At 30.0% G+C, this 42,444-nt stretch carries 35 protein-coding genes; 26 read left to right on the forward strand and 9 right to left on the reverse strand.

Features of this window, described 5'->3' with window-relative positions:
• Positions 1-42: 42 nt before the first annotated feature.
• Positions 43-1,392, forward strand: a complete 1,350-nt coding sequence (locus tag CLOBL_RS17495; protein WP_077860215.1) for a HAMP domain-containing sensor histidine kinase — start codon at positions 43-45, stop codon at positions 1,390-1,392.
• 271 nt (positions 1,393-1,663) lie between these two features.
• On the opposite strand, the gene CLOBL_RS17500 is transcribed toward CLOBL_RS17495, so the two are convergent.
• Positions 1,664-2,428 (reverse strand): SDR family oxidoreductase, encoded by a 765-nt coding sequence (locus CLOBL_RS17500; RefSeq protein ID WP_077860216.1) that lies wholly within the window; start codon positions 2,426-2,428, stop codon positions 1,664-1,666.
• A gap of 188 nt (positions 2,429-2,616) precedes the next feature.
• On the opposite strand from CLOBL_RS17500, the gene CLOBL_RS17505 reads away from it, so the two are divergent.
• Positions 2,617-3,285 (forward strand): TetR/AcrR family transcriptional regulator, encoded by a 669-nt coding sequence (locus CLOBL_RS17505; RefSeq protein ID WP_077860217.1) that lies wholly within the window; start codon positions 2,617-2,619, stop codon positions 3,283-3,285.
• Positions 3,286-3,445: 160 nt separating this feature from the next.
• Here the strand turns inward: CLOBL_RS17505 and CLOBL_RS17510 are convergent, their stop codons facing one another.
• Complete coding sequence (locus tag CLOBL_RS17510; RefSeq protein WP_077860246.1) at positions 3,446-3,841, reverse strand: pyridoxamine 5'-phosphate oxidase family protein; 396 nt, start codon at positions 3,839-3,841, stop codon at positions 3,446-3,448.
• 132 nt (positions 3,842-3,973) lie between these two features.
• Between CLOBL_RS17510 and CLOBL_RS17515 the strand changes: the two genes are divergently transcribed.
• Together CLOBL_RS17515 and CLOBL_RS17520 are read left to right on the forward strand one after the other, a co-directional pair.
• Positions 3,974-4,306 carry a helix-turn-helix domain-containing protein gene (locus CLOBL_RS17515; protein ID WP_035302562.1) on the forward strand — a complete coding sequence of 111 codons (333 nt, stop codon included), beginning with the start codon at positions 3,974-3,976 and terminating at the stop codon, positions 4,304-4,306.
• A 382-nt stretch (positions 4,307-4,688) separates the two neighbouring features.
• Positions 4,689-5,570, forward strand: coding sequence for an AraC family transcriptional regulator (locus CLOBL_RS17520; protein WP_077860218.1), 882 nt, complete (start codon positions 4,689-4,691; stop codon positions 5,568-5,570).
• A gap of 196 nt (positions 5,571-5,766) precedes the next feature.
• Here CLOBL_RS17520 and CLOBL_RS17525 read toward each other — a convergent pair whose 3' ends face one another.
• The 3 genes from CLOBL_RS17525 to CLOBL_RS17535 form a co-directional block, all read right to left on the reverse strand.
• Entirely contained in the window at positions 5,767-6,210 is a 444-nt protein-coding gene (locus CLOBL_RS17525) for a MarR family transcriptional regulator (RefSeq protein ID WP_077860219.1), read from the reverse strand.
• Between the two features lie 362 nt (positions 6,211-6,572).
• A complete protein-coding gene (locus CLOBL_RS17530) occupies positions 6,573-7,751 on the reverse strand; it encodes an MFS transporter (protein ID WP_077860220.1) in 1,179 nt (392 codons plus the stop codon).
• 445 nt (positions 7,752-8,196) lie between these two features.
• Entirely contained in the window at positions 8,197-8,685 is a 489-nt protein-coding gene (locus tag CLOBL_RS17535) for a MogA/MoaB family molybdenum cofactor biosynthesis protein (RefSeq protein WP_065419130.1), read from the reverse strand.
• A gap of 276 nt (positions 8,686-8,961) precedes the next feature.
• Between CLOBL_RS17535 and CLOBL_RS17540 the strand changes: the two genes are divergently transcribed.
• The 12 genes from CLOBL_RS17540 (at position 8,962) to CLOBL_RS17595 (ending at position 19,271) form a co-directional block, all read left to right on the forward strand.
• Complete coding sequence (locus CLOBL_RS17540; protein WP_077860221.1) at positions 8,962-9,312, forward strand: Na-translocating system protein MpsC family protein; 351 nt, start codon at positions 8,962-8,964, stop codon at positions 9,310-9,312.
• 175 nt (positions 9,313-9,487) lie between these two features.
• Positions 9,488-11,629 carry a formate dehydrogenase subunit alpha gene (gene fdhF / locus CLOBL_RS17545; protein WP_077860222.1) on the forward strand — a complete coding sequence of 714 codons (2,142 nt, stop codon included), beginning with the start codon at positions 9,488-9,490 and terminating at the stop codon, positions 11,627-11,629.
• Positions 11,630-11,649: 20 nt separating this feature from the next.
• Complete coding sequence (glp, locus tag CLOBL_RS17550) at positions 11,650-12,861, forward strand: gephyrin-like molybdotransferase Glp (RefSeq protein ID WP_077860223.1); 1,212 nt, start codon at positions 11,650-11,652, stop codon at positions 12,859-12,861.
• Complete coding sequence (gene mobB / locus CLOBL_RS17555; RefSeq protein WP_077860224.1) at positions 12,839-13,417, forward strand: molybdopterin-guanine dinucleotide biosynthesis protein B; 579 nt, start codon at positions 12,839-12,841, stop codon at positions 13,415-13,417. Before glp ends, mobB begins: the two co-directional genes overlap by 23 nt.
• Positions 13,395-14,207 (forward strand): formate dehydrogenase accessory sulfurtransferase FdhD, encoded by an 813-nt coding sequence (gene fdhD / locus CLOBL_RS17560; RefSeq protein WP_077860225.1) that lies wholly within the window; start codon positions 13,395-13,397, stop codon positions 14,205-14,207. Before mobB ends, fdhD begins: the two co-directional genes overlap by 23 nt.
• Before the next feature lie 46 nt (positions 14,208-14,253).
• Positions 14,254-14,808 carry a 4Fe-4S dicluster domain-containing protein gene (locus tag CLOBL_RS17565; protein ID WP_077860226.1) on the forward strand — a complete coding sequence of 185 codons (555 nt, stop codon included), beginning with the start codon at positions 14,254-14,256 and terminating at the stop codon, positions 14,806-14,808.
• 18 nt (positions 14,809-14,826) lie between these two features.
• Positions 14,827-16,212, forward strand: coding sequence for a [FeFe] hydrogenase, group A (locus CLOBL_RS17570; protein WP_077860227.1), 1,386 nt, complete (start codon positions 14,827-14,829; stop codon positions 16,210-16,212).
• Complete coding sequence (locus tag CLOBL_RS17575) at positions 16,213-16,782, forward strand: 4Fe-4S dicluster domain-containing protein (protein ID WP_077860228.1); 570 nt, start codon at positions 16,213-16,215, stop codon at positions 16,780-16,782.
• A gap of 4 nt (positions 16,783-16,786) precedes the next feature.
• Positions 16,787-17,407 (forward strand): molybdenum cofactor guanylyltransferase, encoded by a 621-nt coding sequence (locus tag CLOBL_RS17580; protein ID WP_077860229.1) that lies wholly within the window; start codon positions 16,787-16,789, stop codon positions 17,405-17,407.
• Positions 17,400-18,356, forward strand: a complete 957-nt coding sequence (moaA, locus tag CLOBL_RS17585; RefSeq protein ID WP_077860230.1) for a GTP 3',8-cyclase MoaA — start codon at positions 17,400-17,402, stop codon at positions 18,354-18,356. The genes CLOBL_RS17580 and moaA overlap by 8 nt, the downstream gene beginning before the upstream one ends.
• A 4-nt stretch (positions 18,357-18,360) precedes the next feature.
• Positions 18,361-18,831: a cyclic pyranopterin monophosphate synthase MoaC gene (gene moaC, locus CLOBL_RS17590; protein ID WP_017212001.1), complete on the forward strand. Its 471-nt coding sequence runs from the start codon at positions 18,361-18,363 to the stop codon at positions 18,829-18,831.
• Positions 18,832-18,839: 8 nt separating this feature from the next.
• Positions 18,840-19,271: an MOSC domain-containing protein gene (locus tag CLOBL_RS17595; RefSeq protein WP_077860231.1), complete on the forward strand. Its 432-nt coding sequence runs from the start codon at positions 18,840-18,842 to the stop codon at positions 19,269-19,271.
• A gap of 97 nt (positions 19,272-19,368) precedes the next feature.
• Here CLOBL_RS17595 and CLOBL_RS17600 read toward each other — a convergent pair whose 3' ends face one another.
• Both CLOBL_RS17600 and CLOBL_RS17605 read right to left on the reverse strand, forming a co-directional pair.
• Positions 19,369-20,898 carry a M56 family metallopeptidase gene (locus tag CLOBL_RS17600; protein WP_347472876.1) on the reverse strand — a complete coding sequence of 510 codons (1,530 nt, stop codon included), beginning with the start codon at positions 20,896-20,898 and terminating at the stop codon, positions 19,369-19,371.
• A gap of 22 nt (positions 20,899-20,920) precedes the next feature.
• On the reverse strand, positions 20,921-21,304 hold the full coding sequence (locus CLOBL_RS17605) for a BlaI/MecI/CopY family transcriptional regulator (protein WP_077860233.1): 384 nt from the start codon (positions 21,302-21,304) through the stop codon (positions 20,921-20,923).
• Positions 21,305-21,528: 224 nt separating this feature from the next.
• On the opposite strand from CLOBL_RS17605, the gene CLOBL_RS17610 reads away from it, so the two are divergent.
• The 4 genes from CLOBL_RS17610 (at position 21,529) to CLOBL_RS17625 (ending at position 27,238) form a co-directional block, all read left to right on the forward strand.
• Positions 21,529-23,244: a methyl-accepting chemotaxis protein gene (locus tag CLOBL_RS17610; protein ID WP_077860234.1), complete on the forward strand. Its 1,716-nt coding sequence runs from the start codon at positions 21,529-21,531 to the stop codon at positions 23,242-23,244.
• Between the two features lie 325 nt (positions 23,245-23,569).
• Positions 23,570-24,268, forward strand: coding sequence for a response regulator transcription factor (locus CLOBL_RS17615; RefSeq protein WP_077860235.1), 699 nt, complete (start codon positions 23,570-23,572; stop codon positions 24,266-24,268).
• 4 nt (positions 24,269-24,272) lie between these two features.
• A complete protein-coding gene (locus CLOBL_RS17620; RefSeq protein WP_077860236.1) occupies positions 24,273-25,781 on the forward strand; it encodes a HAMP domain-containing sensor histidine kinase in 1,509 nt (502 codons plus the stop codon).
• 122 nt (positions 25,782-25,903) lie between these two features.
• On the forward strand, positions 25,904-27,238 hold the full coding sequence (locus CLOBL_RS17625; RefSeq protein WP_077860237.1) for a hypothetical protein: 1,335 nt from the start codon (positions 25,904-25,906) through the stop codon (positions 27,236-27,238).
• A gap of 68 nt (positions 27,239-27,306) precedes the next feature.
• Here CLOBL_RS17625 and CLOBL_RS17630 read toward each other — a convergent pair whose 3' ends face one another.
• Complete coding sequence (locus tag CLOBL_RS17630) at positions 27,307-29,271, reverse strand: alpha-L-arabinofuranosidase C-terminal domain-containing protein (protein ID WP_077860238.1); 1,965 nt, start codon at positions 29,269-29,271, stop codon at positions 27,307-27,309.
• 324 nt (positions 29,272-29,595) lie between these two features.
• Here CLOBL_RS17630 and CLOBL_RS17635 point away from each other — a divergent pair, with 324 nt between their 5' ends.
• The 3 genes from CLOBL_RS17635 to CLOBL_RS17645 all read left to right on the forward strand — a co-directional run bounded on the left by CLOBL_RS17635 (position 29,596) and on the right by CLOBL_RS17645 (position 35,341).
• Entirely contained in the window at positions 29,596-31,230 is a 1,635-nt protein-coding gene (locus tag CLOBL_RS17635) for a helix-turn-helix domain-containing protein (protein WP_077860239.1), read from the forward strand.
• A gap of 325 nt (positions 31,231-31,555) precedes the next feature.
• Entirely contained in the window at positions 31,556-33,274 is a 1,719-nt protein-coding gene (locus CLOBL_RS17640) for a methyl-accepting chemotaxis protein (protein ID WP_077860240.1), read from the forward strand.
• Positions 33,275-33,514: 240 nt separating this feature from the next.
• Positions 33,515-35,341 carry a hypothetical protein gene (locus CLOBL_RS17645; protein WP_077860241.1) on the forward strand — a complete coding sequence of 609 codons (1,827 nt, stop codon included), beginning with the start codon at positions 33,515-33,517 and terminating at the stop codon, positions 35,339-35,341.
• A 222-nt stretch (positions 35,342-35,563) separates the two neighbouring features.
• Here the strand turns inward: CLOBL_RS17645 and CLOBL_RS17650 are convergent, their stop codons facing one another.
• Positions 35,564-36,145: a TetR/AcrR family transcriptional regulator gene (locus CLOBL_RS17650; RefSeq protein WP_077860242.1), complete on the reverse strand. Its 582-nt coding sequence runs from the start codon at positions 36,143-36,145 to the stop codon at positions 35,564-35,566.
• A 190-nt stretch (positions 36,146-36,335) separates the two neighbouring features.
• Between CLOBL_RS17650 and CLOBL_RS17655 the strand changes: the two genes are divergently transcribed.
• From CLOBL_RS17655 to CLOBL_RS17665, 3 genes are all read left to right on the forward strand, one after another.
• On the forward strand, positions 36,336-37,682 hold the full coding sequence (locus CLOBL_RS17655; RefSeq protein ID WP_077860243.1) for a TolC family protein: 1,347 nt from the start codon (positions 36,336-36,338) through the stop codon (positions 37,680-37,682).
• An 87-nt stretch (positions 37,683-37,769) separates the two neighbouring features.
• Positions 37,770-38,981 carry an efflux RND transporter periplasmic adaptor subunit gene (locus tag CLOBL_RS17660; RefSeq protein WP_077860244.1) on the forward strand — a complete coding sequence of 404 codons (1,212 nt, stop codon included), beginning with the start codon at positions 37,770-37,772 and terminating at the stop codon, positions 38,979-38,981.
• Between the two features lie 13 nt (positions 38,982-38,994).
• A complete protein-coding gene (locus CLOBL_RS17665) occupies positions 38,995-42,093 on the forward strand; it encodes an efflux RND transporter permease subunit (protein ID WP_077860245.1) in 3,099 nt (1,032 codons plus the stop codon).
• The last annotated feature ends 351 nt before the right edge of the window (positions 42,094-42,444 follow it).

Below are 42,444 nucleotides of genomic sequence, written 5' to 3' on the forward strand. Positions count from 1 at the left end.
ATCCTAAGTATATAAAAACTGTATGGGGAGTTGGATATAAAATTGAAGGGTAAAAATTTTGGGGGAATTAGGTTTGCATTTCTTGTCATTTTTTTAGTGTCTTTAACTTTAAGTATAGTAATTACTCTTGTTATAAATGGGGCTTGGAGAGACGAGCAAACAGATTATTCAAATCAAATAAGAAATTTTACTTATAATTGCAGGGAAATATATAAAGAAATAGATGAAAACATGAACAGTGATGAAAAACTCCAAGAGATTGTAAGCAGAGATACCATTAGATTTAAAGTATTCATAGTTGATAAACAGGGAAAAGTGCTATTTAGTCCTGAAAATAACGGGATAAAGCAGTTTGATATAAATAAAATTTTAAGTGAGCAATACAAATCTAATTTTGATAAAAATAACATAATGCATTATGATATAAAAGCCTTAGGGGAGGAGAGATATGTTGTTGTTTCAGATGTTTTGTACAAGGGAGATATTTCAGCTTCAACCCTTTTTCCTTTAGGAATAGTAATATTTGTAGTGTTATTCTTATTATTAACTTATGGAAAAGTAAAGTATATAAATAGTCTGTCAAAAGGACTTGTAGAAATATCAAAAGGGAAGTTAAACTACAGAGTTGAAGTAAAGGGACGAGATGAGCTATCTATTCTTGGAAAAAATATAAATTATATGACTGAAGAACTAATGAATTTGAAAGAGAAAGAAAAGGAGATTGAAAAGAATAAAGATAGACTTATAGTAAGTGTATCACATGATTTAAGAACACCATTAACATCAATTATTGGCTATATAAAATTGATAAAAGAGAATTATAAAGTAAAAGATGACATAAGCAAGTATATAGATATAATTGATAATAAGTCCAATAGATTAGAAGAGTTAATAAATGATCTTTTTGAATACACAAAACTCACATCTTGCGATATTAAACTTCAAAAGGTGAATATCTCATTAAATGAATTTATGAGACAAGTTATAGAGGGAATTATGGCTGTATGTAACCAAAATGATTTAAATATTTTATTTGAAGCGCCAAATGAAGATTTAAATATAAATGTAGATCCAGCAAAAATGGTAAGAGTCTTTGAAAATATAATTTCTAATGCTATAAGGTATAGTAATAAGAATAATGACATAAATATAAAGATTCTTAAAACTGAAAATAGAGCAATGGTAACCATTGAAAATGAGTGTAAGCCAATAAAAGAAGAAGAATTAAATAAAATTTTTGACATGTTTTATAGAACTGATGAATCAAGAAATAATCAAACTGGGGGTTCAGGTATTGGACTTTCAATTGCTAAAAGTATTGTGGAGTTACATGAAGGCAAGATATGGGCTGAGTATAAAGAAAATAAAATATGTATTAATATAATTATATAATTGGTGGATTTTAAGGGTAACGTTTCACCTTTAACATGAAACCCACAACCGCTTGTATGTGCTTTAAATAGCTCCTTATAGGCGGTCGTGTTTTTTGTCACGGGAGCTTCATTAATAATAAATTTTAATTAGATGATAATGTAATAAGCTACATAAAATATATTTACTATATTTAAAATTACTTTATTAGATAACGTAGCTTTTATATTCTAATTATTATTTCATTTTATAATTCATTGACCTCCGTACATTTTTTTGTAAATAGGAATTACTAATTTTGTGCAGTAGGACGGACAACAATCTCGCTGACATCAACATCAGTTGGTTGCTCTATGGCAAATGCAATAGCACGAGCGATTGCTTCGGGAGATATTGCAAATTTATCACGCGATTCCATAAGTTGAGTTTTAAGCGTTGAATCTGAGATACTTTCAACAAAAGGCGAATTAACAAAGCCTGGTGAAATAACAGTCACTCGTAATTTATCGCCGGCCTCTTGACGTAGACCTTCAGATATTGCACGTACCGCAAATTTTGTGGCAGAATAAACAGATTGGTTTGAAACAGTCTTAAGTCCAGCTGTGGATGCTGTATTTATGAAATGTCCAAAACATTGCTTGCGGAATATAGGAAGTGCTGCAGCTATTCCATATAGAACACCTTTAATATTAACATCAATCATTTCTTCCCATTCTTCTACACGTAAATCATCAAGTGGTGAAATCGGTCCAATACCAGCATTATTAATTAAAACATCAACTTTACCATATTTATCACATGCCAACTTAATAAGAGAAGACAAGTCATCTCGCTTTTTTACATCTGTGCGTGCATAAGCAACTTCACCACCTGAATTAATTATATGTTGTGCAAGAGTGTGTAGACGATCTAAACTGCGCGCTCCGAGTACGACTTTAGCACCACGCTCTGCAAGTAAAATTGCAGTAGCTTGACCTATTCCACTGCTTGCACCGGTAATTACAATCACCTTGTCTTTAATTCCATCAGATAATAATATTTTATTATTTGTACTCATGTTATCCCTTCTTTCTATTAACTAGTCTTTTCATAGTAATGACCAATTAATGTTTAAATAATATCATAATAATAATACTATGTAAACAAAAAGTGTGAATTTTGTAAAGTGAGTTTATTTTGTGTTTATTGACTGCTATATAAGTTTATATGTATAATTAAAAATATAAACTTATAGGAGGTAACGGAATGGATCTACATACTGATGGACAGCACGATGAAAGAAGAAGCAAGTTGCTGAAAAAAATAGCACTGTCTGTCATGAAAAACGGTTTTCAACAACTGAGAATGGAAGATATCGCTAAACATATGGATATAAGCAGGACTACAATGTATAAACATTTTTCTTCAAAGGAAGAAGTGATTGATGGTGTAGTTCAAGTGTTTGTTGATTATATAGCAACACTGGAATGGGAAAATGCGGAGGAAGATGAATTAGAGTTTGGAATTTGTTTTCAGAAATTATATGGTCAGACATTATCAATTGGAGGTATTATTACTGATAGATTTATTAAAGATCTTCAATCAGCATATCCTAATCTATACGATAAATTGGAAGATGCCTTGATAATGCATAAAAAAAAGGCTTTGGAATTTTATAAGACTGGAAAAGATAAGGAAATATTTAATCCGATTAATGAAAATTTTATTTTGCTTCAAGATGATCTTCTGTTACGAGAGATTATTAACACAAAATATTTAATTTATAATCAAACATCAATTAGACAAGTGCTTTATGATTATTATCAGTTCCAGAAAATACAGTTATTTAAAGCTGAAAAATTATCTATAGTCGATGATTCAAAAATTGAACCGATTATTGAGCATCTTGTTGAAAAGTTTAATAAAACATTATAGTTAGATTACTATTAATATAGCATATATACTAGCAGATATTACATTTTCTCAAGATATAAATTTACTAAACAAATCGAGAGAATATTTAAAAAGCTATTTCAATCTTTTGGAGATTGAAATAGCGTAATTGCAAAACTAATACTACTGAATTATATATGGATTATAGTGAGAATGTTTCAGGTTCAGCAGTATAAGAATAAATAGTAGCAGTTCCTTTTGTAAAGTATAAAACTGAAAAAACTCCATTATCAGCGCTATGATTAGATTTTAAAAATGGATTAGATTCTAGAGCAAATTCCTTTGCTTCACGTCTTTCATCATTTGCAACTTCTCCAGCAATACGAATCCATTGTCCATTTTTATTCATACAGGAAATTTCGACTTTAGGGTTTTCTAACATTTGTTTAAAGCATTTTTTTGTATTCTCTGTGACAATGTATAATTTTCCTTCATATTCAAAGACAGCACCAAATGGTCTTACTCTTGGTTGGTTACCTTCAGTAGTTGCTAAATAAAAAGTACCGCTTTCTTTTAAAAATTCTAATGCATTGCTCATATTCATAAGTATTGCTCCTCTCGTATATGTGTATTAAACTTGACGTCATGTTAATAATATCATATATAATAAATATGAAAAGTACGAATTTTAAGTGGAGTAAGTATCTAATTAGATACTGTGAAAGGAGCTATGATGAACAATAACAGTTTTGGGAAATGTACATATCTTATAGCGCAAAGAATATTTTCTGGGAAATGGTCAATATTAATTATGTATAATTTGAATGATGGAGTACTACGTTTTGGAGAATTACAAAGAAGAATGGATAATATCGCACAGTCTACATTAACAAAGGAATTACGAATACTAGAAGATTATGGAGTGATTAATCGACATGTTTATTCGGAAATTCCACCAAGGGTTGAGTATTCACTAACAGACTTGGGAAAGGAATTCAAGCCTGTGTTAGAACAGTTTGGAATTTGGGGAGATAAGTATATTAAATCTACTAAAAATGAATAGGTGATAACTATCAGAATGTATTATTAAGGAATTATTTTATGAATTACTAAAGATAAATACAAATTGTAAAAATCGTATTATTCAATAAATTGAATTTGCGATTTTTTTGTATAATACAAATATATTGCAAAAGAGAGACTTAAAAATGATATAGAAAAAATTCTACTTGCTCATCTCAATCTGTGAAGTGACACATATCAAAATCTGTTAACATTCCTTTAGTTTGATTTATATGCGATCTTTTTATTTTGTAGGGAAATAAAAATATATAAATATACAATATATATTTGTTAATTTTTAAGTTGATGACTTAGAAGAAGGCAAGAACTATCAAAAGTTAAATCTTAACAAGTGCTATAATGATTGCAAAGAGGTGATATTGGTGACACATATTCAAGAAATTCAGGCATCATTAGATTATATTGAAATGAATTTACATGAAAAACTGACTTTAGATGAAATTTCTAAATTTGCAGGGTTTTCGAAATTCTATTTTCATAGAGTTTTTCAAAAAGAAGTAGGAATTGCGCTATATGATTATATCAGAAGGCGAAGACTTGCTAGGGCAGCTTCAGTTCTGCTAAATACAAATACACCTATACTCGATATCGCTCTAACATACCGCTTTGAATCTCAAGAAGCATTTACCAGAGCTTTTAAAAGTGTTTATCAATTACCTCCAGGGAAATACAGATCAGCTATTAAGGATTTAATTATAGGAGGCGTAAATATGAATAAGCAAAATAAAATAAAAGGTTGGATTATAACAGGAACAGCACCTGAAAAATACCAGATTAGCATAGACAATAAGATATATCACATGGGTTCAAAGGCGGCTACAATTTGCTCTGTAGGAGATGAATTTTCAATTGAAGAATATGGAACTATAATGCAGCAAATTAGTGCTAAAACTTTTGTTAGGAAGAGAATGTGCTTTTCAGGTTTTGTAAAAACCAAAGAAGTAGAGGGATGGTGCGGATTATGGATGAGAATAGACAGCAATTTGGGTGTTACACTTAAACTTGATAATATGCAGAGTAGAGCAATTACTGGAACAACTGAATGGAATTATTATTCTTGTGTACTGGATATTCCAGAGAATGCAGCTATTATAAATATTGGAGTATTGTTAAGTGGTAAAGGACAGCTTTGGTTTGATAATGCTGATTTTCAGAAAGTAGATTATAATACACCGACAACTGAATTTGTTCCAGAAGAAATATTCCCTGACCATATTTTGAATTCATCGTTTGAAGAAGTTTGATTAATAATATTTATAATTTCTTGTAGTTCAATTACTTTCTTAATTATATAATATCTCTATTAATGGATTTCAATGGTTACGCTTCACCTCTCAACCATAAAACCCGCGACTATTTGTATGTGGCTTAAATAGTCGTGGTTTTTTATTGCTACAGGCGGCTTCTTTGCATTTTGCAAAAGATGAAATAATCTATAAATTAATCAATATTAGAATTTAGTTTATTTTTTTCTTCAGAAACCGTATGGAGAATTCTCTTTAGAATAGTAATTGTTTGTTCTTCTTCTTTTTTAGATAAATTTCTAGAAAAAATAGACACTAATTCTAAAAATGCTGCATCTATTTTAGGTATAACTTTTTTTCCTTCCTCCGTTAAATATAACTTATAAATACGCTTATCATTTTCATCTTGAACTCTTTTTACATAATCATTTTCTATTAAATTTTTTACTGCTTTTGCTGTAGTTGATTTACCTACATACAAAAATTCACTTAACTCTTTCTGATTTATACCTTCATTTTTTGAAATTACATATAAAAAATCATGTTGGCCACTTCTAATATTTAAATCTATAAGCTTGGAATTTATTATGCTCTGAGCATTTCTGTAAATTGCTGCATTAAGTTTACTAATGTTCTCCATATTTACTTATCTCCTTTACATTAGTTTCCTATAAAGTGAAACTTTTCAGGTGGAGTTTTAACTCCAGCTGAATTTAGTTGAACTTATCCAGGAGCGTGCAACCGTTATCTCCCGCTTAAAGAAAAAGGAGTGTTACGGTTGCTAGCTATCGGATAAAACCATCTTAATTATATAGATAAATAATTATAGTTTCAATAATTTACTAGGATATATATATTTTCGAATTATAGATTAGTATTTTAAAATATAGATATTATCTACAAAAAGAAAGCTCTGCCCTTGATAAGATGCAGAGCTGACTTTGTATGTGATTAATTTATACTTTGAGAATTTATGTTACGTACAAATTATAAGGTAAAATGCTACTTTTGTATTTGCGATTGAAGTCTCTTTTTTTTACCAATAATGAAATAAAGAATAAACGCTATAATAGCAGATCCACTTGCCCAAAGATACATTTGAGCATATCCGACGTTTGATGAAACTACTCCTAAAATTACTGCCCCTAATCCTATACCACAATCAAATGCAGTGAAAAATGTAGCATTGGCAGCACCTAGACGTGAAGGTGGAACACCAGTCATTGCCATTGTCTGTAAACTAGATTGAGTTGCTCCAAAGCCTATTCCGTAAATAAATGCGGCGATTAAAAACATGCTAATATTTGAAGCCTCAGACAACAGTGCCATAGATACAATTACACATATAAAACCTGGAATAATTGCATAGTCAAAACCTAATTTATCTATTATTTTACCGAATATTGGTCTAGAAATAAATAAGGATATTGCATAGACTGTAAAGAAAACTCCAATGTTCTCTATGCCTTTTTGTGAGGAATAAAGAGGTAAGAAACTGGTTAATGCACCATAAGTTATTGTTACAAAAAATACTATAATAGAAGGATTTACAGATACTTTTTCATACAATGAAGCTTTTATTTCAGTTTGCTCTTTAATCTCAATTTTTTTATATTCTAATTTAAAAGCAATAATAGCACCAAGCACGGCTAGTATGGTAGATATTAAAAATAGAACTTGAAAGCTATATTTTGATATCACAAATAGTCCAATTGTAGGAGCTACTGCCATGGCCAAACTACTTGTTAAACTAAAATATCCCATTCCTTCACCAAAGCGATTCTTAGGAATATTATCTGCAGCAATTGTATTGGAAGCTGTACTTGCTGCACCCCAACCAAAGCCATGTATAAAACGCATTATAAGAATTGCACTAATAAATGGAACTAGTGAATATGAGAATACTGATATAATAAATATAAATAATCCAACCAAAAATACCTTTTTTCGTCCTAATTTATCAAGAAGTAATCCTGAAATTGGCCTAATTATTACTGAAGATACTACAAATGATCCAGTTACTAATCCAATGATAGAGTTTGTCCCTCCGAGTTTTTTTGCATATAGCGGAAGTGTAGGTAATAACATTTGAAATCCAAAAAATATTAATAAGTTTATGACGTTTATAATGACGAAGTTTTTTGTCCAAAGAACCTTATCTTTTTGTATATCTTTTTCCATGATTATTCTCTCCTTTGTAATATTAGTTTCCTTTGCAACTAATATTAATATAACACGAATTAGTTTCCCTTACAACTAGTTTGACTGATAGATCAAGTAAAATGAAATTTTTATATGGAAAGTATTTTTTGATTAACGAAGATAAGTTTGAATTAGCTTATAGAATAACATTGGATGATTAAAAAATATTAAAAGTGGTTGTTGCTCAAAGGGAAAAATGGAATTACAATAATTTAACGAGGAGAGTTTATATGAGAATAATAATTAACAAAGAGATTAATATACCTAAAAATAATTTAAAAAAGTACCTTATAGATAAAACGCTTATTATTTATAAGGTACTTTTTTAATTATTTATACATTGAATTTGAGCTGTTAATAACTAACTAAAAATTATGAAATATGAAATATTAAATTTTCAATATAGAATTTATTTTTTTCAATATTACCGACTGCACTCAGAAGCTTCACCAGTTAGAATATCAATTCCATGAGGAAGGGCAGGTAGTATAACCTCTAGATTTTCTACAGCACCTTTTGGACTTCCAGGTAAATTTACTATTAAGGTGTTTTTTCTAATTCCGCTAACAGCTCTTGAAAGCATAGCTTTAGGAGTTATTTTTAGTGAAGCACTTCTCATTGCTTCAGGGATACCAGGAACTAGTTTTTCTATAACACTTGTTGTAGCTTCTGGAGTAACATCTCTTTTTGAAAAACCTGTTCCACCATTTGTTAAGATCATATTAATACCTAAGGAATCGCAAAGATATATTAGTTCTTCTTTTATCATTTCAACTTCATCAGGGATTATTTTATAATAATCTACAGAAAATTTATCACTTGGTAGAATATCTTTTATAGCTGGACCAGTTAGATCTTCTCGTTGATTATTGTAGCCTTTATCACTTATAGTTAGTATTGCTGTACTTATCATTATGTTTACCTCCTGAGGGAAGATTTGTATTAGTAAATATTTAAACTTAAATAATTATACTATAATTTAATTATAGATGAAAATATTAATATTAAATATAAGATCAATTAAAGAAAAAATGAAAGACTTAAGATAAGTGATAATTAGTTAGAAATATGTAAAAATAAAGCTTTAAATGAAGAATTCCATCAACATCTTGGATTGACTAAAATATTGCATAAGGATAAAATATATAGAATCGGATTTTGTTAATAAAATAGGAGATTTAAATAGAAAATGAGTGATATAAATCTTGAATTGCAAGAACGAATTAAAAAAGTTACAGTTAAAATTGTAAAACATTACAGAGGTAGAGGGCCAGAATATGTTAAGGTAAATAGTAATTCCACTGATACAATAACTGTAGAGATAAAGGGTATTCTTTCAAATCTTAGCGAAATTTTGGTTAATGAAGGCGCTGTCGACATAGTGACGGACTATTGGAAAATAATGAAGCCTCATCTTGAAAAAAATTTTCTTCAGGAAGTAAAAGATATATTGAAAAAAGACTTTACTTATAGCTGGAAAATTTGTAATATAGAAAATGATAATAGAACAGTAGTTATAACGATAAAATTAGTAAATTAAGTTCTAAAAGTTAATAAATTAAGGTTGGATTGAAAAGAAGAATATTAATAATATTTTAGCTTTTAAATAAACCAGTACTGAGGACCGTTGGAATAAGCAGTCCTTGTACTGGTTTTTTATTTTTTTAGATATAGTTGATTTTATGAGTAGATAATTAAAAGGAGTGGAGCAGAATATGGAAAAGAAAGTGTTAACAGTGTGTCCTTATTGCGGAAGTGGGTGTAATTTATATCTTGTAGTTGAGGATGGAAAGATTGTAAGAGCGGAACCTGCAAATGGTGATAATAATGAAGGAAAATTATGTTTAAAAGGATATTATGGCTGGGATTTCTTAAATGACCCTCAAATATTAACTTCTAGAATTAAAAAGCCTATGATAAGAAAAAATGGAGAATTAGAGGAAGTTTCATGGGATGAAGCTATTAAATTTACAGCAGAAAATCTTATGAAGATAAAAGCTAAATATGGACCAGATGCAATTATGGGTACAGGTTCAGCTAGAGGTCCAGGTAATGAACCAAACTATGTAATGCAAAAGTTTATGAGAGCAGTTATTGGAACTAACAATATAGATCATTGCGCTAGAGTATGCCATGGACCATCTGTTGCAGGACTTACTTATTCACTAGGTGATGGGGCAATGTCAAATTCTATTCCAGAAATTGAAGATTCAGATGTTTTATTTATATTTGGATATAATCCTGCAGAAACTCATCCTATAGTAGCAAGAAGAATAGTTAAGGCTAAAGAAAAGGGTGCAAAAGTAATTGTGACAGATCCTAGAAAAACAGATGTTGTAAGATTGTCTGATTTATGGCTTCAACTAAAGGGTGGAACTAATATGGCTCTAGTTAATGCCTTTGGAAATGTGTTAATAAATGAAGATTTATATGATCATGATTATGTAGAAAAATACACTGAGGATTTTGAAAAGTATAAAGCAGAAGTAGAAAAATATACTCCAGAATATGCTGAAAAAATAACAGGTGTAAAAGCTGATTATATAAGAAAAGCAATGAGAACTTATGCAAAGGCTAAAAATGCCACAATATTATACGGTATGGGAGTTTGCCAATTCTCACAAGCTGTTGATGTAGTAAGGGGCCTTGCATCTATTGCCCTTTTAACAGGAAACTTTGCAAGACCGAGTGTTGGAATTGGACCAGTTCGTGGACAAAATAATGTACAAGGAACTTGTGATATGGGGACAATCCCTAATAATTATCCAGGATATCAGCTTGTAACAGATAAGAAAGTACAAGAAAAATTTGAAAAGGCTTGGGGTGTTAAACTTTCAGATAAAAATGGATACTTTTTAACTCAAGTGCCTGAATTAGTTCTTAAGGAAGATAAAATAAAAGCCTACTATATATTTGGAGAAGATCCAGTTCAAAGTGATCCAAATGCAGCAGAGCTTAGAGAAGCTTTAGATAAAATTGAATTCATAGTGGTACAAGATATATTCATGAATAAAACAGCTCTTCATGCAGATGTTATTTTACCTTCAACTTCTTGGGGAGAACACGATGGAGTTTATAGCTCGGCAGATAGGGGCTTCCAAAGAATAAGAAAAGCCGTAGAACCTTTAGGGGATGTAAAAACTGATTGGGAAATAATAAGTGCAGTAGCAACAGCTATGGGTTACCCAATGAATTATAAAAATACAGAAGAAATATGGGATGAAATGAGAAGTCTATGTCCTAAGTTTGCAGGAGCAAGCTATAAAAAGATTGAAGAACAAGGAATTGTTAGATGGCCTTGTCCTACAGAAGATCACAAAGGAACTCCTTATTTATATGAAGGAAATAAATTTACGACTCCTAGCGGTAAAGGAAGATTATTTGCTTGTGAATGGAGACCACCAGTTGAATTAACAGATGAAGAATATCCTTTAAGTTTATCAACTGTAAGGGAAGTTGGACATTATTCAGTAAGAACAATGACAGGAAATTGCCGTGCCCTTCAAAAGCTTGCAGATGAGCCAGGATTTATACAAATGAGTATTGAAGATGCAGAGGAGTTAAATATAAAAGACCAAGAACTTGTAAGAATAACATCTAGAAGAGGAAGTGTACTATCAAGAGCACTTATTACTGAAAGAGTTAAAAAGGGTTCTACCTTTATGACATATCAATGGTGGATTGGTGCATGTAATGAGTTAACTAATGATAGTCTTGATCCTATTTCAAAAACTCCTGAATTTAAGTATTGTGCTATTAAGGTTGAAAGAATTGAAGATCAAAAATCAGCTGAGGAATATATAATAACCGAATACAAAAATATAAGAAAGAAAATGAGAATAACATCTGAAAAATAATATTTGGAAAGGAAATAGCAATGATTAGTGTAGAAGAAGCTTTAAGAATAATTTTAGAAGAGTCTAAGGCTTTAGAAGGTGAAGAGAAGGATATTTTATCTTGTTTAAATAAGGTATTAGCAGAAGATATATATTCTAGATATAATCTTCCACCCTTTGATAAATCAGCAATGGATGGATATGCAATAAAAGGTGAGGATACTGATTTATATGAAGATGAAGTTTCAATAGAGCTTGAAATAGTTGATCTTATAAAAGCTGGGGAGTTTAGTGATAAAGAATTAAAAAGCGGGCAAGCAATGAAGATAATGACAGGAGCACCAGTGCCTAAAGGTGCAAATGCAGTAATACAAATTGAAAAAGTAGAGGTTCATGAAAATACTCTTTATATTTCTGAGAAAGTTAAAAATGGATGCAATGTAATAAAACTTGGTGAAGAAATTAAAGTAGGAGATATTGCTTTAAGAAAAGGAACGCTGATTAGGCCAACTGAAATTGGAGTTTTGGCTTCCTTAGGTTATAGCAAAATTAAGGTTCATAGAAATCCAGTAGTAGCAATACTTACAACAGGAGATGAACTTGTAGACATAAATGAAACTCCTAAGTTTGGACAAATAAGAAATAGCAATGAATATTCGCTAAAAGCATTAATTCAGAATTTAGGCTTAGAAGCTTTATTCCTAGGAATTGTTGAAGATAAAAAGGATACTTTAAAAAATAAAATTAAAGAAGCATTAGAAAAATCAGATGTAGTTATAACTTCAGGTGGTGCATCAGTTGGAGATTTTGATTTTGTAGAACAAGTATTGAAGGAAATGAATGCTGATATAAAATTTCAATCTGTAGCTATAAAGCCAGGAAAGCCAATAAGTTTTGCAGTTATTGCTAAAAAACTATTTTTTAGCTTACCAGGTAATCCATTATCAGCAATAACTACCTTTGAAGAATTCGTAAAGCCAGCTTGTGAAAAAATGCTTGGTAAAAACATGGAGAGCGATAATACTTTCCCAGTTATACTAGCTGAAGACTTTAAGGAAAAAGAAGGCAGAAGTAAGTACATATATGTAAAGATAAAAGCTGAGAACGGAAAGTTATACGCATATAAGGCCGGATCTCAAAGTTCTAACCAGTTGATTACTATGAGTAAGGCAAATGGAATAATAATAATGCCAGAAGGAATTGGATATAAAAAGGCAGGGGAAGTTTTAAGTGGAAAATTCATCTTTAAATAAATCAAGTGAGATTAAAGTAATATCTATAGTTGCAACTAAATCTGAAACAGGGAAGACAACGCTCATAGAAGCATTAATACCTATATTAAAAGAAAAAAACTATAACATAGGAGTCTTAAAACACGATGCTCATAATTTTGAAATTGATAAAGAGGGAAAAGACAGTTATAGATTTGTAAAAGCTGGAGCAGACAAAATGGTTATTTCGTCAAAAGAAAAAATAGCTATGATAGAAAAAACTAAGGAAGAAAAAGAGCTTGAAGAAATACTAGAGCTATTTGCAGGTATGGATTTGGTAATCATAGAGGGGTATAAAAATAATGGATACCCTAAAATAGAAGTTCATAGAAAAGAAGTTGATTCAAAGCTTCTATGTGAAAATGAAAGTTTAGATAGAACGAAATTTTTAGCAGTAGCTACTGATGAAAAGCTAAGTTTAGATATAGAACAATTGGATATTAATGATGTGAATAAGATAGCTGAGTTTATTGAGGACAAAGTTATTTTTAAAGTGCGCAAAGGAGAAATAAATAATGGAAAAAACATTAGAATGTAAAGTTTTTAAAATAGAAGACGGCATTGGGAAAGCAGATGTAGATGAACTTTTAGTTAGAGAATACCCACTAACAATTTTTCTTAATGGAAAAAAGTTAGCTACACTTTTATGTAGTCCAGAAAACTTAAAAGCATTGTCAGTTGGTTTTTTAAGAACAGAAGGTTTAATAAATACTAGTGATGATATAATATCTTTTAATTTAAATGAAGAAAAAGGAATTGCAGAGGTTGAGATTAAAAATAAAGATGCTGCTCGCGAAAGCTTTTTCTCTAAGAAAATTGATTTAGAAAGTATAAAGGATCAATCAATTGATGGAATTGATAATTTCTTAGATTCCTTAAACTGCAAGCCTGTTGAAAGTGATGCAAAAATGTATACTGAAAAAATATTTGAATTTATGAGAACAAATTTAGATTATTCAGATATTTTTAAGAACACAGGAGGAGTTCACTGCGTTGCATTATGTGATAGCAATGAAATGCTGGTAGTGTATGAAGATGTAGCTAGACATAATGCATTGGACAAGGTTATTGGAGAATCGCTTATGAAAGGTATATTCCTTAAGGATAAAGCGGTTATACTTAGCGGAAGAGTATCTCTTGAAATGATATTAAAGGCAGCTAAGCTGGAAATACCAATAATTATATCTAAATCAGCACCTACAAGTCTTTCTGTGGCGCTTGCCAAAAGATTAAATATTACCTTAGTTGGATTTGTAAGAGGCAATAAAATGAATATATATGCTAATGGATATAGAATTGTAGATACTAATAAAAAATCAGAATTCTAGTATTTTGTTTTTTAGATGCTTGATTGTACAAAGGAGTGAAATTAATATGGAAAATTACAATTCTTTTATTGTGGGAGATGCAAATAAGTGCGTGGGGTGTAAGGCTTGTGAAATAGCTTGCTTTAAGGCTCATAATGAAGCAGTCACTGTTGGAAATATACAAACACCAATAATTTCTAGAATACATGTTATTAAAGAGAAGAGCTTTACAGTTCCAGTTCAATGTAGACATTGTGAAAATGCACCTTGCGCAAAGGTCTGTCCTATAAATGCAATTAAAAATGAAGATAATGCAATAATAATTGATGAAGAAATTTGTATAGGTTGTAAAGCATGCGCAGTAGCTTGCCCGTTTGGCGCTATTGAAATGGGAACTAAATATAAAGCTGGAAGACCAGTTATGCAAAATGCGCAGAAGGAATTATTTGAAGAAGCACTAGAAGAAAAAGAAACAAAGGTTGCATATAAATGTGATTTATGCAAAGAACAAGGTGAACCAGCTTGTGTAAAAGCATGTCCTAAAGATGCTCTTAAATTATTCGATGTCGTAGAAGAAAAAAGAATAAGAAACATAAGAGCAGTAAGTAACTTAAACTTATAAGAGAGAGGAATTTAATTTATGGATATTGGTTTAGTTAATATTGATAAAGAGTTATGTACTGGGTGCCAGCAATGTGTTGAAGTATGCCCTGTAAATGCAATACAAGGTAAAGCAGGACAACCCCAAGAGATTGATTATGATGTTTGTGTTTCATGTGGACAATGCATACAGGTATGTAATTCTTATGCATTTGAAAATAGAGAAAACAGTCATGCAATAGAAGAGAAAAGAAGAGATAGAGGTTTACTTGAAAGTGTAAAGGAGCCAGTGTTTGCAGCCTTTAATAAAGGAAATGCAACTAAGGTGAAAGAGGCTCTACATAATGAAGAATTATTTACTATAGTTCAATGTGCACCAGCTATAAGGGTTTCTTTAGGCGAAGAATTCGGACTTAAAGCTGGCAGTTTAACAGCTGGTAAAATGGCAGCAGCATTACGAAGATTAGGTTTTAATAGGGTTTATGATACTAACTTTGGTGCGGATTTAACAATAATGGAAGAAGGCAGTGAGCTTATAAAAAGGGTAACAAAAGGTGGGAAATTGCCGATGTTTACTTCTTGTTGTCCTGCTTGGGTGAAATTTATGGAGCAAAGCTATCCAGAGCTTTTAAATCATCTTTCAAGCTGTAAATCCCCACAACAAATGGCTGGAACAATTTTTAAAACTTATGGTGCTAAAATAGACAAGATTGATGCTAAGAAAATATATAATGTAGCTATAATGCCATGTACTTGCAAGCAATTTGAATGTGATAGGGAAGAAATGCAAGATAGTGGTTTTAAGGATGTAGATATAGTTATTACTACAAGGGAATTTGCTCAGCTTATAAGAGATAAGGGCATAGATTTTAAAAACTTAAAGGATGAAGAGTTCGATTTACCACTTGGAAGTTACACTGGAGCTGGTAATATTTTTGGAGTAACTGGTGGTGTAATGGAAGCAGCACTTAGAAGCGGATATGAGATGATTACAAAGAAATCTATTCCTAATTTAGAACTTAATTTTGTACGTGGCAGTGAAGGCATTAGAGTTGCAGAAGTGAAATTGCCAAAGATAACATTAAAGGTTGCAGTAGTTTCAGGTTTGAAAAATGTAGTCCAAATACTTGAAGATATAAAAGAAGGAAAGTGTGAGTTTGACTTCATTGAAGTTATGACTTGCCCAGAAGGTTGTGTAAGTGGTGGTGGACAACCTAAGTTTATCTTAGATGTAGATAGAAGAAATGCCTTGGTAAGTAGAAAAAAAGGTATCTATAAACATGATTCTGAACTTGAAATAAGAAAATCTCATGAAAATCCTTTTATAAAAAAATTATATGAAGAGTTTTTAATAGAACCTCTTGGTGAAAAATCTCATCATCTACTACATACAAAGTTTGTTTCAAGAAAGAAGGAGGAAATATAAATGAATAATTTTGTTATAGCAAATCCAAAAAGGTGTATAGGATGTAGAACTTGTGAAGCTGCATGTGTTGTTGCACATTCTGAAGAAAACATACTTGTACAAAGTAAGGATAAGGTTAATTTTAATCCTCGTTTAAAAGTTATTAAAACTGCAGATGTAAGTGCTCCAATTCAATGTAGACATTGTGAAAATGCTCCGTGTGCTAATGCATGTCCAAATGGTTCGATTATAAATAAAGACGGAGTAGTGTTAATAAATAAAGATACTTGCATAGGCTGCAAATCTTGCGCAATAGTTTGTCCTTTTGGCGCCATTGATATAATAGTTGAACATAAAGATGGAGAGAAAGTTATTCAAAAGGGATTAATGTGTGATAAAGACGGAAAGCTAGAACATAAAGAAAGATTAGTTGCAAACAAATGTGATTTATGTATAGGCAGAGAAAATGGTCCTGCTTGCGTAGAGGTATGTCCTACAGAAGCATTAAGATTGGTTGAATCTAAAATTATAGATAAAGACATTTTGGAAAAGAGAAAAAATGCTGCAGCTAATTTAGTAAATATAGTATAAGTGTATGAATGTGGAAGTTTTTAAAACGGCAGTAATACTTGCAGGTGGAAAAAGTTCAAGAATGGGTTTTGATAAGCAGTTTTTAAGAATTAATGAAGTGAGAGTTATGGAAAAGTTAATTCGTGAACTAAGTAAAGAATTTGAAGATATAATTATTGTCACAAATAAGCCCGAAGAGTATAAAAAAGTTGGAGTTAGAATAATCAGCGATGAGATAAAAGAATTTGGACCATTATCAGGAATTCATGTGGGCATTAAACAAAGTAAGAGCAGATATGTATATTTTATAGCTTGTGATATGCCTAATGTAAACTTAGATTACATCCGTTATATGAAGAAAGTGCTTACTAATATTAAAGCAAATGCTTGTATTGCTAAAAGAGAGGGCAAGCTTGAACCGTTTAATGCTTTTTATTCTGTAGATATATTGCCAGAAGTTGAAGAACTTATAACACTTAATAGAAGATCTATAGCGGGATTAATTGATATTATAGAGCCTATTTTTATTGAAGAAAGTGTTTTGAAAAAATATGATTATTCTTTTGACATGTTTATAAATCTTAATTCAAAAGAAGATTTAGAAATTTATAATAAGAAGAATAAGCAGGAGGAAAATTATGTTTGATTCGTATGGCAGAAAAATAAATTACTTGAGAATATCAGTTACAGATTTGTGTAATTTAAGATGCAAATATTGCATGCCTGAAAAAGGAATAGATAAAATGTTGCATAAAGAGATTCTAACTTTAGAAGAAATAGAAGCCATTACTCAAAGTTTTGTTGAATTAGGTGTAGATAAGGTTAGGATAACTGGAGGAGAGCCCTTAATAAGAAAAAATATTTTAAAGTTAATTAATGGTATAGGTAAAATAGGCGGAGTTAGGGATTTAGCTATGACTACCAATGGAATTCTATTAAAGGATTATGCGAAAGATTTAAAAAACGCAGGTCTTAATAGACTTAATATAAGCTTAGATACTTTAAATGAAGAAAAATATTCACAGATAACTAAGGTAGGGAAGATCAAAGATGTACTTCAAGGTATTGAAGCAGCTAAAAAGAGTGGACTTACTCCAATTAAATTAAATGTAGTTTTAATAAAGGACTTTAATGAAAATGAAATAGAAGACTTTATAAATTTAACAAAATATGAGGATATAGAAATAAGATTTATAGAACTTATGCCAATAGGTACCTTAAAGCATTGGTCTTCTAATAAATATATTTCTAATGATACAGTTTTAGAAAAGATGTCAGAATTAATAGAAATAGAATCAGCAGATATTTCTTCTCCAGCAAGATATTATAAACTTCCAAATTCAAAGGGAAAAGTCGGGCTTATTAATCCTATATCATGTAAGTTTTGCGGAAATTGCAACAGAATAAGATTAACGGCAGATGGAAAACTAAAGTCATGCTTACACTCAAACTCTGAAGTGGATTTAAAGAAATTGCTTAGAGAGGGTAAAGATATTAAGACAGTAATTACGGATACTATTAAAAGCAAACCAAAAGAACATGAATTGGAGAACGGAAATTATATTAATAGAGAAATGACAGCAATTGGAGGTTGATTTTATGGAATTTACTCATTTTAATGAAAAAGGAAGAGCTCATATGGTAAATGTGAGTGAAAAGGATGAGACAAAGAGGGTTGCTATTGCAAGAGGATCAATTAAAATGAAAAAGGAAACTGTGGATTTGATAAAAGATGGCCTTATTAAAAAAGGTGATGTTTTATCAGTTGCTCAAATTGGTGGAATAATGGGCGTAAAAAAGACCTCGGATTTAATTCCTATGTGCCATAATATTTTTATAACAGGATCTGATATAAATTTTAATATAGGAGAAGAAGAAATAGAAATTGAAGCAACAGTTTCAACGGTTGGTAAAACAGGTGTTGAAATGGAAGCATTAACGGCTGTAACAACTGCAGCTCTTACTATATATGATATGTGCAAGGCTGTTGATAAGGATATGGTAATAGAAAATGTTAGATTAATAAAGAAAACAGGCGGAAAAAGTGGAGAATACATAAGGGAGATTTAGATAAAATTATGGCTAAAGTATTATCAATAAATATTAGTGAAAAAAAGGGTGTTATAAAAACACCTATAAAGGAAGGGATTTTTATAGAAGAGCATGGCTTAAAAGATGATGCCCATGCTGGAAAATGGCATAGGCAGGTAAGTTTGCTAGCTCAAGAAAGCATAGATAAAATGATTAAAATGGGAGTAGATGGCTTAGAAGCTGGAAAATTTGCAGAAAATATAACAACTGAAGGTATTATTCTTTATGAATTACCTGTTGGGACAAGATTAAAAATAGGAGAAACAATTCAAGAAGTGACACAGATAGGAAAAGAATGCCATAAAGGCTGCGCTATAAAAAATCAAGTTGGCACGTGTATTATGCCAACAGAAGGAATCTTCACAAGAATAATAAAAGGCGGAGTTATTAGAGAAGGAGATTCTATAGAAATTATTTAGTTTTATGGTGGATTTTAAAGTTAGCACTTTACATCCACTATAAAACCCATGAAAATGATATGATTCCTTCATGCCAAAAGGGAGCAGGTCATTTTCTTTAAAAATTTTCTTTTAAAAAATATACTGCCTGTACTTCATTTGTATTTGAGTCATAAATTACAGATATGAATGCAGCATCTTTATATTTAAAATGCATATCTCCATTTTTATCACTAATAGGCTCTCCGAGCACCATTTTGAATTTATCAATGCTATCACCAATCTTTGCACCATTAAAATCAATGTCTGTTCTTTGAGTAAATATCTGACTTACTGTTGTATTTTCAGTATAATTAAACCAAACTCTTATACCTGCTTTTTCAAATTCCAATCCACCTTCATCTACAGGATTTGGATTCTCATTCATGGTAGTTAAAAGTTTTTCTTTACTTAAACCTAATAGATTTATATACTGAACAAAGCTGTTCGCATGATTATTCTGCTTTGCTTCATTTAAATTCTCACTTTTTTCTGTGCCAGATATTTTTGTAGTGTCTTGTTCTGATTCATTTACTATATTGCTCGAAGTAAGCTGCTTTTCAATAGCTTCTTTATTTTTACTGCTAGAAATAGTTAAACTTAAGCATCCTCCTAATAAAATAATTAAAGATATAACTGCAACACAAGTCCATTTAATAGAGGCTTTTTTAAATAAGGTTATCATAATTATTCTCCTTTTGTTGTATTTACTTGCAAAACCAATGGTTCCAGGAATCCAATGCTCTTTTGAAATAACCTCCATTATCTTTATAATAGTATGTCCATATTTCTTGTTTTCTTCTAAGTTCAATGCAGTTAACACAGTTGCATCACAAGAAATTTCACAATCCTGTTTCATTTTATAAATTGAGCACCATATTATGGGGTTAAACCAATAAATCGCTTGTATCATTATGCAAACAACATTTACTAGCAAATCCCTTCTTTTTATATGAGATAACTCATGCATAAAAACAAATTTAAGTTCTTCTTCTGACAACCTATCTACAAGTTCTGAAGAAATCAATATTTTGGGATGTATTATTCCAGATAACATAGGTGATTTAAGAGATTTATAATAAATAATTGGCACTTTCGAATTAATTTTAAGCCTAGATTTACATTGTTCTAAAAGTATAATAATATCATTCCTATCGCACTTTGAATAATTCTTAAGTTTAGTCCAAAGTAGTATATTAATAACAAGAATATATATTAAAATCACACATGCACCTATTAACCACACAAAAACCAAGGTTTCAAAATTAAATCCTAAAGACGTTAAGTTAGTATTACTATACTGTAGTTTAAAACCAGCATTATTATTAATGCTATTAATATTTGATATTTGAGAATTTGATGAATTTTGTTTAGCTACATCTAATATATTATTCTGGTGAGAGGGAGGGATAAGATTAAGAATGCTTAGAGGACTTCCAATATTTAATGGAATTAAAAGTCTAAGTAAAAGTAAAAACCATATATAATAATGAAATTTTGCACTAAGCTTTTGTCCTAGAATACTTTTTATTAGCAATATCCCTATAGCTAATATGCTCCCCATTATAGATATTAATACGATGTTTTCAAATAGTTTTAATGTATTAATATATCTTCACCTGCCTTTCTTTTTAACTTTTTTCATCTAATATCTTTTTTAATTCTTCTATCTCTTTTTTAGAAATTTTATCATCGTTTATAAAGTTCACAACCATATTATAAAAAGATCCTTCATATATTTTTTTAACAAAGGATACTGTTTCTTCCTTTACGCACTCTTCCTTTGCTACTAATGGATAAAACTTATGCTGACCGCAACTTTTATCAACTCCAAGAGCTTCCTTTTTAACTAATCTGCTAATGAGTGAATGAATAGTTTTAGGACTCCAATCAGTTTCAGTACTTAAAGTTTCAATTATATTCGTTGTAGTTAATGGAGATTGATCCCAAAGTACCCTCATTATAATCCATTCAGCATCTGATATTTTGCAATTATTTTCCTTCAAATCTAACATTCCTTCCTACAAGTGTAATCTGTATTTTAAGACTACACTTGTAGGAAATAGCTGTCAAGTATTTTTAATAAAATTAATAGAATTATTTTTGCTTATTATAATAAAGTTATCTAATTTTGTTATAAAATGATTAAAAAACTACTTAATTGTTAGTTTTTCTGCTAAAATACTTTTATGGTATATGTACTTAATTACGTATGATTAGAATCGTAGGGGGAATTATTTTGAATTTGTTTAAAAATTTAAAAATATCTAAAAAATTAATACCAGCTTTTATTATTATAGCTTTGCTAATAGTATTGGTTGGTGCCATTGGAATAAGAAATATGCAGATTCTGAAGAACAATTCTCAGGATATGTACAATCAGAATCTCTTATCCATTCAGAAAATTAATAAAGTTAAGCAAGATACTCTAGAAATAAGATATGATTTATTGAAAATTTCAAATCAAGGAAATAAGGAAAATCAAAATCCTGGATTAGAAAAAGAAATTCAAGACTATGCTGCAGATACAGACACAATACTTAATGATTATGAAAAAAATTTGTTGACTGAAGATCAAAAATCTACTTTTAACGACATAAAAAGCAATTTAAATGATTTTAGAGCTGTCTATAGTGATGTTATAAGGTTAGCAGATGCGCAGGACTTCGAAAAATCTAAAACTAGATTTACTGAAATAGCTACATCCAGAGCTAATTTATTTAAGGGCTTAGATACTTTAATTCAAGCAAATGATGATAAAGCAGCTAATTCATATAAGCAGGATGCCAATACATATACTTCGTCTTTATATATAATAATATCTGTTATAGTTTTAGGATTAGTACTAGCTATAGCACTTGGAACATTTATCTCAATTGTTATAGCTAGAAATTTAAATAAGGTTCTAAATTTTGCTGAAGCCATTGGAGATGGAGATTTAACTCAAGAAATAGAATTAGACAGCCAAGATGAAATCGGAAGACTTTCTAAGGCTCTAAATAAGGCTGCTGAAAATATAAAAGAGCTTATATCACAAATATTTAACAGTGTAGAAAAGATAAATTCAGCTAGTGGAAATTTGTCAGCTACTACTGAAGAAATATCATCAATGATGCAATCTTCTAGTGAAGCTACGGAGACAATTGCTAAAGGAGCTCAAGACTTAAGTGCTACTACACAAGAAGTTCAAGCCTCGATGGATGAAATAGCAATGAATACAAGTAACTTAGAGCACAAGGCTGAAGAATCTAAAATATCTGGTAATGATATAAATAAAAGAGCTATTGAAATAAAAGAAAAGGCTACAGAGAACATAAAACAAAATGGTAAAATTTATGAAGAAAAAAGACTTAATATTATAAAAGCTATTGAAGCTGGCAAGGTTGTTGAAGAAGTTAAACTAATGGCTGAATCTATTGGCAGTATATCTGAACAAACAAATCTTCTAGCATTAAATGCTGCAATAGAAGCTGCAAGAGCTGGAGAGCAAGGAAAAGGCTTTGCTGTAGTTGCAGAAGAAGTTAGACAATTAGCTGAACAATCTTCTGAAGCTGTAACCCAAATTCAAAATATGGTTACTCAAGTAAGAACCGCTTTTGATGAATTATCTTCTAGTGGACAAGACATATTAGATTATATGGTAAATAACGTGAAGCCAAGTTATACTTTGTTATTAGATACTGGTATACAATATGAGAAAGATGCAAAATTTGTAAGCGATATGGCTATTGATATATTTGATACTGCTAAACAAATGAATGAGACAGTAATGCAGGTGAATAAGGCTTTTGAAGGTGTTTCAGCTACAGCTGCAGATTCAGCCGCTAGTTCAGAAGAAGTATTAGCTAGTATTAGTGAAATTACAAAAGCAGTAACTGAAGTTACTAGCTCTACCCAAAGTCAAGCTGAGTTAGCTCAAAACTTGGATGAATTGGTACAAAAATTTAAAATATAAATTATTGAAAGTAAATAATTTATTAGATAAGATAAGTTCATTTATTAGTGGATTTTAAAGGCTATACTTCGAATCTACAATAGGACCCACAAAAATCTAAAATTTAGATTTTTGTGGGTTATTTTAGTTTGTGATCATCTAAAGAAAATCTTGTGTTAGATGAATTCAATCAAATATTTATTTTTAACTAGTATAAAAAATGGATTCTAATGGATTAAAAAAAGAACAAGTTAACTTATTTAAAAGGGAGACTTGCTTTGTTTACAGTTTGGCAATATGTTTATTATAATATTATAAATGATGATTAAATTAAGGTGGCATAACTATGGATAGAACTATACTTATTATTGAGGATGAAGAGGACATAAGAGATATAATAATGCATTACATAAAAAAAGAAGGCTTTAATGTGAAGGAAGCTGAAAATGGTATTGATGGAATAAATATATTATCAAGTGAAAAAATAGACTTGATAATTTTGGATTTAATGCTCCCTGATATGAATGGGTATGATGTTTGTAGAAAAGTATCTAAGGAATATAATATACCAATCATTATGCTTACAGCTAGAAATGATGTTGTTGATAAAATATTAGGTCTCGAGTTAGGGGCTGATGATTATATAACCAAGCCTTTTGACATAAGAGAAGTAATGGCAAGAGTAAAAGCATGTTTAAGAAGAATGGATAGCCTCATAGAAACAAATAATGCAAATATAATCAAAATTTCTGAAGATATAGAAATAAATGAAGATAGTAGGGAAGTTTTTAAAGGAGGGCATATTATTAAATTAAAGCCTAAAGAATATGATCTCCTTTTAACCTTTGCTAAAAATAGAAATATAGTAATGTCTAGAGAAAAACTATTGGAAAAAATTTGGGGTTATGATTTTGAAGGGGATAGTAGAACTGTTGATGTTCATGTTCAAAGACTTAGAAAAAAGTTGGAAAGTGAAAGTAGTGAATCCATTATTGAAACAATTTTTGGCGTTGGATATAAAATGGTTCAATCTATGAAAGGATAAAAAAATGAGGTTTTCAATTAGATATAAATTTGCAATAGGACTTCTTGTTATCTTTTGTTTTGCTTTTAACTTTATGACTTTTTTTATAAGCAATATAGTGATGAAAAATAATCAAAATATTATAAAAGGTGAACTTTTAAGCTCTCAGAGGGATTTAAATATATATTGCAAGCAGTTTCTTGCGATAAATAATATAAAACCAAATGAGGATGATTTCAATATGCATGTAAATTTCATAGGAACAGCCATATCATTAAAGGTTAATAATAGAATTGTATTATATAGAAATGATGGCACGCTGCTTTTGGATACAGATTATGGAAAAGGAGATATTTATTCAGATATTGGTGACAGTATAGATGATGGCTTAGAGGATTTAAAGTCAGCCATAAAAGGAAAATCAGCATATAAAATTCTGAAAATAGATAAAACTTATAAAGTTATTTTTTCAGAACCGTTGTTTACGGAGGGAAATACATTAGGAATTTTGAGATATGAAAAAGATTATACAGAATTATTTGAAGCTGGTAATGATTTGATATTCAAAATAAAAATATTTATGTTTTCTACATTTTTAATATTATTCATATTTTCATTTCTTCTTTCTACAAAAATAATTATTCCAATTATAAAACTAAACAGAAGTACAAAAGAGATTAGCGATGGTAACTTTGAGGCCAATGTATTCATAGGTTCTAATGATGAAATTGGTGAGCTTGGAGAAAGCTTTAATATAATGAAAGATAAAATAAAGGAGCAAATAGAAACAATAAAAAAGGACAGGGATGAGTTAATTAAAATTGAAGGACACAGGAAAGTGTTTTTTGATAATGTAACACATGAAATGAAAACCCCATTAACCATAATTGATGGATATGCTCAGATAATTTTAGATGAGGGCAGCTCTGATGAGAAACTTATAAAAAAGGCAGCTTCTAAAATAAAAAAAGAATCAAATAAACTGCATCAAATGATTGCAGATATTTTAAATATGTCTAAATTAGAGTCAAAAAGAGAGAGGAGAGTTAAAGAAAAACTCGATATGTCCCTTGTTATAAAAAATATATGCGAGGATATGGGTGTTAAGGCTAAAAAATATGAGATTACAATAGAAAAAACTCTAGAGGAAGAAGTATATATTTTAGCAGAGAGGCAGGACGTATGGAGAATGCTTATAAACATAATAGATAATTCTATAAAGTATGGGAATGTAAAATCTATTGTAAGAATAAATATGTTCGTAGAGGATGGATACTGCAATATTATTGTAGCGGATGAAGGAAAAGGCATAAGCGAAGAGGCAATAGAAAAAATATTTGAACCTTTTTACAGAGAAGATAAAGATTCATTAAACATGATACAAGGAAATGGACTTGGATTATCTATAGTTAAAGCAATAGTAGATAAGTATAAAGGTTTAATAAATATTGAAAGTAAAGACAATAATGGAACGACAGTTTATATAAAACTTCCTATGTATTTACAAGTTGGCAATAAGTTGATTAAATGTTAGCAATATTTTAGATTTATTATTTCATTATAAGTTAGCTGTATTTGTATAAGCATGTAAATTAAAAATAAAATTTTATTTTTGTTATATATTTTTATTTGCTGAAGGAAAGGACAGATGTAATAATGAAAAATAAAAAAATATTATTGATAATAAAAATTGCAATTCCAATTATAATATTAGGAGGAAGTTTTGAAATAGAGAGATATATTAGTGCACGAGTAGAAAAGTTTTCGAATAATATTGTAATAGTAAATGAAGACAATTCGGCATTAGGAGAAGATGACAAGCCTTTAGAAATAGTAAATAGACAATCGTATGGAAATGTAGAAGGTTTTTCAGAAAATTTTGGATTTATAGGTGATGATGAAGCTTTGGTTGGTATTGGATTAAGCCAAGAAGAGTTTTATAAAAAATATCCTAATGAATTTGATACAAGTAATGAAAAGGATGATAAACTTTTTGACGAAGCAAACGATGATATTTATGGTAATATATACAGATTAAAGCTTTCAACTTTAGAAAAAAAGCCATTGCCATTGGGTATAGAAGTGAACAGTTTATGGTCCGATTTAGAACTCAATGTTAATAAGATAACTTACATTAAGGATAACAATTACTTAATATACGATTTAAAAAATGATTCAAGTACGGTTTACAAAAAAGCAAGTGACGTTAAGGAAGACATAGGAAATGTAGAAGGGAATTGGTCAAAGGACGGAAGTTATATAATAAGTTATGATGATGGTGATTTGGATTTATATAATGTTAAAGAGAAATCTTCAAAAAAGCTTAAAGTTAAAAGTGATAATTTATGGATTGGAATAACACCTGGTTTTTACAGTGAAAATGGAGAAAATATATATTTTATTGGTACACAAAATAAAAATAATGATTCAAGATACCAAAGAACAGGAATATTTAAAATAAACAGCAGTAGTCAAAAAATTGAAGAAGTTTTAGTATTACCGTATCGTGATACTCAGAGTTCAGATTATAGTAAAGAAAGCGGTATACCATCAAATGACTATTCTGTATTAGAGGAAGGCAAAAAAATAATATTAAATGCTACGATAGAAGGGAAAGATGGAACTTATATTTATGATGTCGATAGTAAGAAATTCTATAACGTGATTCCACATGTAAATACAGATGCAGAAGGTTCATATTGTTCATCAATTTGGGTATCACCAGATAAGACAAAGGTGGTTTACATTAATAAGGAGTCAGAAGATGGCAAGGATCAGTGGAATTTGTATGCTGCTAAAATAAATGGAAATAGCTTAACAAGTAAAATATGTATATATAAAGGTATTAATTTTCCAAGAACAATTTCTAATGCAGTCCAATGGAGTGGAGATAGTAAAAAGATATTATTTTTTTCAGGCAGTGAAAAGATAGAAAAAAATAATTTTGTTTTTACAGATAAGAATGAGGTTAATATTATTACATTTAAGTAGGATAAAGCTACGAATTGATAGATAAGCTTTCTATCTAATTCGTAGCTTCATCAATATAAAGTCTAAATTTATTCTAATTCAATTCTAGTTATTGAATGAGCTGGGAAAGTATAATTAAAATCCCCGTCTCCTATATTAACATCACTATTATTAATAGTTACATTATTAGGCTGATCTAGTGTATTCATAGAATATATATTTGAGCCATTCATTGTAAATACTTTTGCTTTCTTTGCATGAGTATATTTATCAAAAGCTACCTTTGTTGTTACATCGTTATCTGGACTTTGGTTGACAACTAATAGATCTACATTACCATGATCATCTGTAGTAGCAATTGTTGATAATGTATCTACGCTTGAAGAACTAGCACCTTCTGCAAGTTCAATTTGAGGATTATTTTTTACTTGTGTACCAACCTGCGTCATTCCACCTAACTTAGACATCATTTCAATAGATAAACCTGATGGTGTTGCAACAAAATTATCATCTTTTCCGTTGCTTATAATTGCAGCATTATATCTTCTAGCTGTTGGTGCATCAGCTTCGTCTGGATTAAACGGAGTATCATTAAGTAAAAATCTATGGGCAAGTGGAATACCTATATTTTGATATTGGATAAGTTCACTTGCATTCAAAAGACCTTCTGATAAATTTAAATGGAAAGCTTTATCTCCAGTGCTTGGTACATTTCCTTGGCCATGACCATATGCGGATGGGATAAGAGGAACATGCTTTCCAGCATAATTATCTATTTCGTTCTGCATATTGCTTAATTTAGTTTTTTGGAATCCGGGTGCTATGAATAACTCTTTCGTAAATTCATCTACAGGAAGATTAGTTTTTGGAAAACCGTCTGTAAGTGGGTGATAAGCAACACCATCATATGGATAAGTTGAACCCATTGCTTCAAAAAAACCAGTTTCTCCATCTTGTGCGGCAACCTTAATATTTGGATTGACAGCTTTTAGTGCTTTATAGTAATCAACAAATCCGCCATGAGGCCCTGATTTATATGTAATAGTAATTTTGCTTCCTTCAGCTGGAATTTTACCATGTGTACCATCACCGAATGTAATTTTACCACTCTTATTTTCAATTGTATAAACTTCATCCGTAGGTAAAGCTGTCTTTAAATTATTTGTTTGCTTCCATTCAGTTCCGTTCACATACACTGTTTGACTTTCTGGTAAAACTGGTGGATAACTTGCATAAAAATCCTGATTTGCTGTTCCTGTGCTAATTGATGAGCTAGGAGTCAAATCAGCATAACCAATAGTATCTTGATTTTCAAATAAAGTAGTGCCACCGAAAGCATATAATGCAGATTTTATGTTAGTAGCATTGGTTGTATGTTCGCCTACTTCTACTGGCTTTCCATCACGCCAATGAGTAGCTACAGTCAAATCATCTTCATTTCCAACATCCCACCAATTAAAATCATATGGTTTAGGATGTCCATTTTTTGCTCTTAGATCAGCCCAATAACTTGGATCATTAGGATCAGAGGAAGGATTGTCACTTACTGGAGTTGTCATATAAGCTAAATACTCAGCAGCACTTTGTACATCATCTCTATTTATATTTAGAATCATTACACCTTTAGCTCCAGTTTTGTCAAGTAAATCACCAATTTCATCAGGACCAAAAGTTGAAGGCTGACCTGGTCCGCCATCTCTTGCACGGTTCATAGGTCTTTGATCCATTGGACCAATTGCACGTTTCCAATCAAAGCAAGTTGCACTTATAGTACCTCCTCCATATCTGATTGAAGTAATTCCTAACTGTTTTACCATTTTGGCAAATGAATGATATGCTTTTCCGGTTTTGGGATCAGCAGCACCTTCACCATTCTTCGTCCAATTAATTATAGCGCCAAATAGTTCCGGATTTACCACTTTACCTTTCTCAGATACATTTACAGTGATTTGTGTTGCAGGTTGTTGTTCATCTGCGTAACTAGTGGTTTGCAATGGAATAATAACTATCAATGAGAGAGCTAATAGTAACGTTTTTAATTTGATTCTGTTCATTGTGATATTCCCCCTTAAATTTGTATCCTCTTTATAAGATTATTTAAATTTAGCATTATTTATAAATAAAAATATTAAATTCAGTGTCTATACCAAATATAATAGTAAATTTATAGTTATCTATTATGTTTTGGTGATTGTCTATTTATGTCATAGTTTAACTAAATTTAAATATATGTATAATATTAAATATACTATTTTGCGACAACAATATGCATTAGTACAAATAATAACATATAATATTTTGGCACATGCACAAAGGGTTAGTATTCCTTTTATAGAAATATTTAATACAAGTATATAATTCATGGAGGTTATAAGCGAATGTTTATTGATACTATTATAGAAAAACTAGAGAGGTATGATCCCAAAGTCTACATTAACAATACAAATATAACTTTTATTCAATCTGTAAAATATGTAGAAAATGCCATCATGGATTATGATCCCAATATACTCTATGTAGGAGAGATATCAAATCTTCCAATTGAGAACATTTGCTTGCATGAAGCTAATTTTTTGATTATATCTAAAGATAAATTGTCTTATCCGATAAGGGAAGGAATAAATTGCAATATAATATTTATTTATAGTAATAGTATTGCATCAATCCTTAATTCTACTATAGGTATTTTTTCAGAATATCAAAGAGTAAGTCACAGTGCTTCAAGATTGTTAGAGGCTCTCTCAAAGGATAGTGGTCTTCAGAACATTGTTAATATTGGTTTTGAACTTATTGGAAACCCTATTTTTGTTAGAAATGCTAATTTAAATATACTTGCCTTTACAGAAAATATAGAAGTTGATATTCCAGTATGGAATAATATTAAAACACGAGGTTATCAAATATATAGCAAGTTGCACAAATTTTTAACTAATGAAGTGTTAAGTTCAACAATACCGATATACTTAAAATCGCCTAATAGTAGATTTAATGGTAAAGAAAGAATTGGAAGTGAACTAACTGAAAATTCTAAATCTGTTTTATATGTTAATTTTAAAAATAATAATAAGTTTGCTGAATCAAGAATATGGGCTAATATTTATTCTGGAAATAAATTTTTAGGACAAGTTGTTATACTTGAAGTGTTTAAACAATTTAAAGAAAGTGATATAGCCTTAATAAATCAGTTGAGTGCAACACTTTCTATAGAACTTCAAAAACATAAATATTATGAAACCACAAATGCTGATAATAGAGATTTGTTAATTTTAGATTTGCTAAATGAAAAAATAAAAAATCAGGAAGCCATTAATGAAAATATAAAATTCGCTAATTGGAATTTAAAAGAATGCCTGCGTATTATCAGCATTACTATGGAGCATGAAAAAATATCATTAATCCAATTTAAATTTATTAGAAGATTTTTGGAAAAACTTTTTCCTGGATCTGTATGTGTTTTATATGATGGAAATATTGTTATTGTAATTAATTATATTAGTGATAAAGCATTTCTCGAAATATATTCAGAAAAATTAAATGTTTTTTTAGATGACCAGAACATATTTTGCGGAATTAGCAGGTCATTTTCGAATTTAATTGATGTTAATAGATATTATAAACAGTCGCTTAAGTCCATAGAATTAGGCAGATGCTTAAGGGGAGATAAATTTATTTTTTTCTATGATTCATATGTTTTGCAGCATATTTTTTCTTTATGTTCTAGTCATGAGTCACTTAAAGAATTTTGTCATCCTTCGCTTTCTAAACTTATTAATTATGATAAAAAGTATAATACAGATCATTTAAAAACACTTTATTTATACATAATAAATTTTAAAAATCAAACAGAGCTTGCAAAATTAATGCATGTACATAGAAATACATTATATTATAGAATTTCCAAGATAGAAGAAATAATAAATATTGATTTAAGTAATATAGATGAATTTGTAAGTATTTACTTATCATTCAAGATACTAGAATACATTGGCGAAAGAGTTTCAGGGTACAAATAGAAGTTATAAAAAGTAGATATTAAAAATATGTTCAGGCGTCTATATAGATATCCAAATCAAAAAGTAAATTTATACATGGTAAGAATCCGGCATATACGCGTTACTGTATTCGATGTTATAAGTTAAATTTATAAATTGCTATTATTTTAATATGGATAAATAAAGACTTATGATTTAAATTAGCAATATGATAATAAAATTTATATAGATAAATGCAATCTTAATAATGAACATAAATTTAATGTTTTAGTATAGATAATTACATATTTTTTGGGGGTTAAATTACAAACATATTAAGTAAATACATAAAGGGGAGTAAAGAATTATGAACTATTTTAAAAATTTAAAAATTTCTCAAAAATTGATATCAGCTTTTATTATAGTTGCAATATTAGTTGGTGTTGTGGGTGGGGTCGGATTAAGTAATATGAATAAAATTAACACCAATGCAATAAAAATGCATGATGAAAATTTAAATTCAATACAGTGCTTGTATGAGTTAAGACTTAATTTTGCTGAAATACGCACAGATATTATAAGAATATTATTTCAAGGTAAAAATGATCAGACTGCTGTTTTAGCTAAAGAGATTAATTCTTTATTTGATGAAAGCGATAAGATTATGGAAACATACTCTAATACATTAACTTCTGATGATGATAAAAAAGTTCTTTCTGAATTAAAACAAAGTGCAATCAGCTATAAAGAAGAGATGGATTCAATATCAAAGCTTGTAGTAGAGGAAAATAATTATGATGCTGCTAATGAAAGATTTAAGGGAAATGTTGTTAATGTTAGAAGATCTATAGAATCTACCTTAGATAAATTAATAGATGATAATGTTGCTGCTGCTGATAGCGTTAATACATCAAACCAATTAACTTTCAGAAATTCGTCATATATTACAACTGGTTTAGTAATATTAAGTTTTGTTGTAGCAATAATACTTGGTTTATGCCTATCACTTCTAATTTCAAAACAACTTAAAAAAGTTTTGATTTTTGCTAATGCACTTGGGGATGGTGATTTAACAAAATCAATAGAAATAAAATCTAAAGATGAAATTGGAAATCTTGCAGCTGCATTAAATAATGCAAAAGGCAATATACATAGTTTAATTAGTGAGTTAGTAAATAGCATTAGTGAAATTAGTTCAACAAGTGAAGAACTTTCTGCAACTACCGAAGAAGTATATTCCAAAATGGAACTGGTAAATAAATCTACGGAGCAGATATCGAGAGGATCTCAAGATTTAAGTGCTACTACAGAAGAAGTAAATGCTTCAACAGAAGAAGTAACTGCTACTACCAATATACTCGCGAAAAATGCTACGGATACAATGCGCTCTGTGAATGAAATAAAAGAGCGTGCCATAAATATAAAGAATACGGCATCCAGAAATATAAAAGAAGGAAATTCAATTTACGAAGAAAATCGTTCTAATATAGAACAGGCTATTGAAGAAGCAAAAGTTGTTGAACAAGTTAAAATAATGGCAGATTCTATTGCAGATATAGCAGAGCAAACTAATTTACTTGCTTTAAATGCTGCAATTGAAGCTGCAAGAGCAGGTGAACAAGGAAAAGGCTTCGCTGTAGTTGCTGATGAAGTTAGGCAGCTAGCTGAACAATCTTCTCAATCTGTAGAAAATATTAGAGGTATGGTCTTAAAAATTCAAAATTCAGTTGATAATCTTTCAAAAAGTGGACAAGATATTCTTGCGTTTTTATCTAATAATGTAAAACCTGATTACGAATTTCTAATGAATACAGGTCTTCAATATGAAAAAGATGCTGAATTTATGAGCAATATAGCAAATAATTTTGCAGATTCATCTAATCAAATTGATGAGGTAATAATTCAAGTGAGCAGTGCCATTGAAAATGTATCAGCAGTGGCGCAAGAATCTGCAGCAGGTTCTGAGGAAATATTAGGAAGTGTTGAGGAAATCACTCACGCCATTAATGATGTTACAAAGTCATCTCAAGTTCAGGCAGAACTTTCACAAAAACTTAATCAAATGATACAAAAATTCAAAATATAATATAAAGATTAAGATAAATGTAAGCATCTAAGGAGCATATTATATAATTTCCACCCCAAATTTTTGTTGGGGGTGCTTTAGCTGCCAATCAATGTGAAGGTACATATATGGGGAGGGAAGGCGTTTATTGGTATAAAAGCATAATCCAAACAAATGGTGAAAATTTATAGATATAAAATACATAGTAACAATTTGTTATAGAAAAAGGGATAAATAAAAAACTAAAAGGGGAAAATAGTTATGTTAAAAAGAACTACAAAGAAAATAAGTTTAATAGTTGCAATGATATCAGTAATGACAACAGTCCAGGCAATGGCTGCTGAAGGTTCAAAAGGAAGTGGGATCTCATCAGATGCTACAGTGTCAAATACAGAAATTAAAACTTTAGAAACACTAGAAGGAACTATTGAAAATGCAAAATCCTATGGAAAAGGTGCATTTTTAGTTGATGGATATAAAAGTGATAATGATGAAACAGCAATATATTATTTGACAGACGATGGCACATTTAAAAAGATAGAGAGTAAGGATATAGAGTCTGGAGATACATTGGGGGAGAAGTTGCAAGGAAGGTATGCAGAGATTGTAGATACTAGCGGTAATGCTACATATATAGATTTACAAGATGGATATAAGGTAATAGATGATGATATAAGAGAAACAATGGTTGATAATGCGGCAACTAAATTAAAAAAAGTAATGAAAAAAGATGACCAGGACAGATTTAAGAATGCTTGCTATGATAATACAATTAAGGCGAATCAACTTAATTCTAAAACAACATCTACAATAATAAATGGATCTACTAAATTATGGAGTAGGTATAATTATGCTTTAAATAAAAATTATTCCTATAGTAATGCCAAAAACTATTCCACAATATATGCAGATACATCTGGAAATTATATTGATGGAGACTATAATTTAGGAAGAATTACAGTATCTACAGAAGAAACAACGGGTGCCAGTGTTGCTATTGAAAATACAGATGATATATATGAAATAAAAGATAATGGAATAACTTATGATTTGAGAGCAGAAATTAAAGAAGATCCAACATATATAAATGAGCAAAAAGATCACTTTACCAGAGCAGCATATCTTACAATTTATAAAAAAGTAAAAGGTGAGCCTGATAGTGCATATGTTCCTGCAACTAATGAATTATACATTGGGGATGATAGTAATCATAGACAAAAAGTAACTGATGATAGTTCTGCTAGAGTATTACAAATTTTTTCAAAAGAACCAGCTTCAGATACTATAGATGGAATTAAGTATTCTAAAGATTCAGATATATATTTTATGACAGACGAAAAAGGTGAAAGAGAAACTTTATTGGGATTTGGAGATAAATCCAAGCTAAGTGGTGCAGAAACTGGTTCTGGAGCTATTCAATTTAATGATAATACAGGCTTTGTGAGTGCTTATATTGACAAAAAGAATAATAGAATATATGGAGAACATTTTACACCTACTAAAAAGAACGGATATAAATATTTAGATATAGACAGCTATAAAGAAACAGATATAGAGGGTCCGCAAGCATATGGAGCATCAAATGGAAACTTAAGCTGTTTAAGTGATGGTTACCTAAAATTTTGGAATGGTAAAGATTTTGAAAAAAAATATAGAGTAGATGGTTCTTTTGATAATTTATCAATGAATGATAAAGACAGTGTAATTATGTGGAATGAAAATAAAGGAGTATATTCGGTTTTATATAATAAGGCGCCGGAAAAAGGTGATGCAAACATATCAGGAAATGAAGTTAAAACAACTACAGACGCTCAAGTTAAAACAACTACAGGAGCTCAAGTTGGATGGGTTAGAAATGTTGATTCAAGCTGGTCCTATATTAAACAGGATGGAAGTAATGCAGTTGGATGGCTTCAAGATCCTATAAGTAGTGTATGGTACTACATAGATGATAAAGGCATAATGGTGAATAATAAATGGATAAAAGATAATGAAAAATGGTATTACTTAGATTCGTCTGGGGAAATGCTTTCGAATACTACTGTTGATGGATACATATTAGGTTCTGATGGTGAGTGGATTCAATAATATTATAATCTTTATAATATTAGTTGATGGCAGATTTCAAATGTTACGCTTAGCCTCAATTATAAGACCTACAAAAATCTAAATTAGATTTTTGTAGGTTTTTTTAGTTTCCAAGTTATATAAAGAAAATCTTGTTTTAGATAAATTCAAATATGTATTTTTAACTAGTATGAAAGCAGATTTTAATTGTATTGAAAAAGTTGCTTAGTAGCATATAGAAGTCTAATTATCATTTATATCTAATTTGTTAATCATCATATCTCCATATTTGACCATATCGTTAATACTGAGAGGCATATTATTTTCAACCCACCAAATAGATAAACTAACCATTGCGGATGAATAAAATTCTGAAAGAATGGGTACAGGAATTGAAAATATTAGTCCATTACTTTCATCATTTTCTAATTTAGATTTTGTACGTTCAACTACTATTTTTTGAAGTACTTTTATTGCGGAGCCATTATTTAATAAGCCGACTGAATACATCTTTATATTTTCCTGCATATGTTCTAATAGAAGTTTAAATAAATTTACATAGTATTGCCTTGGATTATTAGCTGGAGTCTCTTTAGTGCTTTTTTCTTCAAAATTTTGAACCAATTGACTAATTAAAGAATCAAGCAAATGATATTTATCTTCAAAATGTTTATAAAAGGTAGTTCGATGAACCATTGCTTTATCACAGATATCAGTAATGCTTATATTATCGAAGTTTTTTTCAGCAAGTAAAAGTGTTAAAGCATCAAATAATAGTTTATGTGTCCTTCTTATTCTTAAATCAAGAGTTTTGCTGTTAGCCATAAATTCCTCCTAAGGAAATAATCTACACATATGTAATTATGCAGATTAACTGTATAGATTAGAGTTATTGTTTCTTGATAACCTCCATACAACAGTATATAGTATTTGTTATACAACTGTAAAGTTTGTATACATGTGTAGAATATAAAAACTGTATTTAAATATTTTAATAATGAAGGGGTGGATATTAATGAGGCGACATATAAAAAATCTGATTGCTGTTGGAATTGTAGTAAGTATTATGAACAGTAGTATTGTAGGAATATTTGCAGAACCAGCATCTATAGAAAGTCTAAATACTTCAAAATCAGCTCAAGCTAATACTGATAGTGGAGAACCTATAAGTATTGATCAAGATGTACAAAATGCTGGAAATAAGAAAATTCTAAAATTAGATGATGCAGTAAATGCAGCAATAAACAATAGTGATAAGTTCAAGCTAAAATCAACAGAAATACAGTATTATCGAAATAAAGAGGATCTTCAAAAGAAAAGTACCGACTTTAATAAGTCCTTAGCAGCAGATAACTACTCTGATGATGTATATGATTATCCTTACGATAAACTTGAATTGCAGGAAAAGCAGACAAAACAATCAAGGGATTTTATGGAGGATCAAATAAGAAGTGATATTACCAATAAATATAATGATATGGTTTTAAAGCAAATTGATATAGATAAAGCAAAAAGAAACCTAGAATTAAAGAAAAATGATTTAACTTATTTAGAAGGAAAGTTGTCGCTCGGAATGGCAACAGAGAATCAGGTTACTGATGCTGAGGTTGAAATAAAATCATTGCAGGATGATATAACAGCTAAAGAAAATACGTTAAGTGATGCTAAAGATTATTTTAAAGTATTAACAGATTTGGATTTGAAGAATACTTATATACTTGATTATGACATGGATTATACAAAATTTAAAATAGATGGTTCAGTTGATGAGTATATAGATAATAATCTTAACAACTATTTTTGGTATGATGATAAAATATTAGATTTAACTAAAGACTATATGAAAGACTTGAAGGATGAGGGAATAAAAGACATCATGAATAAAGATATGCCAATAGCACCCACACAGTCTGATTATGTTACAACTGATGCGAATGGCAACGCTACATTAGATTCGGGTAAATATGCTTTAGCTTCACTGGGGTACGAAAAAGAAGAATTAAACTACTATACAGATCTTACAAGTTATGAAAAATATTTAGATGGTAAATATGAATATGATGAATCAAAAGTTAAGCTAGATGATACAAAAAAGACTCTTAAAAATATTTTAGAGCAAAATTATTCAACACTTCTTGATATTGAAAATAAAATAGAGAATTTAAAGGAGCAGGTTAATTCAACAAATGCTAAACTGGGATTTGCAAAAGCTCAAGTAGATATGGGACTAATGCTTCAAAATGATTATGATAAACAAGTTGTAGCAAGTGAAGACTTAGATACTGCTTTAAGAAAACTTGTTTATGCACATAATAACTTAAGAGATAGTATTCAAAGTCCATGGATACTAAGCAATGAGTAATTTTTTCTAAGTGAACAAAGATATGGAGAAAAGAAACTTGATAAATATTATTTTGTACACATGACATGGCGAATATGAGGAGGATATATGAATAAGAAGATAATAGCTATTTGTTTAGTATTTTTTAATTTTACAATGTTAAGTGGATGTAGTAGTAAAAATGATGCAAAAGCAGATGTAAAAACTTATCCAGTGAAAATTTCAGAACTTCAAAATGAAAGTCATTCAAGCACTTTAGAATATGAAGGTATAACAGGTGGAAGTGAAGTAAGAAAACTTTCTTTCAAAAGTTCTGCTAAAATATCAAAAATATATGTTACAAAAGGACAGCATATAAATAAAGGAGACAGCCTTGTTGATTTAGATAAAAGTGATTTAAACTTGGCAGAAAGTGCAGCACAAGCTCAAATGGGTGCAGCACAAGCCCAATATGATAAAGCAGTAAATGGAGCACAGGCTGAGGATATAAATAAAGCTCAGATAGCAGTAAAAAATGCTCAAGATAACTATGATTATTGTAAGGATTTATATGATAAAACTGCTAATTTATATCAAATAAAAGCAGCTACTGAGCAGCAGGTCAATGATGCAAAAAATAAATTAGATGGATGTGAAAGTGCATTGAATGCAGCAAAAGAAACATTAAATCAGCTTCAAAATGGAACAAGGGCAGAGGATAAGCAGGCAGCATTGGATCAATTAAATGCTGCAAAAGCTGATTATGATTCAAAGGTTAATTTAGTTCAAGATGCATCTCTTACAGCAGATGAAGACGGTTATGTAGTAGATATCCTTTGCAAAGAAGGAGAAATGCAACAAGCTGGTTATCCAGTTGTATTAATTAGAAGTGAAAATCAAGTTGTTACTGTAGGATTATCTGATGATGATGTAAAGAAAGTACAGGCAGGAACAAAAGCAGAAGTTAAGATAGATGATACTACTACTGATGGAGAAATTATGAACATAGTTCAAGCACCTGATAAACAGAGTGGAACGTATAGTGCAGAAATCAAAATTTTAAATCAAATAGATAATAATAAATATTATATAGGTGAGTCTGTGAAAGTTAATATTGATAATGGAGAAGAGAGTGGCATATGGATTCCAATTAGCAGTATTTTAAACGATGGCCAAGATTATGTTTATACAGTAGAAGATGAACGTGCTGTTAGGAAAAATGTAACTTTAGGAAATACAAATGAAAATGAAGTATGTGTAGATGGATTAAAAGCTGGAGATAATCTTGTTACTGAAGGTATGAAAAATATAAAAGCTGGATATCAGGTTTCAGCAGAATAAAGGAGGATGAATTATGGGACTTATTAAAGCGGCTATAAATAATAAAAAAGTAGTATTGTTTTTAGTAATTATAGCTATTTTAAGCGGCTGCTATTGCTATTATATTATTCCTAAACAGGAAAGCCCGGATGTTTCGTCTCCAGCAGCAATGATTACAACTGTTTACCCAGGAGCTTCTTCTAGTGATATAGAAAGTTTAGTCACAAAAAAAATTGAAGATAAAGTTGAAGAAATAGATGGTTATGATTATGCTGAATCTTATTCCGAAAATAGTGCATCTATCGTTATTCTTTACTTAAATAATGATGCAGACAAAGATAAAGCGTGGAGAGACTTAAGAGATAAAATAAAGGACGTAAAGTCTGATCTTCCAGATGGATGTCAAGATAGTGTAATAGATACAAATCTAACAGAAACTGCTGGTACAATTTTAAGTGTATCTGGTGATAATTATACATATGAACAATTAGGAAATTATGCAGATGACATAAAGAAAGAATTAAGTGGGGTTAGTGGTATTTCTAGATTTGATATAAAGGGTAAACAAGACAAACAAGTAAAAGTTGATGTAGATTTAAGTAAAATAAATAAATATTCCATTTCACTTGAAGATGTATGCGGAGTATTAAAAGCACAAAATATAGATATTCCTTCTGGAAATTTAGATTTAAAAACTGGAAAAATAAAAGTGCAAACACCAGGGAGTTTTACCTCACTTAAGGATATAGAAGATACAATTGTTGGAGTTTCAACAGATACTGGACAAACTATAAAGATTAAAGATATAGCAAATGTTCATATGGATTATGATGATGATTCTGATTATAAATACACTAATAATGGGGAAAATGCAGTATTACTTGCAGGTTATTTTCAAGATAATAAAAATATAGTTTTAATAGGTAATGATGTAAGAAAAAAATTAGATGAGATAAAAAAACAATTACCACAGGATTTAAAGGTAGAAGAAGTTACTTTTCAGCCTAAGGATGTAAATGAGTCAGTTTCTTTCTTTATGGAAAACCTTAGAGATGGTGTAATTCTTGTCGTAATAACTGTTCTTATAGGAATGGGATTTAGAAATGCAATGGTAGTATCAGCAGTAATTCCAATATCTATTTCTATGTCATTTATTGCTATGGACGCTCTTGGAATTAAAGTGCATCAAATGTCTACTACGGCACTTATTATAGCACTTGGAATATTGGTAGATGATGCAATTGTAATAGGGGATGTTGTACAAGTAGGAATTGATAAGGGGATGAGTGGAGATGAGGCTGCTTTTACAGGCATAAAAAAATTATTTGTGCCGGTATTCACATCTACATTAATTATTGTTGGTGCCTTTTCACCACTTCTAAATATACCTGGTGCAGTTGGGGAATTTTTAAGAACTTTACCTCAAGTAGTAATGATATGTATTATTTGCTCATATATATCTGCACTGTTTATAACTCCTGTTATGTCATCCATATTTTTTAGGAAAAGTAAAAATTCTAATAAGGAAAGTATAGTTAGAAAGATGTTCCTTAAATTTTTGACATATGGACTTAAGCATAAAAGGAATGTTATTATAGTGGCCTTATGTCTGTTTATGGGATCTATAGGTTTAATGAAAACCCTTGGTATGCAATTTTTCCCTTATGTGGATAAGGATGTGATATATATAGATGTTTCTAATGAAAAAGTTGAAGATATAGATAGTACAGGTAATTTAGTAAAACAAATAGAAGATGTCTTAAAATCGCAAGCAGAAGTTACAGGCTATACTTCGGCTATAGGTGGTGGAATGCCTAAGTTTTATATTACTTTGCCTACAGTAGCACCATCAAAAGATACAGCTCAAATTATGGTGAAAATAGACTTGAGTAAAACTAAAAAATTTGATACAAGGCAAAAGTTAGTTGAATATTTACAAGGTGAATTAGATAGTAAAATATCTGGGGGGACTGCTACAGTAAAGCTTTTGGAACAAGCACAGCCAATAGGAGCGCCTATTCGTTTAAGACTTACAGGAGATGATTTAGATAAGCTTTATGCAGCTTCAGATCAAATACAAGAAAAATTAAGAAATATACCTGGAACCTTAAATATAAGAGATGATGCGGCAAAAAAGACTTATGAATATGAAGTAAATATAGACAGTACTAAAGCATCAGAGCATGGTTTATTAAAATCTGATATAGAAAAGCAGATAAACATAGCTTTGAAAGGATATAGTAGTTCTGTATATAGGAAGAATGGTAGTGACTATGATATATTGGTTAAAAGCAATATTGCATCAGTAGAAGATTTAAAAAATTTACAGATAAAATCAAGTGTCACAAATAATAAGGTATTGTTATCAGAAGTAGCAGATATAAATCTTAATTCTGAGCTAGATCAAATAAAGCATTATAAAAAAGATAAAACTGTAACAGTATATAGTGATGTAAAAACTGGATATAATGCTGTTAATATAGAAAATGCATTAAGTGAAGAAATAAATAAAATGGACTTAAACGGTGTACAGGTTCTTTATGATGGAGAAAAGCATGAAATACAAACAAACTTCACGAGTCTTGGCGTAGCTGGAGCTATATGTATACTGATAATTTATATAATTTTATTTGTTCAATTTAAATCTTTCCTGCAGCCACTTGTAATAATGTGTGCGCTTCCACTATCATTAATAGGAGTAACAATAGGACTTATGCTGTTTAAGATGCAGCTATCTTTGACTGCTGTAATGGGAATAATAAGTTTAATTGGAGTAGTTATAAGGAATGGTATTCTGCTTGTGGAATATATAATTGAAGGTAGAAATGAAGGTTTTTCCATAGATGAAGCATGTTTAAATGCTGTAAGTCAAAGATTTAGACCTATAATATTAAGCTCAACAGCAACAATTACAGGGCTTATACCTCTTGCATTTTCTAAGAGTGCATTATTTGGGCCTATGTCTGTAACTATAATGTTTGGGCTTGGATCAGCAACTTTTCTTACCTTTGTAGTTGTTCCAGTGGTATATTCACTTGTGAATACTAAGTTAGAAGAGAAACCGAATATTAAATCAAGGATAGATAAATTGAACTTTAAATCATTAATGTCTTGGAAAAGGTATAGGAGATAATAAAACTAAAGACGAATTAACTTAGATATTCATATAAATAGATTGCAGATTCGGATAATTTATGATCTTTTTTACAATTCATATTAAGGTCTTTGAAATTATTAGTTTTCAAGGGCTTTAAGATCAAAGTTATCCATTAGACAATAAACAGCACTCTTTTTGTGGTGTCTAAGGCACAGAAATATTAAGTAAGAGGAAACTAATTAGAAGTTTGCTACATTATGTTCATGATATTCAGGCAATCTGGTTTTGTGCTTATCAAAGGTTGAAACTTAATCAAAATATATTTAGTATAGAAATAAATGGTAATGAAGAAAAAAGTGTTATCATGAAAACGTAGTCAAGAAGTTT

It is taken from the genome of Clostridium sp. BL-8, assembly GCF_002006495.1.
GTDB lineage: Bacteria > Bacillota > Clostridia > Clostridiales > Clostridiaceae > Clostridium.

What these genes read in the sequence shown, in the direction of transcription:
- fdhD (WP_077860225.1), top strand. Translation starts at nt 13,395, where the DNA reads ATGGAAAAAACATTAGAATGTAAAGTTTTTAAAATAGAAGACGGCATT.
- CLOBL_RS17655 (WP_077860243.1), top strand. Translation starts at nt 36,336, where the DNA reads ATGAGGCGACATATAAAAAATCTGATTGCTGTTGGAATTGTAGTAAGT.
- CLOBL_RS17540 (WP_077860221.1), top strand. Translation starts at nt 8,962, where the DNA reads ATGAGTGATATAAATCTTGAATTGCAAGAACGAATTAAAAAAGTTACA.
- CLOBL_RS17500 (WP_077860216.1), bottom strand. Translation starts at nt 2,428, where the DNA reads ATGAGTACAAATAATAAAATATTATTATCTGATGGAATTAAAGACAAG.
- CLOBL_RS17510 (WP_077860246.1), bottom strand. Translation starts at nt 3,841, where the DNA reads ATGAGCAATGCATTAGAATTTTTAAAAGAAAGCGGTACTTTTTATTTA.
- CLOBL_RS17505 (WP_077860217.1), top strand. Translation starts at nt 2,617, where the DNA reads ATGGATCTACATACTGATGGACAGCACGATGAAAGAAGAAGCAAGTTG.
- CLOBL_RS17645 (WP_077860241.1), top strand. Translation starts at nt 33,515, where the DNA reads ATGTTAAAAAGAACTACAAAGAAAATAAGTTTAATAGTTGCAATGATA.
- moaA (WP_077860230.1), top strand. Translation starts at nt 17,400, where the DNA reads ATGTTTGATTCGTATGGCAGAAAAATAAATTACTTGAGAATATCAGTT.
- CLOBL_RS17570 (WP_077860227.1), top strand. Translation starts at nt 14,827, where the DNA reads ATGGATATTGGTTTAGTTAATATTGATAAAGAGTTATGTACTGGGTGC.
- CLOBL_RS17580 (WP_077860229.1), top strand. Translation starts at nt 16,787, where the DNA reads ATGAATGTGGAAGTTTTTAAAACGGCAGTAATACTTGCAGGTGGAAAA.
- CLOBL_RS17650 (WP_077860242.1), bottom strand. Translation starts at nt 36,145, where the DNA reads ATGGCTAACAGCAAAACTCTTGATTTAAGAATAAGAAGGACACATAAA.
- CLOBL_RS17630 (WP_077860238.1), bottom strand. Translation starts at nt 29,271, where the DNA reads ATGAACAGAATCAAATTAAAAACGTTACTATTAGCTCTCTCATTGATA.
- CLOBL_RS17640 (WP_077860240.1), top strand. Translation starts at nt 31,556, where the DNA reads ATGAACTATTTTAAAAATTTAAAAATTTCTCAAAAATTGATATCAGCT.
- moaC (WP_017212001.1), top strand. Translation starts at nt 18,361, where the DNA reads ATGGAATTTACTCATTTTAATGAAAAAGGAAGAGCTCATATGGTAAAT.
- CLOBL_RS17565 (WP_077860226.1), top strand. Translation starts at nt 14,254, where the DNA reads ATGGAAAATTACAATTCTTTTATTGTGGGAGATGCAAATAAGTGCGTG.
- CLOBL_RS17595 (WP_077860231.1), top strand. Translation starts at nt 18,840, where the DNA reads ATGGCTAAAGTATTATCAATAAATATTAGTGAAAAAAAGGGTGTTATA.
- CLOBL_RS17515 (WP_035302562.1), top strand. Translation starts at nt 3,974, where the DNA reads ATGATGAACAATAACAGTTTTGGGAAATGTACATATCTTATAGCGCAA.
- CLOBL_RS17665 (WP_077860245.1), top strand. Translation starts at nt 38,995, where the DNA reads ATGGGACTTATTAAAGCGGCTATAAATAATAAAAAAGTAGTATTGTTT.
- fdhF (WP_077860222.1), top strand. Translation starts at nt 9,488, where the DNA reads ATGGAAAAGAAAGTGTTAACAGTGTGTCCTTATTGCGGAAGTGGGTGT.
- CLOBL_RS17575 (WP_077860228.1), top strand. Translation starts at nt 16,213, where the DNA reads ATGAATAATTTTGTTATAGCAAATCCAAAAAGGTGTATAGGATGTAGA.
- CLOBL_RS17620 (WP_077860236.1), top strand. Translation starts at nt 24,273, where the DNA reads ATGAGGTTTTCAATTAGATATAAATTTGCAATAGGACTTCTTGTTATC.
- CLOBL_RS17530 (WP_077860220.1), bottom strand. Translation starts at nt 7,751, where the DNA reads ATGGAAAAAGATATACAAAAAGATAAGGTTCTTTGGACAAAAAACTTC.
- glp (WP_077860223.1), top strand. Translation starts at nt 11,650, where the DNA reads ATGATTAGTGTAGAAGAAGCTTTAAGAATAATTTTAGAAGAGTCTAAG.
- CLOBL_RS17605 (WP_077860233.1), bottom strand. Translation starts at nt 21,304, where the DNA reads ATGTTAGATTTGAAGGAAAATAATTGCAAAATATCAGATGCTGAATGG.
- CLOBL_RS17535 (WP_065419130.1), bottom strand. Translation starts at nt 8,685, where the DNA reads ATGATAAGTACAGCAATACTAACTATAAGTGATAAAGGCTACAATAAT.
- CLOBL_RS17660 (WP_077860244.1), top strand. Translation starts at nt 37,770, where the DNA reads ATGAATAAGAAGATAATAGCTATTTGTTTAGTATTTTTTAATTTTACA.
- CLOBL_RS17625 (WP_077860237.1), top strand. Translation starts at nt 25,904, where the DNA reads ATGAAAAATAAAAAAATATTATTGATAATAAAAATTGCAATTCCAATT.
- CLOBL_RS17615 (WP_077860235.1), top strand. Translation starts at nt 23,570, where the DNA reads ATGGATAGAACTATACTTATTATTGAGGATGAAGAGGACATAAGAGAT.
- CLOBL_RS17525 (WP_077860219.1), bottom strand. Translation starts at nt 6,210, where the DNA reads ATGGAGAACATTAGTAAACTTAATGCAGCAATTTACAGAAATGCTCAG.
- CLOBL_RS17635 (WP_077860239.1), top strand. Translation starts at nt 29,596, where the DNA reads ATGTTTATTGATACTATTATAGAAAAACTAGAGAGGTATGATCCCAAA.